Source organism: Methylopila capsulata (assembly GCF_016907975.1).
Taxonomy (GTDB): Bacteria; Pseudomonadota; Alphaproteobacteria; order Rhizobiales; family Methylopilaceae; genus Methylopila; species Methylopila capsulata.
The window spans coordinates 1,120,427-1,175,040 of sequence record NZ_JAFBCY010000001.1 but is presented as its reverse complement, the minus strand read 5'-3'; the positions used below and the strand labels follow the sequence as shown (position 1 = coordinate 1,175,040).

General features: G+C 67.8%; 57 protein-coding genes (1 of these 57 cut by a window edge). 26 read left to right on the top strand and 31 right to left on the bottom strand.

What is annotated here, in order from left to right; genetic code table 11:
- Positions 1 to 410, top strand: partial view of a LysR family transcriptional regulator gene (locus tag JOD31_RS05585; RefSeq protein ID WP_204949262.1) — the 3' portion only. It extends 550 nt beyond the left edge of the window; only the last 410 of its 960 coding nucleotides appear in the window; its start codon lies off the left edge, out of view; the stop codon is at positions 408 to 410.
- A 7-nt stretch (positions 411 to 417) separates the two neighbouring features.
- Here the strand turns inward: JOD31_RS05585 and JOD31_RS05580 are convergent, their stop codons facing one another.
- The 3 genes from JOD31_RS05580 to JOD31_RS05570 all read right to left on the bottom strand — a co-directional run bounded on the left by JOD31_RS05580 (position 418) and on the right by JOD31_RS05570 (position 3,515).
- The gene (locus JOD31_RS05580; protein ID WP_204949261.1) at positions 418 to 1,110 is read right to left on the bottom strand and encodes a calcium-binding protein; all 693 of its coding nucleotides are present in this window, start codon (positions 1,108 to 1,110) and stop codon (positions 418 to 420) included.
- 135 nt (positions 1,111 to 1,245) lie between these two features.
- Positions 1,246 to 1,932 (bottom strand): response regulator transcription factor, encoded by a 687-nt coding sequence (locus JOD31_RS05575; RefSeq protein WP_204949260.1) that lies wholly within the window; start codon positions 1,930 to 1,932, stop codon positions 1,246 to 1,248.
- A complete protein-coding gene (locus tag JOD31_RS05570; protein WP_204949259.1) occupies positions 1,929 to 3,515 on the bottom strand; it encodes a sensor histidine kinase in 1,587 nt (528 codons plus the stop codon). The genes JOD31_RS05575 and JOD31_RS05570 overlap by 4 nt, the downstream gene beginning before the upstream one ends.
- 155 nt (positions 3,516 to 3,670) lie before the next feature.
- Here JOD31_RS05570 and JOD31_RS05565 point away from each other — a divergent pair, with 155 nt between their 5' ends.
- A complete protein-coding gene (locus tag JOD31_RS05565) occupies positions 3,671 to 3,904 on the top strand; it encodes a hypothetical protein (protein WP_204949258.1) in 234 nt (77 codons plus the stop codon).
- Positions 3,905 to 4,317: 413 nt separating this feature from the next.
- Here JOD31_RS05565 and JOD31_RS05560 read toward each other — a convergent pair whose 3' ends face one another.
- The 3 genes from JOD31_RS05560 to JOD31_RS05550 form a co-directional block, all read right to left on the bottom strand.
- Entirely contained in the window at positions 4,318 to 5,793 is a 1,476-nt protein-coding gene (locus JOD31_RS05560) for a helicase HerA domain-containing protein (protein WP_204949257.1), read from the bottom strand.
- Between the two features lie 132 nt (positions 5,794 to 5,925).
- Positions 5,926 to 7,269 carry a sigma-54-dependent transcriptional regulator gene (locus tag JOD31_RS05555; RefSeq protein ID WP_204949256.1) on the bottom strand — a complete coding sequence of 448 codons (1,344 nt, stop codon included), beginning with the start codon at positions 7,267 to 7,269 and terminating at the stop codon, positions 5,926 to 5,928.
- Positions 7,269 to 9,044 (bottom strand): sensor histidine kinase, encoded by a 1,776-nt coding sequence (locus tag JOD31_RS05550; protein ID WP_204949255.1) that lies wholly within the window; start codon positions 9,042 to 9,044, stop codon positions 7,269 to 7,271. Before JOD31_RS05550 ends, JOD31_RS05555 begins: the two co-directional genes overlap by 1 nt.
- A 280-nt stretch (positions 9,045 to 9,324) precedes the next feature.
- On the opposite strand from JOD31_RS05550, the gene JOD31_RS05545 reads away from it, so the two are divergent.
- The 5 genes from JOD31_RS05545 (at position 9,325) to JOD31_RS05525 (ending at position 15,711) form a co-directional block, all read left to right on the top strand.
- Positions 9,325 to 10,665 carry a dicarboxylate/amino acid:cation symporter gene (locus JOD31_RS05545; protein WP_204949254.1) on the top strand — a complete coding sequence of 447 codons (1,341 nt, stop codon included), beginning with the start codon at positions 9,325 to 9,327 and terminating at the stop codon, positions 10,663 to 10,665.
- Positions 10,666 to 10,834: 169 nt separating this feature from the next.
- Complete coding sequence (locus tag JOD31_RS05540; RefSeq protein ID WP_204949253.1) at positions 10,835 to 11,773, top strand: glutaminase; 939 nt, start codon at positions 10,835 to 10,837, stop codon at positions 11,771 to 11,773.
- A gap of 138 nt (positions 11,774 to 11,911) precedes the next feature.
- Positions 11,912 to 12,397 (top strand): GAF domain-containing protein, encoded by a 486-nt coding sequence (locus JOD31_RS05535; protein ID WP_204949252.1) that lies wholly within the window; start codon positions 11,912 to 11,914, stop codon positions 12,395 to 12,397.
- Positions 12,398 to 12,479: 82 nt separating this feature from the next.
- Positions 12,480 to 13,337, top strand: coding sequence for a glucose 1-dehydrogenase (locus JOD31_RS05530; RefSeq protein WP_204949251.1), 858 nt, complete (start codon positions 12,480 to 12,482; stop codon positions 13,335 to 13,337).
- An 88-nt stretch (positions 13,338 to 13,425) separates the two neighbouring features.
- Entirely contained in the window at positions 13,426 to 15,711 is a 2,286-nt protein-coding gene (locus tag JOD31_RS05525; RefSeq protein WP_204949250.1) for an FdhF/YdeP family oxidoreductase, read from the top strand.
- Positions 15,712 to 15,743: 32 nt separating this feature from the next.
- Here JOD31_RS05525 and speB (JOD31_RS05520) read toward each other — a convergent pair whose 3' ends face one another.
- The 8 genes from speB (JOD31_RS05520) to JOD31_RS05485 all read right to left on the bottom strand — a co-directional run bounded on the left by speB (JOD31_RS05520) (position 15,744) and on the right by JOD31_RS05485 (position 22,745).
- A complete protein-coding gene (speB, locus tag JOD31_RS05520; protein ID WP_204949249.1) occupies positions 15,744 to 16,697 on the bottom strand; it encodes an agmatinase in 954 nt (317 codons plus the stop codon).
- A 189-nt stretch (positions 16,698 to 16,886) separates the two neighbouring features.
- Complete coding sequence (gene speB, locus JOD31_RS05515) at positions 16,887 to 17,855, bottom strand: agmatinase (protein WP_204949248.1); 969 nt, start codon at positions 17,853 to 17,855, stop codon at positions 16,887 to 16,889.
- A 16-nt stretch (positions 17,856 to 17,871) separates the two neighbouring features.
- Positions 17,872 to 18,645 (bottom strand): creatininase, encoded by a 774-nt coding sequence (locus tag JOD31_RS05510; protein WP_204949247.1) that lies wholly within the window; start codon positions 18,643 to 18,645, stop codon positions 17,872 to 17,874.
- 13 nt (positions 18,646 to 18,658) lie between these two features.
- Positions 18,659 to 19,366: an SDR family NAD(P)-dependent oxidoreductase gene (locus tag JOD31_RS05505; RefSeq protein ID WP_271206165.1), complete on the bottom strand. Its 708-nt coding sequence runs from the start codon at positions 19,364 to 19,366 to the stop codon at positions 18,659 to 18,661.
- On the bottom strand, positions 19,363 to 20,121 hold the full coding sequence (locus JOD31_RS05500; protein WP_204949245.1) for an SDR family NAD(P)-dependent oxidoreductase: 759 nt from the start codon (positions 20,119 to 20,121) through the stop codon (positions 19,363 to 19,365). Before JOD31_RS05500 ends, JOD31_RS05505 begins: the two co-directional genes overlap by 4 nt.
- The gene (locus JOD31_RS05495) at positions 20,118 to 20,888 is read right to left on the bottom strand and encodes an ABC transporter ATP-binding protein (protein ID WP_204949244.1); all 771 of its coding nucleotides are present in this window, start codon (positions 20,886 to 20,888) and stop codon (positions 20,118 to 20,120) included. Before JOD31_RS05495 ends, JOD31_RS05500 begins: the two co-directional genes overlap by 4 nt.
- A 10-nt stretch (positions 20,889 to 20,898) precedes the next feature.
- Positions 20,899 to 21,750 (bottom strand): ABC transporter permease, encoded by an 852-nt coding sequence (locus JOD31_RS19730; protein ID WP_204949243.1) that lies wholly within the window; start codon positions 21,748 to 21,750, stop codon positions 20,899 to 20,901.
- A gap of 5 nt (positions 21,751 to 21,755) precedes the next feature.
- Entirely contained in the window at positions 21,756 to 22,745 is a 990-nt protein-coding gene (locus tag JOD31_RS05485) for an ABC transporter substrate-binding protein (RefSeq protein ID WP_204949242.1), read from the bottom strand.
- Between the two features lie 138 nt (positions 22,746 to 22,883).
- On the opposite strand from JOD31_RS05485, the gene JOD31_RS05480 reads away from it, so the two are divergent.
- A complete protein-coding gene (locus JOD31_RS05480; RefSeq protein WP_204949241.1) occupies positions 22,884 to 23,828 on the top strand; it encodes a LysR family transcriptional regulator in 945 nt (314 codons plus the stop codon).
- 217 nt (positions 23,829 to 24,045) lie between these two features.
- On the opposite strand, the gene JOD31_RS05475 is transcribed toward JOD31_RS05480, so the two are convergent.
- The 11 genes from JOD31_RS05475 to JOD31_RS05425 form a co-directional block, all read right to left on the bottom strand.
- Complete coding sequence (locus JOD31_RS05475; RefSeq protein WP_204949240.1) at positions 24,046 to 25,668, bottom strand: gamma-glutamyltransferase family protein; 1,623 nt, start codon at positions 25,666 to 25,668, stop codon at positions 24,046 to 24,048.
- Between the two features lie 41 nt (positions 25,669 to 25,709).
- On the bottom strand, positions 25,710 to 26,810 hold the full coding sequence (locus tag JOD31_RS05470) for a PLP-dependent cysteine synthase family protein (protein ID WP_204949239.1): 1,101 nt from the start codon (positions 26,808 to 26,810) through the stop codon (positions 25,710 to 25,712).
- A gap of 106 nt (positions 26,811 to 26,916) precedes the next feature.
- Positions 26,917 to 28,401, bottom strand: a complete 1,485-nt coding sequence (locus tag JOD31_RS05465; protein WP_204949238.1) for a class I adenylate-forming enzyme family protein — start codon at positions 28,399 to 28,401, stop codon at positions 26,917 to 26,919.
- Positions 28,398 to 29,204 carry a VOC family protein gene (locus tag JOD31_RS05460; protein ID WP_204949237.1) on the bottom strand — a complete coding sequence of 269 codons (807 nt, stop codon included), beginning with the start codon at positions 29,202 to 29,204 and terminating at the stop codon, positions 28,398 to 28,400. Before JOD31_RS05460 ends, JOD31_RS05465 begins: the two co-directional genes overlap by 4 nt.
- 12 nt (positions 29,205 to 29,216) lie before the next feature.
- On the bottom strand, positions 29,217 to 29,657 hold the full coding sequence (locus JOD31_RS05455) for a PaaI family thioesterase (RefSeq protein ID WP_204949236.1): 441 nt from the start codon (positions 29,655 to 29,657) through the stop codon (positions 29,217 to 29,219).
- A complete protein-coding gene (locus JOD31_RS05450) occupies positions 29,654 to 30,670 on the bottom strand; it encodes a zinc-binding dehydrogenase (protein ID WP_246482332.1) in 1,017 nt (338 codons plus the stop codon). Before JOD31_RS05450 ends, JOD31_RS05455 begins: the two co-directional genes overlap by 4 nt.
- Before the next feature lie 67 nt (positions 30,671 to 30,737).
- Positions 30,738 to 31,763 carry an ABC transporter substrate-binding protein gene (locus tag JOD31_RS05445; protein ID WP_271206164.1) on the bottom strand — a complete coding sequence of 342 codons (1,026 nt, stop codon included), beginning with the start codon at positions 31,761 to 31,763 and terminating at the stop codon, positions 30,738 to 30,740.
- The gene (locus tag JOD31_RS05440; RefSeq protein ID WP_204949235.1) at positions 31,760 to 32,599 is read right to left on the bottom strand and encodes an ABC transporter permease; all 840 of its coding nucleotides are present in this window, start codon (positions 32,597 to 32,599) and stop codon (positions 31,760 to 31,762) included. The genes JOD31_RS05445 and JOD31_RS05440 overlap by 4 nt, the downstream gene beginning before the upstream one ends.
- Positions 32,600 to 32,601: 2 nt before the next feature.
- A complete protein-coding gene (locus JOD31_RS05435; RefSeq protein ID WP_204949234.1) occupies positions 32,602 to 33,348 on the bottom strand; it encodes an ABC transporter ATP-binding protein in 747 nt (248 codons plus the stop codon).
- A 7-nt stretch (positions 33,349 to 33,355) separates the two neighbouring features.
- Positions 33,356 to 34,108, bottom strand: a complete 753-nt coding sequence (locus JOD31_RS05430; RefSeq protein WP_246482331.1) for a GntR family transcriptional regulator — start codon at positions 34,106 to 34,108, stop codon at positions 33,356 to 33,358.
- A gap of 315 nt (positions 34,109 to 34,423) precedes the next feature.
- On the bottom strand, positions 34,424 to 34,987 hold the full coding sequence (locus JOD31_RS05425) for a TetR/AcrR family transcriptional regulator (protein WP_204949233.1): 564 nt from the start codon (positions 34,985 to 34,987) through the stop codon (positions 34,424 to 34,426).
- Between the two features lie 126 nt (positions 34,988 to 35,113).
- Here JOD31_RS05425 and JOD31_RS05420 point away from each other — a divergent pair, with 126 nt between their 5' ends.
- Genes JOD31_RS05420 through JOD31_RS19615 form a run of 3 tightly spaced genes read left to right on the top strand, consistent with a single transcriptional unit; the run spans position 35,114 to position 36,245 of the window.
- Positions 35,114 to 35,812 carry a glutathione S-transferase family protein gene (locus JOD31_RS05420; RefSeq protein ID WP_204949232.1) on the top strand — a complete coding sequence of 233 codons (699 nt, stop codon included), beginning with the start codon at positions 35,114 to 35,116 and terminating at the stop codon, positions 35,810 to 35,812.
- A gap of 57 nt (positions 35,813 to 35,869) precedes the next feature.
- A complete protein-coding gene (locus JOD31_RS05415) occupies positions 35,870 to 36,127 on the top strand; it encodes a tautomerase family protein (RefSeq protein ID WP_271206163.1) in 258 nt (85 codons plus the stop codon).
- 7 nt (positions 36,128 to 36,134) lie between these two features.
- Positions 36,135 to 36,245 (top strand): tautomerase family protein, encoded by a 111-nt coding sequence (locus JOD31_RS19615; protein ID WP_309299048.1) that lies wholly within the window; start codon positions 36,135 to 36,137, stop codon positions 36,243 to 36,245.
- Positions 36,246 to 36,436: 191 nt separating this feature from the next.
- Here JOD31_RS19615 and katG read toward each other — a convergent pair whose 3' ends face one another.
- A complete protein-coding gene (gene katG / locus JOD31_RS05410) occupies positions 36,437 to 38,608 on the bottom strand; it encodes a catalase/peroxidase HPI (RefSeq protein ID WP_204949231.1) in 2,172 nt (723 codons plus the stop codon).
- A gap of 157 nt (positions 38,609 to 38,765) precedes the next feature.
- Here katG and JOD31_RS05405 point away from each other — a divergent pair, with 157 nt between their 5' ends.
- Together JOD31_RS05405 and JOD31_RS05400 are read left to right on the top strand one after the other, a co-directional pair.
- Positions 38,766 to 39,677 (top strand): hydrogen peroxide-inducible genes activator, encoded by a 912-nt coding sequence (locus tag JOD31_RS05405; RefSeq protein WP_204949230.1) that lies wholly within the window; start codon positions 38,766 to 38,768, stop codon positions 39,675 to 39,677.
- 206 nt (positions 39,678 to 39,883) lie between these two features.
- The gene (locus JOD31_RS05400; RefSeq protein ID WP_204949229.1) at positions 39,884 to 40,267 is read left to right on the top strand and encodes a nuclear transport factor 2 family protein; all 384 of its coding nucleotides are present in this window, start codon (positions 39,884 to 39,886) and stop codon (positions 40,265 to 40,267) included.
- 12 nt (positions 40,268 to 40,279) lie between these two features.
- Here the strand turns inward: JOD31_RS05400 and JOD31_RS05395 are convergent, their stop codons facing one another.
- On the bottom strand, positions 40,280 to 41,011 hold the full coding sequence (locus JOD31_RS05395) for a pyridoxamine 5'-phosphate oxidase family protein (RefSeq protein WP_204949228.1): 732 nt from the start codon (positions 41,009 to 41,011) through the stop codon (positions 40,280 to 40,282).
- Between the two features lie 34 nt (positions 41,012 to 41,045).
- Positions 41,046 to 42,011: an MBL fold metallo-hydrolase gene (locus JOD31_RS05390; RefSeq protein WP_204949227.1), complete on the bottom strand. Its 966-nt coding sequence runs from the start codon at positions 42,009 to 42,011 to the stop codon at positions 41,046 to 41,048.
- A gap of 142 nt (positions 42,012 to 42,153) precedes the next feature.
- Between JOD31_RS05390 and JOD31_RS05385 the strand changes: the two genes are divergently transcribed.
- Together JOD31_RS05385 and JOD31_RS19725 are read left to right on the top strand one after the other, a co-directional pair.
- Entirely contained in the window at positions 42,154 to 43,044 is an 891-nt protein-coding gene (locus JOD31_RS05385; protein ID WP_204949226.1) for a LysR family transcriptional regulator, read from the top strand.
- A gap of 189 nt (positions 43,045 to 43,233) precedes the next feature.
- Positions 43,234 to 44,763: a site-specific integrase gene (locus tag JOD31_RS19725; RefSeq protein ID WP_204949225.1), complete on the top strand. Its 1,530-nt coding sequence runs from the start codon at positions 43,234 to 43,236 to the stop codon at positions 44,761 to 44,763.
- Here JOD31_RS19725 and JOD31_RS05375 read toward each other — a convergent pair.
- Positions 44,751 to 45,245, bottom strand: a complete 495-nt coding sequence (locus JOD31_RS05375) for a hypothetical protein (RefSeq protein WP_246482330.1) — start codon at positions 45,243 to 45,245, stop codon at positions 44,751 to 44,753. The two genes, JOD31_RS19725 and JOD31_RS05375, sit on opposite strands and share 13 nt — an antisense overlap.
- Between JOD31_RS05375 and JOD31_RS05370 the strand changes: the two genes are divergently transcribed.
- On the top strand, positions 45,244 to 45,591 hold the full coding sequence (locus JOD31_RS05370) for a hypothetical protein (protein ID WP_204949224.1): 348 nt from the start codon (positions 45,244 to 45,246) through the stop codon (positions 45,589 to 45,591). The genes JOD31_RS05375 and JOD31_RS05370 overlap by 2 nt on opposite strands.
- Positions 45,592 to 45,644: 53 nt before the next feature.
- Here the strand turns inward: JOD31_RS05370 and JOD31_RS05365 are convergent, their stop codons facing one another.
- Positions 45,645 to 46,055, bottom strand: a complete 411-nt coding sequence (locus tag JOD31_RS05365; protein WP_204949223.1) for a hypothetical protein — start codon at positions 46,053 to 46,055, stop codon at positions 45,645 to 45,647.
- Between the two features lie 489 nt (positions 46,056 to 46,544).
- Between JOD31_RS05365 and JOD31_RS19810 the strand changes: the two genes are divergently transcribed.
- From JOD31_RS19810 to JOD31_RS05335, 6 genes are all read left to right on the top strand, one after another.
- Positions 46,545 to 46,820: a thermonuclease family protein gene (locus tag JOD31_RS19810; protein WP_428980899.1), complete on the top strand. Its 276-nt coding sequence runs from the start codon at positions 46,545 to 46,547 to the stop codon at positions 46,818 to 46,820.
- A gap of 92 nt (positions 46,821 to 46,912) precedes the next feature.
- On the top strand, positions 46,913 to 48,307 hold the full coding sequence (locus tag JOD31_RS05355) for a hypothetical protein (RefSeq protein WP_204949221.1): 1,395 nt from the start codon (positions 46,913 to 46,915) through the stop codon (positions 48,305 to 48,307).
- A 105-nt stretch (positions 48,308 to 48,412) separates the two neighbouring features.
- Positions 48,413 to 49,075, top strand: coding sequence for a recombinase family protein (locus JOD31_RS05350; protein ID WP_204949356.1), 663 nt, complete (start codon positions 48,413 to 48,415; stop codon positions 49,073 to 49,075).
- A 70-nt stretch (positions 49,076 to 49,145) separates the two neighbouring features.
- Positions 49,146 to 49,670 (top strand): hypothetical protein, encoded by a 525-nt coding sequence (locus JOD31_RS05345; RefSeq protein ID WP_204949220.1) that lies wholly within the window; start codon positions 49,146 to 49,148, stop codon positions 49,668 to 49,670.
- Between the two features lie 19 nt (positions 49,671 to 49,689).
- Entirely contained in the window at positions 49,690 to 50,292 is a 603-nt protein-coding gene (locus tag JOD31_RS05340) for a hypothetical protein (RefSeq protein ID WP_204949219.1), read from the top strand.
- Positions 50,293 to 50,464: 172 nt separating this feature from the next.
- On the top strand, positions 50,465 to 50,755 hold the full coding sequence (locus JOD31_RS05335) for a hypothetical protein (protein WP_204949218.1): 291 nt from the start codon (positions 50,465 to 50,467) through the stop codon (positions 50,753 to 50,755).
- 34 nt (positions 50,756 to 50,789) lie between these two features.
- On the opposite strand, the gene JOD31_RS05330 is transcribed toward JOD31_RS05335, so the two are convergent.
- The gene (locus JOD31_RS05330; RefSeq protein ID WP_204949217.1) at positions 50,790 to 51,179 is read right to left on the bottom strand and encodes a Spy/CpxP family protein refolding chaperone; all 390 of its coding nucleotides are present in this window, start codon (positions 51,177 to 51,179) and stop codon (positions 50,790 to 50,792) included.
- A 546-nt stretch (positions 51,180 to 51,725) separates the two neighbouring features.
- Here JOD31_RS05330 and JOD31_RS05325 point away from each other — a divergent pair.
- The 4 genes from JOD31_RS05325 (at position 51,726) to JOD31_RS05310 (ending at position 54,536) form a co-directional block, all read left to right on the top strand.
- A complete protein-coding gene (locus JOD31_RS05325; RefSeq protein WP_204949216.1) occupies positions 51,726 to 52,298 on the top strand; it encodes a hypothetical protein in 573 nt (190 codons plus the stop codon).
- A gap of 197 nt (positions 52,299 to 52,495) precedes the next feature.
- A complete protein-coding gene (locus JOD31_RS05320; RefSeq protein WP_204949215.1) occupies positions 52,496 to 52,900 on the top strand; it encodes a helix-turn-helix domain-containing protein in 405 nt (134 codons plus the stop codon).
- A gap of 68 nt (positions 52,901 to 52,968) precedes the next feature.
- Positions 52,969 to 53,214, top strand: a complete 246-nt coding sequence (locus JOD31_RS05315; RefSeq protein ID WP_204949214.1) for a glutathione S-transferase family protein — start codon at positions 52,969 to 52,971, stop codon at positions 53,212 to 53,214.
- A 917-nt stretch (positions 53,215 to 54,131) separates the two neighbouring features.
- Positions 54,132 to 54,536: a hypothetical protein gene (locus JOD31_RS05310; protein ID WP_204949213.1), complete on the top strand. Its 405-nt coding sequence runs from the start codon at positions 54,132 to 54,134 to the stop codon at positions 54,534 to 54,536.
- The last annotated feature ends 78 nt before the right edge of the window (positions 54,537 to 54,614 follow it).

The following is a 54,614-nucleotide window of genomic DNA, read 5'->3' as shown; positions in this document are numbered from 1 at the left end:
TCGAGACCATGGAGGACCTGAGGGGCCTGGCCGAGCGCTTCGAGCTGGTGCGGTTCAGCGCGCGCTCGAGCACCGGCGTCGAGATCGAGCGTCACCTGCGCCGGATCGGCCTGGAGCCGCCGCGGCGGCTGTCGTTCGACACGCCTCAGGGGGTGGCGGCGATGGTGGCGGAGGGCGGCCGCTTCGCCGTCGTCACGCCGCTCTGCGTGGTCGAGGCCGCTCCGCCGCCGGGGGCGGTGGTCTGCGCCGCGCTGCCCGGTCCCGAGTTCGCCCGCAGCCTTACGCTCGTCGCCTATGCGCACGAACTCGGCCGGCTGCCGGCGGAGCTCGCGGAGGCGAGCCGCGCAGGTCTGCGCGCGCGGCTCGCCGAGGTCGCGCCCGAGATGGCGCGGTTCGTTCAGATCGCCTGAGGCGGCCTCAGTCGAAGATGAAGTCGTTCGCGCCGAGGTTCGCCACCGACACGTCGTCGAGCGTGATCGAGGAGCCGGTGTTGCCGGCCCAGGTGATCACGGCGTCGCCCGCCGCGTTCGAGCGGATGATCAGGTCGTTGAACCCGAGGCCGTCGACGTCGAGCTCGATCTTGTCGGTCCCGTCCTGGAAGTCGGTGATGCGGTCCTTGCCGTCGCCGGTCTCGAACACGAAGATGTCGGCGCCCGCGCCGCCGCTCAGCACGTCCACGCCCTTGCCGCCGTCGAGTTCGTCGTTGCCGACGCCGCCGAACAGCACGTCGCGGCCGTTTCCGCCGTCGAGCTCATCGTTGCCCGCGTCTCCGATCAGCCGGTCGTCGCCGTCGCCGCCGTCGATCTCGTCGTTGCCGGCGCCGCCGTAGAGCGTGTCGTTCCCCAGCCCGCCTTCGAGATCGTCATTGCCGGCGCCGCCCACGAGCCGGTCGTCGCCCGCGCCGCCCTCAAGGTCGTCGTCGCCGTTCTCGCCGTAGAGCCGATCGTCGCCGTCGCCGCCGAAGAGGTCGTCGTTCTGGTCGCCGCCGAACAGCGTGTCCGCGCCCGCCTGGCCGAATAGCTTGTCCTGGCCGGCGTAGCCGCGCAGCACGTCGGCCGCGCCGGTTCCCACGAGGCGGTCCGCGCCGGCCGTTCCGTTGATCGTCGCCATCTCATCAGCTCCACATGATGCGGGCGGGCGCGCCGCCCGGCCTTCTGGAGCTGAACTTAAGCGGGCTCAGTTAGACCACGTTGAGCGGTCGGTTAGAATTTGGAGAGAGAGCGACGGCGAAAACGAGGCGAAGCATCACGACACGACGTCTCGGCCCGAGATCTTGTAACCGACGCCGCGAACCGTCTGGATGATGAACGGAGGGCCGTCGTCCTCGAGTTTTTTCCTGAGATAGCGGATGTAGACGTCGACCACCTTGGTGCCGGGGTCGAAGGTGTAGTCCCAGACGTTGTTCAGCAGCCTCTGCCGGCTGACGACGCGCTCGGCGTTCGCCATCAGGAACCGCAGCAGCTCGAACTCGCGCACGGTCAGCGAGATCTCCCGGCCGCGGCAGGTCACGCGACGGGACTCGGGGTCGAGGGTGAGCGGCCCGACCGCGAGCGTCGCCTGGGTGTCCTCCGCCGGCCGGCGGCGTTTCAGCGCCTCGAGCCGCGCCAGCAGCTCGTCGAACGAGAACGGCTTGGTGAGGTAGTCGTCCGCCCCGCCCTTGAGGCCCTCGATCTTGTCCTGCAGCCCGTCCTTGGCGGTGAGCATCAGGATCAGCGCCGTCAGCCGCTCCTGCCGCACCAGCCGGCAGACCTCGAGCCCGTCGACGTAGGGCAGCATGCGGTCGAGGATCACCAGTTCGAACTCGCCCGAGCGGATGCGCTCCAGCCCGTCGCGGCCGTCCGGGGCGACGGTCACCTGATAGCCCTCCGAGGTCAGGCCGCGGCTCAGAAAATCGGCGATCCGGCGGTCGTCCTCCACCACCAGGATCTTCACGATCCCGCCTCCGCCGGCGGCAGCGACACGGTCAGCGCCGCGCCGCCCGAAGGCCTGTTGTCGAGCGTGATCGCGCCGTCGTGCCGCTCGACGATGAGCTTTGCGATCGCGAGACCGATGCCGAGGCCGCCGGTCGAGCCGCTGTCGGCCGCGCGGCCCCGATAGAAACGGCTGAACACGTGCGCGCGATCCTCTTCCGACAGGCCCGGCCCCTCGTCCGAGACCTCGACCACGAACCGTCCGTCGGCGACGAGCGTCGCGACGCGGACTCGTCCGCCGGCCGGCGAGTGCTTTATCGCGTTGTCGAGGCCGATCAGGAAGACCTGCTTCAGCCGTCGCGCGTCGGCCGCGATCAGCGCGCCGCCGTCGTTCCAGGCGGTCTCGATCAGGACGTCGCGCGGGGCGGCGAGCGCTTCGCCCTCGGCGGCCGCGGCGGCTGCGACGTCGCGGCCGCGCGTGACAGTGATCTCGAAGCTCTGGTCTTCCGCGTCGGACCGGGCGAAGGCCAGCAGGTCGTCGAGCAGTGAGCCGAGGCTTTCGGCCTGCTCCTGGATGCGGGACAGCGCCTCCGCCTGGTCGCCCGGGTCGCCGCGCCCGCGCAGCGCGACGTCCGCCTCGCCGCGCAGGATCGTCAGCGGCGTCCGAAGTTCGTGGCTGACGTCCGCCAGGAACTGCGCCCGCCGCGCGTCCACGTCCCTCAGGCGGTCGTTGGCGTGGCGCAGTTCGGCGGTGCGGGCCTCGACCTCGGAGTGCAGCCGCTGCTGCGCGGTGACGAGCTCCGCCCGTTGGCCCTCGATCGCATGCGCCATGTCGTTGAAGGTGCGGGCGAGCGCCGCGAACTCGTCGCGGCCGCGCACGGGGATGCGGGCGTCGAGCGCGCCGTCCGCGATCGCCCTGGCGCCTTCGGCGAGATCCTGCACCGGGCGCACGATCGAGCGCTTCAGCATCAGTCCGAAGCCGGCGCTGAACAGGACGGCGAGCAGCGTCAGCGCGATCGCGCCGAAGAGCAGCCACTGCTGGCGCCGGCGCACCTCGGCGAGCTCGCTCGCGACCTCGCCGCGCTCGTCCTTCAGCGCGTTCTCGAGCAGCGTCTCGAAGTCGTTCGACAGCCGGTACTCGACCTCGCGTCGGAAATGCCCGACCGCCTCGGCCTGCTTGCCGTCGCGCTGAAGGGCGAAGACATGCTCGGCCGCGCGGTCGATCGCGCGGTAGAGCTCGTTCATGCGGCTCGTCATCTCGACGTCCGAGATCTCGCGCCGCACCTCCTCGACCCCGTCGAGCGTCAGCACCTCGGCCCGCGTGACGCGGGCGAGGCGCTCGAACGCCTCCTCCATCTTGCGGCGCGCGGCCTCGAAGTCCGGCATCTGCTCCGGCCCGAGCAGCAGCACCTCGGCGATCTGCTCGGCGTAGTTGTTGGCGTGGCCGTCGAGCTCGGCGATCACCTCGAAGCGGTGGTGGACGCCGTCGATGCGGCGCACGAAATCGTCCGCCACCCTGAGCGACAGCGCGGTCACCCCGACCATCAGCGCCACGAAGGCGAGGGTCACGATCTCGAACACGAAGATACGCCAACGCACGGTCATCGGCCGGTCAGGCTCCAGGTAAGGGGAGTCGGGCGGCGGACCGCGCGCGCATCATGACGGGCGGCCGGGAGCGCGTCGACCGGGCGAACCGCGATTGACGCCAGCGTCCCGCTCCGCTTGCATCGCGCCAAGATCACAAGACGAGGAGCGCCGCCATGACCCAATCGCCCCAGCCCGCCGCCGGCTGGAAACTGACGATCCCCGTCGTCAACCTGAAGGGCGACCAGCGCGTCGCGGGCTCCTACGTGGCGGCGATCGCCGACCGCGAGGCCGCCCGGAAAGCGATTCCCTACGGCCGCGCCGTGCCCAGCGCGCCCCTGCTGCCGCTCTCCGCCGACGAGCTCGCGGGCTTCGGCGTCGACGCCGGAGCGGTCAGGAAGATCGCCTGAGGGTCTGGGCGGCCCGAGCCGTCCCCTCATGCTTTCGTCGGCTAAACGGAACGTGATCCGCGCAAAGGACGTTTTCCCAGCGAAGGCCGGCGGTATGGATCTCGCGTCAGGCGAGGCCGAGGCCGTCGGCGGCAACAGGAGTGCGTCCCATGCATCCTCTCGCTGGAACCCCGATCGCGTTCTGGATGACCGCAATGTCCTTCTGGATGGCGGCTCTGAACAAATAAGCGACGCGTTACGGGCGCGCCGTCTTCTTGTCCCAGCCTTGAGTCGGAACCCAGACGCCCGGCGATCTGGGAGAAAGCTCGACGAGCGCGCGTTCTTTCGTCCGGGCGCAGCGGCTCTGGGTCCCGGGTCGAGGCCGGGACAAGAAGGAGCGGTTCTCGCGCTTAGTTCGCCGGGCCAGCCGCCGCTCAGTGCCCCGACACGGTTTCGAGGGCGCCGGGCGCGGTCTGCCAGCCGAGGTCGGGCAGCATCACGATGCGGTTGCCGCGCAGGTCCGAAGCGCAGGCGATGAAGCCGCGCTCCTCCATGTAGGTGAGAAGCCGCCGCGCCCGCCCTGTCGAGCGCGTGCCGTAGGCCTTGGCGATCTCGGCGTCGGTGGGGCAGGGGCCCTTCATCAGCGCGGCCTTCGCGACCAGCAGGAACACCCCGCGCACATCCTCGGGCAGCGACGCCGCGATCAACGTCGCTTGATCCCAATCGGCGCTCGCGACCTCGCCGTTGTCGACGCCGGCCTTCGCGATCGCGAGTTCGCGGCGGAACCGCGGCAGGTCCGGCGCGTCGCCCGGCAGGCGCGCGATGCGGCAGCGGACGAGGAAGTCCTGGTAGAGCAGCGACACCGGCTGAAAGCTGGCGTCGGGTTCGGCCATCATCGCGGTCATGATTTCGGCGATCTTGCCCTCACGCTCGGCGTCGGCGAACAGGTCGGCGGGCAACGGCTGGGCGGCGGTCGCGTCGCTGCGCGACTGCGCGAGCTGGGCCAGCACCTCCGCCGTGTTCGCCGTCGCCGCCGCGGCACGCGGGCGGGCCTCGTCGGCGCCGCGGCGGAAGATGAGCCCCGCGGCGTCCTCGGCGAGCGTCTCCGGCATCGGCATCAGCTTGGGGCTGCCGCCGCGCCCCTGCGTCTCCACGGGCGCGATCTTCACGGTCTCGGGGCGGCGCCCGATCGCGGGGCCGAGCCCCACGAACTGGCCGCGGTCGAGATTGCGGAACGCTTCCGCCTGCCGCCGCTCCATCCCGAGCAGGTCGGCGGCGCGCGCCATGTCGATGTCGAGGAAGGTGCGGCCCATCAGGAAGTTCGAGGCCTCGGCCGCGACGTTCTTCGCGAGCTTCGCCAGCCGCTGGGTCGCGATGACGCCGGCCAACCCCCGCTTCCGCCCGCGGCACATGAGATTTGTCATCGCGGCGAGCGCCTGCCGGCGGGACTCCTCGTCCGCTTCGCTCGCCGCGGCGGGGGCGAACAGCTGCGCCTCGTCCACCACCACCAGCATCGGATACCAGCAGTCGCGCTCGACCTCGAACAGCGCGTTGAGGAACACGGCCGCCGCCCGCATCTGGCGGTCGACGTCGAGGCTCTCGAGGTTGAGGATCACCGAGACCCGGTGCCGCCGCACCCGCTCCGCGATCATCGCGAGGTCGCGCTCCACGCCGGCGGCTTCCACCACCACATGGCCGTGGGCGTCGGCGAGCGTGACGAAATCGCCCTCGGGGTCGATCACGCACTGCTGCACCCAGGTCGCGCTCTGCTCCAGCAGCCGGCGGAGCAGGTGCGACTTGCCCGAACCGGAATTGCCCTGGACGAGAAGACGGGTCGCGAGCAGCTCCTCGAGGTCGACCGTCGCGCGCTGTCCGTTCGACTTCGCGCCGATGTCGATGCTGACCGTCATGATGCCTTGTCGTCGCCGTCCCTTGCGCGTTTCGCGCGCCGAACCGTGGTCGATCGCGCGCCAAGAGTCCAAGCCGCCGCGGGCTTTTCCCCAGGAAGGCGCCGCACGCAGCGTCGCAGCCGCCAAGCGCCGTCAGCGCTTGGGAGGCCGGAACGCGCTCTGGTCGATCCCGTGCCGCTTCAGCTTGTCGTACAGCGTCTTGCGGGGAACGCCGAGGGCGTGGAGCGTCGCCTGGATGTCGCCCTGCGCCGCGGCGAGCGCCTGGCGGATCTGCTCCGCCTCGAAGGCCTCGACCCTGTCGGGCAGCGAGCCGCCCTGCGGCGCGGGCGGAGCGGCCGCGGGCGCCGGCCCGTCATCGAGGCCGAGCGCCACCCGCTCGGCGTAGTGCGCAAGTTCGCGCACGTTGCCGGGCCAGTCGTGCTGGTCGAGCTTCCGGCGCACGGCCGCGGTCATCGGCGGCGGCTCGCGCCGGAACCGCCGGCCGGCGCGGTCGAGGAAGTGGGCGAACAGCAGCGGCACGTCATCCCGACGCTCGCGCAGCGGGGGGATGCGGATCGTCGCCACGTGCAGCCGGTAGTAGAGGTCCTCGCGGAAGGCGTTGGTCCGCACCAGCTCCAGCAGGTCGACCTTGGACGCCGCGGCAACCCGGATGTCGACCTTCCGCGTCTCGTTCATGCCGAGCGGCGTCACCTCGCGGGCCTCAAGCACGCGCAGGAACTTGATCTGCAGCGCGGGCGGCATGGCCTCGATCTCGTCGAGGAACAGCGTTCCGCCGTGGGCGTGCTCGATCCGACCCACGCGCTTCTTCACCGCGCCGGTGAAGGCCCCGGCCTCGTGGCCGAAGAGCTCGCTCTCGATGACGCTTTCCGGCAGGGCGCCGCAGTTCACGGCGACGAAGGGCCTGGCGGCCCGGGGGCTCCAGCGGTGCAGCGCGGTCGCGACCACCTCCTTGCCGGCGCCGGTCTCGCCCTCGATCAGCACGTCGACGTCGGCGTCGGCGATCTGGCGCAGCGTGGCGCGCAGCCGCTCCATCGCTGGCGTCGCGCCCAGCAGCGGCATGTCGGAGGCGCTGGTCTCCTCCACGGCGCGCCGGAGGGCGCGGTTCTCCAGCACCAGGCGCCGCTTCTCCAGCGCGTGGCGGATCGGGCCCAGCAGCCGGTCGGCGGGGTAGGGCTTGGCCACGAAATCGTAGGCGCCCTCGCGCATCGCCTCGACCGCCATCGCGACGTCGCCATGCCCGGTGATCAGGATCACCGGGAGGTCGGGATCGATCGCCCTCAGGCGGCGGAACAGCTCAAGACCGTCGATCCCCGGCATGCGGACGTCGGTGACCACCACGCCGGGGAAGCTCGCGTCGAGCGCGCCGAGCGCCGCGGTCGCGGAAGGGAAGGGCGCGACGGTCAAGCCCGCCAGCGTCAGCGCCTGCGCGTTCGCGGCGCGCAGCGTCTCGTCGTCGTCGATGAAGGCGACGTCCATCAGGCGAGCCTCGGTAGGGTGACGGTGAAGACCGCGCCGCCGCGGTTCTCGGCGGCGAGGCGGCCGCCGAATTCGGCGACGATGTCGTGCGAGATGACGAGGCCGAGGCCGAGGCCCGCCGGCTTCGTCGTGGTGAAGGGCATGAACAGCGCACCCATCACCGCGTCCGGCAGGCCCGGGCCGTTGTCGGCGACGGTCACGACGACGCTTGTTTCGGCGACGGCCGCGGACAGCGCGATGCGGCCGTCCGGTCGGCCGGCCAGCGCGTCGAGCGCGTTCTGCAGCAGGTTGACGAAGACCTGCTCGAGCCGGACGCGCTCGCCCGCCACCGTCACGTCGTCGGCGAGGTCGAGATCGAGCGCCACGTTCTGTTCGCGCAGGCGGTGGCCGACCAGCAGCAGCGCGCCGTCGACGGCGGCGCGGAGCGAGACCGGCTCCACCACCCCCTTGGTCTTGCGGGCGAAGGCGCGCAGCTCGCCGGTGATCGCCCCGATCCGCTCCGTGAGGGCGGCGATGGTCGCGAGGTTGTCCGCCGCGGGTCCGGGCTGGGCGCGGTCGAGGAAGGTGCGCGCGTTGTCGGCGAAGGTGCGGATCGCCGCGACCGGCTGGTTGATCTCATGCGCGACGCTCGCCGCGATCTGGCCGAGCACCGCGAGCTTGCTCGCCTGCACCAGCTCGTCCTGCAGGTCCTGCAGCGCCGCTTCCGCGCGGCGGCGTTCGTCGATCTCGGCGCGGAGCTCGAGGGTGCGCGCCGCGACGCGCTCCTCCAGCTCGCGCCGGGCGGCGCCTTGCGCGGCGCGTTCGCGCGCGAGTCTCCGGCGGCGGGACACCGCTATGCCGACGGAGCCGAGCGCGAGCACGCCGGCGAGCAGCGCGGAGGCGCGCGCCGCCGTCCGCGCCAGCGCGACCGAGGGCGCGGTCGGCGCCAGCACGTGCAGCGTCCAGGAAGTGGTGGGCGCCGGGGCCGCGGCCTCGACGAAGCTGCGGGCGCCCGCGCCCGCGCTCGCCGCCGCGCGCACCAGCCCGTCGCCGACTGCGGTGATCGGCAGGAGGTCCAGCGGCGCGGCGCCGAACTGAAGGCTGGCCCTGAGTTCCGCGCGACGCTCCTCCGGGATCGGCGCGGTCGCCCGGAAGCGCCAGTCGGGTTCGCTCGCGATCAGCACGATCGAACGATCGTCGGTGACGAAGGTCGGCTCGGCGAAGCGTCGCCATTCCGTCTCCAGCGCCTCGAACTCGGCCTTCACCACCATCACGCCGAGCGGGCCGCCGGCGCCGTCGATGCGGCGGGTGAGATAGAGGCCGGCCTTGCCGCTGACGGTGCCGAGCGCGAAATGCTCCGCCGCGCCGTCCGCCATCGCGCGGCTGTAGTAGGGCCGGAACGAATAATCGGTTCCGACGAAGCTCGTCGGCGTGCCGGCGTTGCTGGCGGCGAGCGTCAGCCCCCTGGCGTCGAGCAGATAGATCGCGCCGGCGCGGGTCGCCTCCGCCAGCGTCCGGAGCTTGGCGTCGAGGGCGGCGAGCCGGCCGGCGTCGCGGCTTTCGAGCGCGGCGCGCACGTCCGGGTCCTGCGCCAGCACCACCGGCAGGACGCGCTGCTTCTCGATCTCGCTGCGCAGGGCCGAAATCCGCAAGTCCGCCGCCGCATGCGCCGCGGCCACGAGGTTGGACCGCGCCCACCGCTCGCCGGCGTAATCCGCGCCGCGGTCGAGCGCGATGAGCGTGGCGGCGGCGAGCAGCGCCAGCGTCCAGCCCGGCCATCGGCGTTCGGCGGTCACGGCGTCACGTCCCTCGCTCCCGCCTGTGCGGATTTTCGCACGACCGGCCCCGCTGAATTGTGCGGCGTTCCGCACATCGTGTCGAGGCGACTTTTTGGGCGCCGACAGGACGCGCGTGATTTCAATGGCTTGCGGGCGTCTCAGCGTTTTGGCGCAGCTGGCATGCGGTTTGCGCATGGACCGGCGCGACGTCGGCTCGACGCCGCCCTGCAACGCCACATCCGACCGCAACGGCGCCGGCCCCACAAGGCGACGACGGTCGAACCAAGGAGGACAGATCATGGCGATCGCCGTTCCAGCCGCGGCCCCGGCCGCCGCGCCCCGCAAGTTCTACCAGCACCTCTACGTCCAGGTGCTCGTCGCGATCGCGGCGGGCGTGGCGCTCGGCCATTTCTACCCGAGCGTCGGCGCCGACCTGAAGCCGCTCGGCGACGCCTTCATCAAGCTGGTGAAGATGGTCATCGCCCCCGTGATCTTCCTCACCGTGGTGACCGGCATCGCCGGCATGCGCGACATGGGCAAGGTCGGCCGCGTCGCCGGCAAGGCCATGCTCTACTTCCTCACCTTCTCCACCTTGGCGCTGATCATCGGCCTGATCGTCGGCAACGTCGTGCAGCCGGGCGCAGGGCTGAACATCAACCCGGCCTCGCTCGACCCGAAGGCCGTCGCCGACTACGCGGCCAAGGCCCACGACTCCACGATCGTCGGCTTCCTCACCAACATCATCCCCAACACGCCGGTCAGCGCGCTCGCCTCGGGCGACATCCTGCAGGTGCTGTTCTTCGCGGTTCTGTTCGGCGTCGCGCTCGGCGCGGTCGGCGACAAGGGCGAGCCGGTGATGACCGTGCTGGTCTCGCTGTCGCAGGCGATGTTCAAGCTCGTCGCGATCCTGATGAAGGCGGCCCCGATCGGCGCCTTCGGCGCGATGGCCTTCACCATCGGCAAGTACGGCATCGGCTCGGTCGCGAACCTCGCCATGCTCGTCGGCACCTTCTACCTGACGTCGTTGCTGTTCGTGTTCCTCGTGCTGGGCGCGGTCGCCCGCTACAACGGCTTCTCGATCCTCGCGCTGCTCCGTTACATCAAGGAGGAGCTGCTGCTGGTGCTCGGCACCTCGTCCTCGGAAGCCGCGCTGCCGTCGCTGATGGAGAAGATGGAGAAGGCCGGCGCCGCGAAGTCGGTGGTCGGCCTCGTCATCCCCACGGGTTATTCGTTCAACCTCGACGGCACCAACATCTACATGACGCTCGCGGCGCTGTTCATCGCGCAGGCGACCGGGATCGAGCTCAGCCTCGCCGATCAGGTGCTCCTCCTGCTCGTCGCCATGCTGAGCTCCAAGGGCGCCGCCGGCATCACCGGCGCGGGCTTCATCACCCTGGCCGCCACGCTGTCGGTGGTTCCCTCCGTGCCGGTCGCCGGCATGGCGCTGATCCTCGGCATCGACCGCTTCATGTCCGAGTGCCGCGCGCTGACGAACCTCGTCGGCAACGCGGTCGCGACCATCGTGGTCGCCCGCTGGGAGGGCGAACTGGACGCGGACAAGCTGCGCGCCGCGCTCGCCGGCGAGCCGACCGCGCTCGAAGCCGCGTCGCCCGCGCCGGCGCTCGTCCCGGCGGAGTGATCGGCTATGCGGACGCGGGGGGTGGACCCCCGCGCCGCCCCGTGACAGATCCTCGAACGCCCCGGCTTCCGAGCCGGGGCGTTCGTCGTTTCGGGCTGCGCGCCGATGTCGCTCGGACCGGACCCAAGAAACCCGCGCCGCCGCCTGTGAAATCGTCCAAGCTTTCGACATGAGCCTCCGCCCCGACCTCGACCTGATCGTGCAGGAGCTCGCCGACGAGATGCGCCGGCGGCCGGACCGCGGCGAGGTCGCGACCTACATTCCCGAGCTCGCGCGGGTCGATCCGTCGGCCTTCGGCATGGTCGTCATCGACGGCGACGGCCGCGTCAGCGCGGGCGGCGACAGCGACATGCCGTTCTCGATCCAGAGCGTCTCGAAGGTCTTCACCCTGACGCTGGCGCTCGGCAAGGCGGGCGACCGGCTGTGGCGGCGCGTCGGGCGGGAGCCCTCGGGCAGCCCGTTCAACTCGATCGTCCAGCTGGAGCGCGAGCACGGCGTGCCGCGCAATCCCTTCATCAACGCCGGCGCGATCGCCGTCACCGACGCGATCGTCTCGGGCCACCAGCCGCGCGAGGCGCTGGGCGAGATCCTACGCTTCATGCAGTTCCTCGCCGACGACGACACCATCACGATCGACGAGGCGGTGGCGGCGTCGGAGCAGCGCACCGGCTTCCGCAACGCGGCGCTCGCGAACTACATGAAGTCGTTCGGCGTGATCGAGAACCCGGTCGACTACACGCTCGGGGTCTACTTCCACCACTGCGCCATCGCCATGTCGTGCCGGCAGCTCGCGATGGCCGGGCGTTTCCTCGCCCACTCCGGGGTGCAGCCCTCGACCGGGCGCTCGGTGGTGACGGCCGAGCGCGCGCGGCGCATCAACGCGATCATGCTGACCTGCGGGCACTACGACGGCTCGGGCGATTTCGCCTACCGCGTCGGGCTGCCGGGCAAGAGCGGCGTCGGCGGCGGCATCCTCGCGGTCGCGCCGGGCAAGGCCTCGATCGCGGTCTGGTCGCCGGGCCTCGACGCCTCCGGAAATTCACACCTCGGACGCATCGCGCTTGAAGCGCTTGTGAAGCGCACGGGCTGGTCGATCTTCGGAGTCTAGCTACATTCCCTCGACTTGCCTGGTCTTTGATTGGCCGGTCCGGGCCACCGTCACAACCCGCCGGTCGCGCGCCGCGACCGGCGGGCGGAAACTTCGCGGCGCGGACGGAAGGGCTTGATGGCCGAGGACTGCGCTCGGTTGGCTACGTTGCGGTCCTACGGCATTCTGGACACCCCGCCGGAGCCGCGGTTCGACGACATCGCGCGGCTCGCGGCCGTCATCTGCGGCGCGCCCGTGGCGGTGGTCAGCTTCGCGGACGCCGAGCGCCACTGGTACAAGGCGCGCGTCGGGCTCGGGATCGAAGAGGTCGCGTGGAGCCACTCCAGCTGCTCCTACGTGGTCGAGAACGACCTCGACGAGCTGGTGGTGCGCGATCTCGCCGCCGACCCGCGGTTTGGCCACCACGGCGGGGCGCTGGGCGCCCCGGTCTGCCGCTTCTACGCGGGCGTGGCCATGCGGGCGCCTTCCGGCGTGATGATCGGCACGGTTTGCATCGCGGACGTCGCCGCGCGGGTCGGCGGCCTGACGCCGGCGCAGCTCGGGGCCCTGCACGCGCTGGCGCGGCACGCCATGGCGCTGGTCTGGGCACGCACGATGATCGTCGATCCCGCTGCGGCGCTCTGAGGCCTGCAGGCGACAAACCGCAGGCGAAGGCGAACGAACCGCGGCCGAGGTCGTTTGGCTCCCGACGACAGGAGCAGACGCCATGACCTACCCCACCCCGCCGTTCCCCCGGCAGTCGCAGTCCTTTCCGGGCAATACCTCCGGCATGGACCCCAAGCCGGACCACGGCGAGACCAGCTACCGCGGCTCGGGACGCCTCGCGGGCAAGAAGGCGATCATCACCGGCGGCGACAGCGGCATCGGCCTCGCCGTCGCGATCGCCTTCGCGCGCGAGGGCGCCGACCTGGTGATCGTCCACCTTCCCGCCGAGACCGAGGACGCCGCCGCCTGCCGCACGCTGATCGAGGAGGCGGGACGACGGGCGGTGATGATGCCCGGCGACGTCAGCGACGCGGGCTTCCGCAAGCAAATCGTGGAGCGCGCCGTCGCCGAGCTCGGCGGCCTCGACGTGCTCGTCAACAACGCCGCCTACCAGAAGCCCTACCCGTCGATCGAGGAGATCACGCTGGAGGAGTGGGAGAAGACCTTCGCGGTCAACGTCCACGCCTATTTCCACCTGACCCAGCTCGCGGTGGCGCACATGGGTCAGGGCGGCTCGATCATCAACACCGCGTCGATCAACTCCAAGGACCCGACGCCGATGCTGCTGCCCTACGCGGCGACCAAGGGCGCGATCGCCAACATGACGCTCGGTCTCGCCGGGCTGTTGGGCGAGCGCGGGATCCGCGTCAACGCGGTGCTGCCCGGGCCGATCTGGACGCCGTTCATCCCCGCCGGCATGCCGCCCGAGGCCGTCGAGACCTTCGGCGCGAAGACGCCGATGGGACGTCCCGGCCAGCCGGCGGAGCTCGCCTCAGCTTACGTCATGCTCGCCTCCGACGAGTCGAGCTACACCTCCGGCGCGCTGCTCACGGTCGCGGGCGGCCAGGCGGTGCTTTGACGCGTCGCCGGCCGGAACGGCCGCCGTCCCGGACCGTTCACACTGCGGGACGCGCGGCGCGTCCCGCAGTGACCGGAGAGGCGGCCCCATGGCGCGCGAGACCCATATCGAAGCCTATGACGGTCCCGCCGGCGGATGGGGTTCGGCGAAATCCGTCGGGCGCTACGTACTGGGCGAGGGCGCCCCGCTGCGGACCACCGCCGCGCTCGCCAAGCAGAACAAGGTCGGCGGCTTCGCCTGCGTCAGCTGCGCCTGGTCGAAGCCCCGCGATCCCAACACGTTCGAGTTCTGCGAGAACGGCGCCAAGGCGACCGCCTGGGAGCTGACCTCGAAGGCGATCGACGCCAGCTTCTTCGCGCGCCACACCCTGCGGGAGCTGGAGCATTGGTCCGACTTCGCGCTGGAGGACCAGGGGCGGCTGACCGAGCCGCTGAAGTACGACGCGGCGAGCGACCGCTACCTCCCCATCGCCTGGGAGCAGGCCTTCGCCGAGATCGGCGCCGAGCTGAACGCGATCGATCCGAAGGCCGCGGTGTTCTACGCCTCGGGCCGGGCGTCGCTGGAGACGTCCTACCTCTACCAGCTGTTCGCGCGGATCTACGGCACCAACAACCTGCCGGACTCCTCCAACATGTGCCACGAGAGCACATCCGTCGCGCTGCCGGAGAGCATCGGCGTGCCGGTCGGCACGGTGTTCCTCGAGGATTTCGAGACCACCGACTTCATCTTCTTCTTCGGCCAGAACGTCGGCTCCAACGCCCCGCGGATGCTGCATCCGCTGCAGGAGGCGCGGAAGCGCGGCGTGCCGATCATCACCTTCAACCCCTTGCGCGAGCGCGGGCTGGAGCGCTTCACCAACCCGCAGGCGCCGACCGAGATGCTGACCGGGGCCGAGACCACGATCTCGACCCAGTACTGCCAGGTGAAGGCCGGCGGCGACCTCGCCGCCCTGTTCGGCCTCGCCAAGGCCCTGATTGCGCTCGACGACGCGGCGGCGGAGTCGGGCGGCCCGGCGGTGCTCGACCACGGCTTCATCGCCGAACACACCCACGGCTTCGAGGCCTTCGCCGGCGCCTGCCGCGCGCGGGGCTGGGACGCAATCGAACGCGGCGCGGGGCTCTCCCGCGCGGCGCTGGAGCAGGCGGCGGAAACCTACGCGCGCTCCACCGCGGCGATCGCCGTCTACGGCATGGGCCTCACCCAGCACCGCACCGGCGTCGAGAACGTCCAGATGCTGGCGAACCTCTTGCTGCTGAAGGGCAACATCGGTCGCCCGGGCGCGGGCATCTGCCCCGTGCGCGGGCATTCCAACGTGCAGGGCCAGCGCACGGTCGGCATCACCGAGAAGACCAAGCTCGCCCCGCTCGACCGGCTGAAGGAGCTCTACGACTTCGAGCCGCCGCGCGAGGACGGCATGGCGACGGTCGACGCCTGCGAGGGCATGGTCGCGGGGACGGTCGAGGCCTTCGTCGCCCTCGGCGGCAATTTCCTGCGCGCGATTCCCGAGACCGGGGCGATGGAGACGGCGTGGCGGAAGCTCCGGCTTTCCGTCCAGATCGCCACCAAGCTGAACCGCAGCCACGTCGTCCACGGCCGCGCGGCCTATCTGCTGCCCTGCCTCGGCCGGATCGAGATCGACCGGCAGGCGAGCGGCCCGCAGGCGGTTTCGGTGGAGGATTCGAGCTCGCACTTCCATGGCTCGCGCGCGCTGGTCGATCCCGTCGCGGCGACGTTGAAATCGGAGCTCGCGATCGTCGCGGGGCTCGCGCGGGCGACGCTGCTGCCGAACCCGAAGGTCGACTGGGAGGGCTGGACCGCGGACTACGCCAAGGTCCGCGACGCAATCGAGGCGACCTATCCGAAGGTGTTTCCGGGGTTCAACGCCCGGCTCGACACGCCCGGCGGATTTCCCAAGCCGATCGCCGCGCGCGAACGGGAATGGACGACGCCGACGGGCAAGGCGAACTTCATCTTCCCCGAGAGCCTCGACGAAAACCCGGACATGCCGGCGCCGAACCCGGACGCGTTGCGCCTCATCACGCTGCGCTCGAACGACCAGTTCAACACCACGATCTACGGCTTCGACGACCGGTTCCGCGGCGTCGACGGCACTCGCATGGTGGTGTTCATGAACGCGGCCGACATCGCGCGGCTGGGCTTCGCCGACGCCGGGACGGTCACGATGACGACGGCCGCCGACGACGCGCTGCGCGAGGTCGCGGGCTTCCGCATCGTCGCCTACGACATCCCCGAGGGCTGCTGCGCGGCCTATTACCCCGAATGCAACCCGCTGATCCCGCTGTGGCATCACGCCAAGGGCTCGAAGGTGCCGGCCGCGAAGGCGATCCCGGTGACGCTGCGCGCGGCCGGCTGAGGGGGCGCAATCGTCCGTGAAGGACTGGGCCGTTATGCCCGGTTGTGCAGGACGCGGCCAATCAGGTTCAGCAGCACCTGCGCCGCGAGGATCGAGGTGACGCCCGCGGGGTCGTACTCGCGCGCGACCTCGACGAGGTCGACGCCGACCACCGTTCCGCGCCTGGTGATCCCGTCGAGCAGCTCCAGCACCTCGTAATAGGTGAAGCCGCCGTGGCTCGGCGTGCCGGTGCCGGGCGCGATGGAGGGGTCGAAGCCGTCGATGTCGATCGTCAGGTAGTAGCGCTTGCCTGCCGGGATGCGCTCCAGCACAGCGTCCACGCCGAGCTTGCGGATCTGGCGGACCGAGAGGATGTCGGAGCCCATCGCCCGCGCGTCCTCGTAGCCCTCGCGGGCGGTAGAGGAGACGTTGCGGATGCCGAGCTGCGTGAGGCCGGTGACGTAAGCCCGCTCCGCCGCGCGCCGCATCGGGTTGCCGTGGCCGTAGCGGACGCCGTGGCGCTCGTCGACGAAGTCGAGATGGGCGTCGAACTGGATGAGGTGGATCGGCTCCTCGTCCGAGAACGCCGCGATGCAGGGGATGTTGACGGAGTGGTCGCCGCCGAGCGTCACCGGCAGCGCGCCGCGTTTAAGGATTTTGCGCACCGCCGCCTCGATGTTGGCGTGGCTCTGCAGCGTGTCGGTGTGGATCATGTCGGCGTCGCCGACGTCGACGATGCGCGCCTGGCCCGCCGGCAGGTAGACGACGTCGTCCTCGTGGTCGTAGGCGCCGGCGTGGCCGAAGGCGAACAGGGTCGAGGCCTCGCGGATCGCCCGCGGGCCCGACCGCGCCCCCGAGCGCCACTGCGTGCCGAGGTCGAACGGCGCGCCGAGGATGGCGACGTCCGCGTCCAGCCGGTCCCAGTCGAGGCAGAGCGGGTATTTTCCGAAGGTCGCGACGCCCACGAAGGGCAGGTCGAGCCGTCCGGCGTCGTAGCCATGTGCCATGGCGGAGTGTCCTTGTCGTTCGAGTTCAGGCGTTACCCGCCCTTTTCAAGCTCGTCGTCGCCCGGCCGGAGCGCCGGGGCCCATCATCCCGCCGTTCGCGATGGTTCTGAGCCGGCGGGGTGATCCGTTCCGGGACATACCCGGAACGACGGCGGGATTCGCAGCGTCAACACTGCCCAACGCGTCCTCTCAGCCCCCGCGCGCCGCGAGGCTGTCCGCCACCACGCAGAGCAGCTCGAACATGACAGTCGCGCCGGTCATGGCGGTGAGGCCGGAGGGGTCGAACGGCGGCGCCACCTCGACGAGGTCCGCGCCGACCACGTCGAGCCCGGCGAGCCGCCGCACCAGGGCCTGCGCCTCGCGGGTCGAGAGCCCCCCGATCTCCGGCGTGCCGGTCCCGGGCGCCTGCGAGGGGTCGATGGCGTCGATGTCGAAGCTGACGTAGGTCGGCCCGTCGCCGAGGATGGCGCGGGCCTCGTCCATCACGTCGTCGACGCCGCGCGCGACAAACTCCTCGATGAATATCATTCGGACGCCCGCGGCCCTCGCGAAGTCGAAGCTCGCGGGATCGGCGACCGAGCCGCGCAGGCCGATCTGCACCATGCGCCGGGGGTCGACGAGGCCTTCCTCGATCGCCCGGCGGAACGGCGTGCCGTGGTTGTACTTCTGGCCGAAGAAGCTGTCGTAGGTGTCGGAGTGGGCGTCGAACTGGATCAGCCCCACCGCCGCGCCCTTCGACAGCCCGCGCAGGATCGGCAGCGTGACGAGGTGGTCGCCGCCGCCGGTGATCGGGATCGCCCCGGTCTTGGCCACGCCGGCGTAGTGCGCCTCGATCAGGCGCAGGCTCTCCATCAGGTCGAGAGGATGGGTCGGGCAGTCGCCGCAGTCCGCGACGCGGACGAGGTCGTAGGGCGAGCGGCCCGTGACGTGGTGGTGCCGCCGCACCAGGCTCGACTGGTTGCGCAGCTCGCGCGGGCCGTGGCGCGTGCCCGCCCGGTTGGTCACGCCGCCGTCGAACGGCACGCCGATCAGCGCGACGTCGACGTCGGCGGGGTCCATCACCGGCAGGCGCATGAAGGTCGGCAGGCCGGCGAAGCGCGGCGTCACGCTGGTGTCGAGCGGCTGCGGCCAGGGAGCCGCGGGCGTCGGGTCCGTCATCGGCCTCGCTCCCGGCTCAGAGGCCGAATTCCTTGCGGACGGCGGCGGAGATCAGGGCGACGTGGTCGTCCATCAGCCACTGGCCCTTCTCGGCCGTGGACCCCTGCGCGACCGCAAGCACGCCAGATGCCGGGACGAAGCCCTCCGGCACGGGAAAACGGTCGTAGGTCGGGAAGTTCGCCGGGCCGTCGGTCGGCGCCTTGTCGATCTCGACCAGCTCCGGGCGCAGCAGCATCATCAGCGAGGTCTCGAGCAGGCTGGCGTGCTCCAGCTCGGTGCCGGGGAAGCCGTCCGGGAACAGCCGGTCGAGCGTCTCGCGCCGCACGAAATCCCAGTACTCGAAGCGCATCGCCTGCATGTCGGCGATCCCGTCGCGGCGAAGCTCGCGCAGGCCGAGGTCGAGGCCCTCGACCGAGGGCCAGGCGTTCTCGAAGTGTCCGACCACCAGCACGATGCGGCGGACGCCGTGATGGCCGAGGCCGCGGATCACGTCGCGCACCACAAGGGAGAAGGTGTTGGCGTCGAGGCTGACCGTTCCGGGAAACAGCTCGCCGCCGCCCGAGCGCGGCATCGACTTGTAGCCGTAGGGGATCGTCGGGGCGACGAGCCCGCCGACCGCGCGCGCGACCCGCTCGCACACGCCGGTCGGCAGCGCCACGTCGACGCCGAGCGGCAGGTGCGGCCCGTGCTGCTCGGTCGCCCCCAGGGGCAGGAACACGGGCGCGCCGGCCGCGATCTTGGCCTCGAACTCCGGCCAGCTCAGCTCGGACATGAAAACGCTGTCGACCATGCGGGGCGGCCCTTCAGTGCATCGCGGCGCCGCCGTCGACGCTGACGCATTGGCCCGTCATGAACGTCGTGTGGCGGCTGGTGAGGAACAGGATCGCCTCGGTCAGCTCGTGCGGCTGGCCGATGCGGTTGAGCGGGTTGCGGGTCTCGACCGCGAGCTCCGCCGGTGACATCGCGCCGGCGTCGAGCAGCGGGGTGTCGACCGGGCCGGGCGCGACGGCGTTGACCAGCACGCGGGGTCCGAGCTCGCGCGCCCAGGAGCGCGTCAGCGCCAGCACCGCGCCCTTGGTCGCGCAGTAGCCGGAGGCGCCGGCGCGGCCGAGATAGCCGAGCTCGGAGGCCACATTGACGATCTTGCCGCCCTCGGGCCCGAAATGCTTCAGCGCCTCCCGCGCGGCGAGAATCATGCCCTTGAGGTTCACGGCGACCATCCGGTCGAAGGCCGCGAAGTCGAACGCGGCGAGGCTGGAGCCGCGGTAGACGCCGGCGCAGCTCACCACGGCGTCGATCCCGCCGAGCGACTCCGCCGCCTCGGCCATGGCGGCGATCATGTCGGCCTCGTCCGAGACGTCGGCGGTGATCGTGAGGAACGGCGCATCGGCGGGCGACAGGTCGATCCCGGCGACTTTGGCCCCGGCCTCCGCCAGCCGCAGGGCGCCGGCGCGGCCGATGCCGCTCGAGGCGCCGGTCACCACCACTTTGAGGCCTGCGTGCGCGCTCACCACGGCGCTTCTCCCCGGTCGACGCCGAGGCTCTGCCCGGTCACGCTCGCCGCGAGGTCGGAGGCGAGGAACAGGTAGGGGCCGGCGACGTCCTCCGGCTCCATGAAGCCGGGCAACGCCTGCGCGGCCACGACGCCGTCGAGCAGGGTCTCCTCCGCGGTTCCCGAGCGCTCGGACATCCGCTTGAGCGAGCGCAGCGAGGCCTCGGTCCGCACCCAGCCGGGGCACACCGCGTTGACGGTGATCCCGCGTGGTCCGAGCTCCTTCGCCCAAGTCTTGGTGAGGCCGATGACCGCGTGCTTCGAAGCGACGTAGCCGCCGAACGCCGCTTCCGCGGTGCGCGACCAGACCGAGGCGGTGTTGATGACGCGGCCTCCGGACGAGAGCTTCGGCAGCAGCGCCCGCGTCATCAGGAACATGCCCGTGACGTTGATCTCGAGGATCCGGCGGAAGGTCGCCTCGTTCTCGGCGCTGGCGTCGTCGAGCGGCGTCAGGCGCTCGTAGCCCGCGTTGTTCACCAGCACGTCGAGCTTCGGCAGCGCGGCGGCGAAGGCCTCGACCTCAGCCGATCGGGTGACGTCGACCTCATGGCCGCGGGCGCCGAGGCGCTCGGCCTCCGCATGGATCACCGGGTCGTCGGCGAGCATGATCAGTTCGGCGCCGGCTGCGGAGAAGGCGCGGGCGATCCCGAGCCCGATGCCGCGGCTCGACCCGGTGACGACGACGGTGCGCCCGGCGAGTCCTTCGAGGTTCACAGCTCGCCCCCTGCCGCCGCGCGCACCATGCCGATGGTCTCGCGCCGGAGCGCGAAGAAGTCCTCGCCGTCGCGGATCTCCAGCGATCGCTCCTCGCCGAGCCGGCTGCGGACGTCGATCTCGGCGACGATCCGGGTCGGGCGCTTCGAGAACACCACCACGCGGTCGGCGAGGAACAGCGCCTCCTCGACGTCGTGGGTGACGAACACGATGGTCTTGGCGTCGCGCCGCTGGATGCGCCGCAGCTCGGTCTGCAGCTGCTCGCGCCGGAGCGCGTCGAGCGCGCCGAAGGGTTCGTCCATCAGCAGCACGTCAGCGCCGGCCGCGAGCGTGCGGGCGATCGCGATGCGCTGGCGCATGCCGCCCGAGACCTGGCTCGGGAAGTGGTCGGAGAACTCGTAGAGGCCGACGAGGTCGAGGTAGCGCTCGGCCCGCACCGCCTTCTCGTCCTCGGACAGGTCGTTGCGGTACTTCAGCCCGAACGCGACGTTCTGGGTGACGGTGAGCCAGGGGAACGACGAGTAGGACTGGAACACCATGCCCCGCCGCCGGTCCGGCGCGCCGACCGGCTCTCCCTCCAGCCGGATCTCGCCGGAGGTCGGCTGGTCGAGCCCGCCGATCATCCGCATCAGCGTGGTCTTGCCGCAGCCCGAGGGGCCGAGGAACACCACGAACTCGTGCCGGTCGATCGCGAGGTTGAACGGCGTCTCGACCACCGGCACGGCGCCGAAGCTCTTGGTGACGTGGTCGAACTGGAGATGCGTCACGGCCGCGTCCTCACAGGTACCGGAAGGCGCGGCGGTGGATGAGCCGCAGCAGCTGGTCGGTCGCGAGGCCGATGACGCCGATGAGCACGACGCCGGCCATCACTTCGGGGGTCTTCATGTAGCGGCGCGCCGCCCAGATCACGAAGCCGAGCCCTGAGTCCGCGGCCACGATCTCGGCGATGATCAGGTAGGTCCAGCACCAGCCGAGGGTGATGCGCAGGTTGTCGACGAGCCCCGGCAGCATGGCGCGGAAGGCGACGTCCTTCAGCACCTGGCCCTGGTTCGCGCCGACGGTGTAGGCGATCTCGACGTACTCCTGCGGCACGCGGCGCATGTCGTCGGCCACCAGCAGCACCAGCTGGAAGAAGGTGCCGAGCCACAGCAGGAAGATCTTGGTCTCCTCGCCGACGCCGAACCAGATGATCGCGAGCGGCACCAGCGCCGGGACCGGCAGGTAGCGGATGAAGTCGATCGCGGGCTCCAGCGCCGCGCCGATCACCCGGTAGCCGCTCATCGCGACGCCGATCGGGATGGCGAGCATCGCCGCCAGCAGGAAGGCGCCCCAGACCCGGAGCGTGGAGACCCAGGCGTGCCAGAGCAGGTGCTGGTCCGAGAACATCCGGCCCATGGCCGAGAGGATCGCGGTTGGGGAGGGGAAGAACAGCGGCGTGGTGAGCCCGAGGCGGGCGACGAACTCCCAGACGAGCACAATCGCGACGCTGGCGCCGACCGCGATCGCCGGGCCCCACCCGCGCGGAAGCGGCGTCCTGAGCCGCAGAAGCCCGCGGGAGGCGCGCTTCCGGGGGCGCGCGACCGCCGCGGGGGACGCGGCGGCCTCGGGCCGGGAGATCGTCTCCGCCACCGCGCTCACTTCGCGCCGGAGATCGCGGCCATGACCGACGGGTCGATCTGCTGCTTGGCGTCGAGCTTCACGTCCGCCGACTTGTAGTCGAGGTTAAGCTGCATGACCGTGTCGAAGATCTCGTAGAGCTTGCCCGGCTTCTCGGGCGTCCCGAGCATCGCTGCGGTCGCCGCCTTGTCGGTGAACTCGAGGCTGGTGTCGAAGATCTCCTTCACCTCCTTGTCGCTGAGGTTGTAGTGCGGCGCCGCCAGCTTGATGAACTCCGCCGGGTCGCTCTTGTAGAGGTCGATCGCCTTGAAGATGCCCGTCAGGAAGTGCTGGTACTTGACCGGGTTCTTCTTCAGGTCGTCCTGCCGCACGTCGATGATGTCGACGACGATCTCGCTGTCTTTGGACGAGATCAGCAGCTTGCCGTTGCGCTGGGTCTGCGAGGAGATCGCCTGCGACATCACCGGCTCGTAGGTGCCGATCGCGTCGATGGAGCTGTCCGCGAACACAGCGACGGTGTCCTGCGTCATGATCTCCTTGATCTTCAGGTCGTCGAGGGTCATGCCCTCCTTCTTCAGCGCGAGCTGCAGCAGCAGGCGGGCCGGGATGTTGGGCTCGATCGCGACGGTCTTGCCCTTCAGCTCCTTGACCGAGCCGATCTTGCCGTCGGCGATCACGCCGTCGCCGCCGACGGACATGTCGATGGTGCCGATGATGACGCCCGGCGTGGAGGCGTCGCGCGGGCGGCCCTGGTGCTCGCCGACGGTGCGCATGTCGACCTCGACGTCGCCGCGCGTCATGGCGGCGAGCACGTTCGAGCGGTCGTCCTCGAACCGCATCTCGACCTCGATTCCGAGCTCCTTGAAGTAGCCCTTGTCGATGGCGACGAAGACCGGCGCGTAGCCGGTCCAGGTCGGGGCCAGCACGCGGATCTTGTTGTCCGCGGCGTGGGCCGTCCCCGCGAGGACGGCGAGCGACAAGGCGGCGGCGATCGTGATGCGCGTCATGCGGGCAAGCTCCGGGCGGGGACGATGGCCGGATGCTTGCGCGATTTCATATCGACGGAAATCATGAATGTTGAAATCTTACATCGAGGAATGTCGATGTAAGATCGGTCACTGGCGAACCTCAGGGAGCCGCATCGCATGCGCCGGCTGGACAACATCGATCTCAGGCTGCTGCGCGTGTTCGTGGCGCTGGCGGAGGCCGGCAGCTTCGCGGACGCGCAGGTCGTCCTGAACCTGTCGCAGTCCACGCTCTCGACGCACCTCGCCGCGCTCGAGCGCAACATGGGCGGGCAGCTCTGCGAGCGTGGCCGCAGCGGCTTCCGGCTGACGCCGTTCGGCCAGTCGACCTACGCCGCGGCGAAGCGCCTGTTCGAGGACATCGACGCCTTCCAGAGCCGCGTCGGCAGCGACCGCCAGCGGCTCGTCGGGCGCCTGCGGGTGGGCATCATCGACGGCGTGGTGACCAACCCGAAGCTCGGCCTGCAGACCGCCTTCAGCCGCTACATGGACTACGCCTCGGAGGTGTTCGTCGACCTGGAGCTCGGCACGCCGCTGGAGTTGGAGCAGGCGCTGATGGACGGGCGGCGCGACGTCATCATCGGCCCGTTCTCGCAGAAGGCGCCGGGCGTCGCCTACGCGCCGCTCTGCCGGGAGCCGCACGCGCTCTACTGCGGCGCGGGGCACCCGCTGTTCGGCGTGAGGGACGTCCGCCACGCCGACATCGAGGCGGCGCTGTTCTCGGTCCGGCGCTACCGGCACCTCGACGATCTCTACCGGGTCAATCACCCGCGGGCGAGCGGCTCGATCCTGCACATGGAGGCGCAGGCCATGCTGATCCTGTCCGGCCGCTTCATCGGCTACCTGCCGCGCCACATCGGCGACGACTGGGCCTCGCGCGGCCAGATGAAGGCGATCAAGGCCGAGAGCTACGGCTTCGAATCCCAGCACTTCGTGGCGACGCGCCGGCTGAAGGGCGACGCGCCCCATGTCGACGCCTTCGTGGAGGAGCTGAAGCGCCAGTCGGCCGAGACCAGCGCGCTCGAAAAGCGCGCCGGCCGGCAGGCCTCGGCCCCGGCGGCCTGAGGACGGGGCGTCTGCGTAACAGAGCCGCTGTTGCGGCTCGCCGCGGGCGAGGGGACAAGCGAGGCCGCGTGTCCCGGCGAAAGCCGGGACCCAGACGCCCGCCGGCGTCGCAGGATGCTCGACCGCGTCCCGGACTGTCTGGACGCGTTGGCGTTTCTGGGTCCCGGCTTTCGCCGGGACACGATGGCGAGCGTCCCTCGACGGCCCGCGTTTGTGCTCAGCTCACCGCGGCGTAGCCGTCGCGGCGGGGGTCGCTCGCCGCGGCGTAGCCCTCGACGCCCGGATCGCCCATGCGCCAGATGAACTGGCCGGCGCCGAAGTCCTGGTAGCTGTCCTCGATCACGCTCATCTCGTGGCCGCGCGCCGAAAGCCCCGCGATCGTCTCCGCCCGCATCGTCGCCTCGACGTTGATGTCGAGCCCGGCGTTGAAGCGCCAGCGCGGCGCGTCGCAGGCGGCCTGCGGGTTCTGGGCGTAGTCGATCATCCGCACCAGCGTCTGCATGTGCCCCTGCGGCTGCATGTTGCCGCCCATCACGCCGAAGCTCATGACGGGCTGGCCATCCTTGGTGAGGAAGCCGGGGATGATGGTCTGGAACGGGCGCTTGCCCGGCGCCACCACGTTCGGGCTCGCGGGATCGAGGTGGAAGCCGTGGCCGCGGTTCTGCAGCGACAGGCCCCATTCGGGCAGGCAGACGCCGGAGCCGAAGCCCATGAAGTTCGACTGGATGAAGCTCACCATCATGCCGCTCTCGTCGGCCGCGGTGAGGTAGATCGTGCCGCCCTTCACCGGGTTTCGCGGCGCGAAGACCTGCGCGCGGCGCGGGTCGATCAGCTTCGCGGCCTCCGCCAGATGGGCGTCGTCGAGCAGCTGCGCCGGCGTCACCCGCATGTGGGCGAGGTCGGCCACATGGGCGTAGGTGTCGGCGAAGGCGAGCTTCATCGCCTCGATCTGCAGGTGGTTGGCGTCCACCCCGTCCGCCTCCATCTCCGCCAGATCGAAGTGCGAGAGAATGCCGAGAGCGATCAGGGCGGCGATGCCCTGTCCGTTCGGCGGGATCTCGTGGACCGTGTAGCCGCGGTAGGTCTTGGCGATCGGCTCGACCCATTCCGGGCGGAAGGCCGCGAGGTCCGCGACCGTCATCGCGCCGCCGTTCGCGGCGGCGTGGGCCGCCATCGCCTCGGCGATCTCGCCCCGGTAGAACGCGTCGCCCCTGGTCGCGCCGATCGCGCGCAGCGTGCGCGCGGCCCCCGGCAGCGTCACCAGTTCGCCCACCTCCGGCGCGCGCCCGCGCGGCAGGAACAGCTCGGCGAAGCCGGGCGCGCCGGCGAGGTCCCGGACCTTCGCGGCGGCGTCCCATTTCTGCTGCACGACGGTCGGCGCGAGGTAGCCGCGCTCGGCGATCTCGATCGCGGGCTCCAGCACTTCCTCCAGCGGCAGCGAGCCGAAGCGCTCGCTGAGCGCGACCCAGGAGCCGACCGCGCCCGGCACGGTGACGCTGTCCCACCCGCGCATCGGCGGCCGCGCGCGGCCCTCTCCGTATTTCGCGGCGAAGTAGTCCGGCGTCCAGGCCGCCGGCGCCCCGCCCGACGCGTTGAGGCCGTGCAACTGCTTTCCGTCCCACAGGATGCAGTAGGCGTCGGAGCCAAGGCCGTTGCTGCAGGGCTCCACCAGCGTCATCACCGCGGCCGAGGCGATCGCGGCGTCCACGGCGTTTCCGCCCTGGTGCAGCATCTTGAGCCCCGCCTGCGCCCCGAGCGGGTGCGAGGTCGAGACCACGTTCCGCCCGAACACGGGCATGCGGCGCGACGGATAGCCCGCGGTCCAGTCGAAGTGGGTCATTGGATCCTCGTTCCGGTCTGCGTGGTCACGTCATCCCGTCCTCAGACGTCCCGCCCGAACACCGCGGCGAGGCGGGCCTGCGCGGGGGCGAGGTCGAGGCCGCGGCCGGCGATCCAGGCGTCGTCGAACAGGGTGGAGCGGTAACGCTCGCCGCTGTCGCAGAGCAGCGTCACGATCGCGCCGTCGCGGCCCGCCGCCTGCATTTCCTCGATCAGCGTCAGGCAGGCCCAGACGTTGGTGCCGGTGGAGCCGCCGCAGGGGCGGCCGAGAATGTCGCTGACGAGCCGGGCGGCGGCGACGCTCGCGGCGTCCGGCGCGACGATCATCCGGTCGACGAGCTCCGGCACGAAGGACGGCTCCACCGTCGTGCGGCCGATGCCCTCGATCACGCTGTCGCAGCGCTCGACCCGAGTCACCGAGCGCTCGGCGTAGTGGCGGTGGAACACCGAGCTTTCCGGGTCCGCCACGCAGAGGGAGGTCGAGAGCTTGCGGTAGCGCAGGTAGCGCCCGATCGTCGCCGAGGTGCCGCCGGTGCCGGCGCCGCAGACCACCCAGTCCGGGACCGGGCGGTCCTCCAGCGCGAGCTGCGCGAACATCGTCTCGGCGATGTTGTTGTTGCCGCGCCAGTCCGTCGCCCGCTCGGCGTAGGTGAACTGGTCCATGAAGTGGCCGCCGATCTCCGCCGCCAGCCGGCGCGCCTCGCCGGAGACGTCGCCATGGTCGACGAGATGCGGCCGGCCGCCGTGGAACGCGATCGCCGCGATCTTCTCGCGCGAGGTCGACCGCGGCATCACCGCGACGAAGCTGAGCCCCAGCAGCCGGGCGAAGTAGGCCTCCGAGATCGCGGTCGAGCCGGAGGAGGACTCGACGATCGGCGTGTCCGGTCCGATCCAGCCGTTGCAGAGCGCATAGAGGAACAGCGACCGCGCCAGCCGGTGCTTGAGGCTGCCGGTGGGGTGGCTGGACTCGTCCTTGAGGTAGAGCGCGATGCCGGGCGCCTTCGGCAGTTCGAGCCGCAGCAGATGGGTGTCGGCGGAGCGGGCGCTCTCGGCCTCCAGCCGCGCGATCGCCTGCGCCACCCAGGCGCGGCGGCAGGGCTCGGAGGTCGTGGCGGCGGAGGCGGGGGTCGCGGCGGTCAGCATGGGAGCACGCTCGACGTTGCCCCCGTCCCCCTTGCGGGGAGGGGCCGGGGGTGGAGGCGTCGCGCTCCGGTCTCGGACGCAGCGCGGCGGAGGCCGATGATCACCTTCACGACCCCCTCAGCTCCGCCTCGGCGCGGGCCTTGAGGGCCGCGCGGTCGATCTTGTTGGTGGAGGCGAGCGGCGTCTGGTCCAGGAACCACACCCGGCGCGGATGCTGGTAGGCCGGGGCGTTCGCGAGGGCGAAGGCCTTGAGCGTCGCCTCGTCGAGGCTGGAGCCCGGCCGGCGCACCACGAAGGCGACCGGCTTCTGGCCCTTGATGTCGTCCTCCACCGGCACGACGCTCGCCTGCAGCACGTCGGGATGGGTCTCGAGCATGGTCTCGACCTCGCCCGGGAAGATGTTCTCGCCGCCGGAGACGAACATGTCGTCGACCCGGCCGACGAAGAAATAGAACCCATCGGCGTCGCGCCGGAACACGTCGCCGGAGTCGTAGAACCCGTCCGCCAGGATCGGCGAGCGCACGTCCGGCCGCTCATGATAGCCCAGCATGATCGCCGGGCTCTTCATCTGCAGCACGCCGAGGTCGGGGGCGTCGGGGCCGACGAGGCGGACCTCCACGCCCGGATGCGGGCGGCCGACCGATCCGGTCGGGGCCGCGCCGTCGGGGTCCGAGAACACCACGGGGCCGCCCTCGGTGGTGCCGTAGGCGTTGATGATGCGGGCGTTCGGCAGCAGCGCGCGGGTCTGGGCCGCGAGCGCGTCGTTCACCGGCGCGGAGCCCATGCGCACCACCCGGACGCTGGAGAGATCGGCGCCGGCGAGCGCTTCCTTCTCGCGCAGCATCATGGCGATCATCGGGGGCACCGCGGTCGCCCAGGTCGCGCGATGGCGGTCGATCGCGGCGATGTAGGCCCTGGCCTGGAACTGCGGCAGCAGCAGCACCGTCGCCCCGCTCGCCAGCGCCAGCAGGGCGTTGGCCAGCGCGTTCATGTGGTAGAGGGGCGCCGCGATCAGCATGCGTTCGCCGGCGAGGTCGTCGTCGGCCATGCGCGTGCGCACCACCCAGAGATGGCTGGCGTGGCTGAGCCGGACGCCCTTCGGCCGGCCGGTGGAGCCGGAGGTGAACAGCATCATCGCCGCCTCGTCCGGCGCCGGATCGACGGGCGCGAACGGGCCGGGATCGAGCCAGCCGTCGAGTTCGGTTTCGAGCGACGCCACGGGGACCCCCGCCGGCGCATGGTCGAGGCGCTCCGCGTCGCAGAACACCACCTTCGCGCCGCTGTCGGCGACGATCTGGGCGATGGTCGCGTCCGGGAACTTGAAGTTCAGCGGGACGGGCACGACCCCCGCCCGCATCGCCCCGAGAAGAAGCGCGACGGTGTCGGGCCGGTTCGCCGCCAGGATCGCGACGCGGTCGCCGCGATGGATCCCGTGGGCGGCGAGGCCGCGGGAGAAGGCGTTCGCCATGGCGTCGAGGTCGCCGCGGGTGAGGAGGGTCTCGGAGCCGTCGAGCCCGATCCCGACGATCGCCGGGGCTGCGGCGTCGCCGGTCGCGGACAGGACGGCCCCGAGGTTGGTGACGGCGTTCATCGCAGGCTCCGGCAGGCGAGGGTGAGGTCGAGGGAGGGGATGGCGAGGGTCGCCGTCCCGTCGGACCCCGGTCCCGTCCAGTCGGCGCCGGGCGTGGCGGCGGCGCGCGCGGCGATCGCGTCGAGGCCGTCGAACGACAGCCCGAGCGTCGCGAAGCGCGGCCGGTCGCCCGGAACGACGTCGATCGCGAAATCATCGGCGAGGGCGACGGTGGCGGCGCCGTCCTCGGTTAACCCCGTGTTAACCCCGGCGGCCGCGGCGTAGGCCGCCGCGTCAGCCCGCGGTTCACCCGACGTCACCTCGATCCGGTCGAGCCGGACGAAGCCGTTGGGGTGGGTGAGCCACTCCGGCCGCCAGACCAGTTCGGGCGTCAGGTGCTCGCAGAAGTAGACCCGGCCGGCGGGAAACCGCGCCGCGGGAACCCGGACGGTGCGGAACCGCGCGTCGAGAACCTGGCCGTCGATCTCCACCGGCCGCGAGAACGCGACCGGCGGGGAGGGGGCGAGGCCGGCGGCTCCGAGCCGGGCGTAAGTCGCGTCGGCGTCGTCGCTTTTCAGCACGAGGCCGTTGAGGCCGAAGGGGCTGTCCAGCACCTCCTGGCGCTGCTTGCCCTCAGTGGGAACGCCGACCAGCTCGAGATAGCCGCCCGGCGTCATCATCAGGTGGTTGATGGAGCCCAGCGAATGGCGGCCGAGCGGCGTCAGCTGGAAGCCGAGCGCGGCGAAGATCGCCGCCGCCCCGTCCATGCCGCGCAGCACGTTGACGACCACATGGTCGAGCGCCGCCGCCGTCCCGTCCGCCATCGCCTCAGGCCCTCACTTCGGCGTCGCGGTCATGTAGACGCCGCGGCCGCTGGCGAGCAGTCGGCCTTCGGAATCAAGCACTTGCGCCTCGGCGACCGAAAGCGTGCCGCCGAACTTCACGACCTTGCCCTTCGCCGTCAGGTCGCCCTGCATGGCGGCGCGGTGGTAGTCCACGCGCAGGTCCACCGTCGGCACGCCGCGGCCGGTCTTCGAGACCAGCGCCCAGTCGGCCGTAAGGTCGATCAGGGTGGCGAGGATGCCGCCGTGGACGTAGCCGCGCTCGGCGTTGACGACCCATTCCGGCCGCCAGGTCGCGGTCAGCTCGATCTCGCCGTCGCCGACCGAGACGACCTTGAGGCCGAGCCACTGGTGGAAGGGCCCGCGCAGCAGCTTCTCCTCGACCTCGGCTGCGGTGATCATCGGCTTGGTCTCGCTCGTGTTTTCGGCGCTCATGGCGTCACCACGATCTTGCCCATGACCTCGCGGTCGCGGATCATCCGGAGGCCTTCCGCGGCCTCTTCCAGCGGCAGCTCCTTGTCGACCACCGGCTTCAGCGTCCCCTCCTGGATCATGTCCATGAGCGCCGCGAGGTCGTCGTCGTAGAAGCTGTTGGAGCCGATGATCTTGAGCTCGAAGCTCCAGATGTAGCGGAGGTCTTCCTTCGGGTCGTGGCCCGCGGTCGCGCCGCAGGTGAGGATCGTGCCGCCGCGCTTCACGCACTTCAGCGAGGGCGCCCAGGTGTCGCCGCCGGTGAAGTTGATGACGACGTCGACGCCGCCTTCGTAGCTCCGGCGCTGCGGCTTGCCGTACTGCTGGATGGCCCAGCGCGAGAAGTCGGTCTCGCGGTAGTTCACGACGTGGTCGGCGCCCAGCTCCTTCAGGCGCGCCATCTTGTCGTCGCTGCCGGCGCAGGCGATGACCTCGCAGCCGAGTTGCTTCGCCAGCATCACGCAGCCGGTGCCGACGCCGCCCGAGGCGCCGAGGATCAGCACCTTGTCGCCGGCCTTCACCGTCTTGTGGGTCACGAGCATGCGGTGCGCGGTGCCGTAGGCGACCGGCAGCGAGGCCGCGTCGACGAAGCTCACCTTGTCCGGCATGCGGATCAGCTGGCCGGCCGAGACCTTGCAGTACTGCGCCATGCCGCCGTCGAGCATTTCGCCCATCAGGCCCTTGTTGGGATAGAGCGGGTTGACCAGCACGCGGTCGCCCACGCTCCAGCCCTCGACGCCGTCGCCGACCTCGGTGATCTCGCCGGCCATGTCGAGGCCGATGATCACCGGCAGCGGCACCTTGATGCCCGGCATGCCCTTCACGGTGAAGACGTCGTGGTAGTTGAACGAGGAGGCGCCGACGCGGATCACCACATGGCCGGCGTCCGCGGTCGGGACGGGGTAGTCGTCCACGACCACGAGGTCGGAGACGTCGCCGTGCTGCTTGAGCAGAAGGGCCTTCATTGTCTTGGGCATTGGGTCGCTTTCTCTTGTGCGGCGCGTTTCGCGCTTGTCGTTTGGCGTTGAAGCCGCGGTCAGGCCGTCACTTGACGGCCTTGGACGCCTCGTAGGGCGCGGTGGCGAGGGCGGCGTCGGGCAGCTCGCCCTTGACCGCGCCGATGGTCTTGAACACGTCGAACTCAGCCTTGAGCGAGGCGACGTCGGCGGGCTCCATGCTGACGGTGTAGATCCCGTCCCAGAGCGCGGCGTAGGCCTTGGCGTCCTCGTCCTTCATGTTGGCGGCGGCGGCGAGGGCCATGGCGACCGCCGTCTTGTCCGATTTGCCGAACTCGTAGGCGTTGCGCATGCCGGCGATCACCTTCGCCGCAGCCTCCGGGTTCGCCTTCAGCCAGTCGTTGCGCATGACGCCGACGCCGAGCACCGGCGGCGCGGGCTGCTTGGTGATCTTGGTCCACTCCTCGCGGAAGGTGCCGATCTTGCGGAGCTTGACGTCCTTGAGCAGGGCGATCGTCACTGTGCGCAGCGCCGCGGCGTCGATGTCCTTCTGCACCAGGAACTGCGCCAGCCGCGGGTCGTTGCCGGGCACCGCCTCGTACTCGCCGGCCTTGATGCCGTAGTTGGTCGCGAGGATCGCCGAGGTGATGGCGGCGGTGGCGCTGCCGGCCGGCGAGCCGCCGACCTTCTTGCCCTTCAGGTCCGCCATGGTCTTCACGGGCGAGTCCTCGGGCACCACGAAGTCGAGCTCCGCGACCTGGGTCGCGAGCACGATCGACAGCGGCAGGCCGTCGACCGCGACGCTGAAGGCGCCCGCCGCCGGAGCGCCGATCGCGAAGTCGATGGCGCCGGCCGCCAGCGCCTTGGTCGGGGCGTTCACATCCGGGAACTTGAGGTATTCGACCTCGAGCCCCTGCTTTTCCATGAACTTGCCGGTCTCCAGCACCGCGCCGAAGCCGAGGCTGACGCCCGAGCTCCAGTAGCCGATGCGGACCTTTTCGGCCTGCGCGGGGGCGGCCGCGACGAGAGCCGCGGCGAAGGCGGCGGCGAGGACTGCGATGCGCTTCACGGTGAAAGCTCCACGGACGGGGTTGAGCGGGCGGCGGGCGGTCACGACGCCTCGGCCTGCTTCTTCCAGCGGAAGAGGCGGGCTTCGAGCGGCTTGAGGACGAGGGCTTCGAGGGCGAGCATCAGCGCGACCAGCGTCAGCGTCCAGGCGAACACCTGGTCGGTCTGCAGCAGGTCGGCGGCCTGCTTGAGGCGGACGCCGACCCCGCTCGAGGCGCCGAGCGTCTCCGCCACGAGACTGACGCGCGCGCCGAAACCGAAGGCGAGGCGGGCCGACGAGAAAAACAGCGGCAGGATCGTCGGCAGGTAGATCTTGGTCAGCACCTGCGCCTGCGACATGCGGAAGGTGCGCGCGAGCTCCACGAAATCGGCGTTCACCGTCCGGGTGCCCTGCCAGACCGTGGTCAGGATCAACGGCATCGCGGTCATGAACACCACGAAGATCGTCGTCCAGTTCGACAGGCCGAACCAGATCAGCGCGAAGATCGCCCAGATCGCCGACGAGACGGTGGTGATCAGCGTCAGCACCGGCTCGAAGAACTCGCCGAGCGTCTTGCTCGCGCCGAGCACGAGGCCGACCACGACGCCGAAGATGGCGGCCAGCGCGAAGCCCGTGACGATGCGCTCGAAGGTGACGCCGAGGTCCTTCCAGAAGGTCGGGGAGGCGACCAGCGTCGTCCAGGCCTCCCAGACGCGCATCGGGCTCGGCAGCACGAAGGGCGGCGCGCCGAGCGACGCGACCTGCCAGATGGCGAGCAGCGCCACGAGCAGCGCGAGACGGAGCGCGGCGAGCTTCAGCCGGCGGTCGCGCGCGGCGCCCGGGACGGGCTTCGGCCGTCCGTCGTCGACGGGGGCTGCGGGTGAGACGGGAACTGCGCTCATGGTCACAGGCTCCGGCGCAGCAGGCGCGCCTGCTCGGCCACGTCGGGCGAGAGCGGATCGCGGGGGTAGGGCAGGCGGATCTCCTGCGTCTCGCGCACGCGGCCGGGACGGGGGTTCAGCACCACGACCTTGTCCGCCAGCACCACCGCTTCCTCCACGTCGTGGGTGACGAACACGATCGTCATGCCCATCAGCTCCTTGATGCGCAGCACCTCGTCGTGCATCTGCGTCCGGATCGACGGGTCGAGCTTCGAGAACGGCTCGTCCATCAGCAAAATCTGCGGCCGCGTGACGAGGCTGCGGGCGAGCGCCACACGGCTCCGCATGCCGCCGGACAGTTCGTGCGGATAGGCGTCCGCGAAGCCGGACAGGCCGACCAGCGCCAGCGTCTCCGTCACCCGCTCGCGGCGCTCCGGCCGGGCTACGCCCGCGGCCTCCAGCCCGAAAGCCACGTTCTGCGTGGCGGTCCGCCAGGGCAGCAGCCGGTCCTCCTGGAACATGTAGGTGAGCGAGCGCCAGTCCTCGAAGGCGCTCGCCTTCACGCCGTTCAGGAACACGCAGCCGCGGTCGGGCGTCACCAGCCCGGCGATGATGTTGAGCAAGGTGCTCTTGCCGCAGCCCGAGGCGCCCACGATCGCGACGATGGCCTTTTCCGGCACGTCGAGGTCGATGTTCTGCAGCACGTGGAGGCTTTCGCCGTCCCGGCGCGGAAACCATTTGCTGACCGACTGAACCTTCACCACGGACATCGGCGGCTCAACCGTTCGAGACATGGGCTGAGGGAGCGAGCGGGGCGCCGGTCGCGCGCAGACTGGCGACGACTTTTTCCATGGTCATGTCCCGGAACGTCTCCACGTGCCGGCGCGCCACCTGCTCCGCGGCGTCGGCGTCGCCGGCGGTCAGGTGCTCGATCAGGAGCGTGTGGTCGCTCTCGATGTTGGGGCGCACGCGCTGCACCCCGAAGCCCAGCGCGACCACGCGCGTCATCTCGTCGAGCAGTCCGGACAGCGTGCGGCAGAGCCGTTCGTTCCCTGACGCGACCGCGATCGCCATGTGGAAGCTCCGGTTCGCCTCCATGAAGAAGTCGATCTGGTTGCCGACATCGGCCGGCATCTTGCCACGGCAGGCCTGCTCCAGCCGCTCGAGCTGCGCGCGGTTCACGCGCCCCGCCGCCGCCCGCGCCGCCAGCGGCTCCAGCGCGATGCGCAGAGCGAAGATCTCGTCGACGTCCCTGGCGGTGACGGGCGCCACCCGGTAGCCGTGCCGGGGGATCGAAGAGATCAGACCGCTCTGCGTCAGGCGCTGGAGCGCGATGCGCAGGCTCGCCTTGCCGACCCCGAAGCGGTCCATCAGCTCCGGTTCGGTCACCCGCGCGCCGGGAAGGATCCGGCACGAGACGATCTCGCGGCGGATCAGGTCGTAGGCCTGGGCGCCCCTGAGCGTCGCCTCGGGCATCGCAATCTCCGCCGCCTGGCGCGGCGGTCGCTGCTCGTCTCTTGCGTCCGCCATGTGGCCGCTCCACCGGATGTCTGTGAGCAGCCTACGAGATCAATTTGGGATGCTCAAGGCTTCTTTCACCGCAAAGGGCGGGCGCGACATCGCTACGCAGGGCGTGGTCGCGGCGGGGGCTGGGCGAGGGCGTCAGGCCTCAGGCTGTGCAAAAACCCGACCCGCAGGTGGCCGCTGAACCCGACTTCTGAAATTCGGTCCGGGGTCCTTGCCATAAGGCCGGCCCGCCTCGCGGCGCCTTTCGGCGGGAGGTGCTCGCAGCCGCTCTTGGCGCGAACGGTCGGGCAACACCGGATGCTCGGGCCGTAGCCTTGCTCATCCTGGCAAAAGACCCGCCACACGATAGCTCTCGATCAGCGAGTCAAAGAGCGAGATATTCGAGCGACTCCGCGCGACGATTTGAGCGCCGGCGACAGCCGCGTAAATCGCACGAGCTCTTGCCTCGCTCTCCTCGGGCGTGACCACCTTCGCAGCCGTCAGCTCCTTGCTCAGCCAAGAGACGTTGACGTCGGCAAAGGATTGAACCTCCCTCAGCACCGCTTCGGGAAGCTCGTCATATTCGGTCGCCATGAAACTGCTGAGGCAGATCCGATTATCGCGCTCAAGCGACGCTCGGAAAATGTCGGGGTAACTGCGTAAGGCGGCGATCGGGCTTTGAGCCGCAGCTGAAATCGCGTCCAGCTCGCGGGCGATATCTTCCCAATAGCGCTTCGCAACCGCCTCGCCGAGCGCGGCCTTGTTGGCGAAGTAATAGTTTATGCTGGCGGCCTTGATGCCCACGGTCTGCGCCAGATCGCGGAAGTTTATGCCGCCGTAGCCATAAGCCATCGCCGCTTCCCGCGCCGCCATGAGGATCGCTTCCTTCGCATTCTCTTTCATTATCCTGCCTCATCGTGAATTGCCTACCATATGACAGATAGGGGTTGACGGAGCAAGATTCGAGTCGTACTGAATTGTCTGTCATCTGACAGGCAGGTGGCTTGCCAGCACGAAACGAGACACGCCATGACCGACAAGCTCAGGCTCTTCACCTCTCCCTCGGCCTTTCCCAACCCGCAGCGTTTGCGTATTTTTATGCATGAGAAAGGCATCGCCGATCAGTTCAATGAAACGATCTACGATATGTCGCCGGTTGGCGAGCAGCGCGGCTGGAAACACCTCAAGATGAACCAATGGGGCGAGACCCCGACCTTAGCGCTTGCGGACGGTTCCTTCCTCAGCGAGACCTCCGCCATTGCGCGTTACCTCGACGACACCTTCGACGGTCGAAAGATCATGGGCGCGACGCCCCACGAGCGCGGCCTCGACCAAATGTGGGACAACCGGGTGTGGGTGCACATCCTCTATCCCATCGTCACCGCCTTCCATGTGCTGCATCAGGGGCTCGGGCCGAAGCTGGAACTGACCAGCAATCCGGCGTGGGGCGAGCATTCCCGCAAGGTGGCGCTGGCTCACGCCGCGCTTGTCGATCGCCATCTGGCGGATGGCCGCGAGTGGTTGCTGGGCGGCGACGCGCCGACTTTCTCGGATATCACGATGGCGACCGCGATCGCGTTCTCGAAGTTTCCGGTGAACGCCACCCCGCTCGATGAGCGCTTCGAGCACATCGATGCTTTCTGGCGGCGCTGGCAGCGCCGGCCGGCTTTTCTGGCCGCCTACGCCGACCGGAACAGTGGCGTGCCCGAGCTCGATAATCGGGCCTGAAACACTCAACTCCCTCGACCGACGCCTCATCCGAAACTCAACGTGACGGAGGCTACAATGCCGTTCGCACGCATCGACCTGATCCAAGGCAAAACCCCGGAATACCGCGCCGCCGTGGCCGACATCGTCTACAGAGGCGTCATCGATATCCTGAAGGCTCCCGACGGCGACCGCTTCGTGGTTGTCGGCGAACACACCGCCGAAAACCTAATCTATGATTTCAAGTTCTTCGGCTTCAGTCGGTCCCCTGACTGCATGCTGATCCAGGTAACCAGCACCGTCGGAAACGAGAGAGAGACTAAGTTCGCCTTCTAACCGGTTCATCGCCGACGAGCTGAAAACCAAGCTGGCCGTCCGTCCAGACGACATCATGATCAACATGGTCTTCGTGGACAAAGAGGACTGGTCGTTTGGCGACGGCCAGCCCTGGTGAATGGCTGAATCTGAACTGCAACGGTGAGGCGGAGACAAAGCCTCCGTCATTCCAACACGCGGCTCGCGTTCACACGCCTTGCTGCATGCGGGCCGCCGGTCGGTCCGGAGGGGCTTTGTCAGTTTTCAGCCGGGATGCTGCGACCCGCACGCTTCCCACGCTGGAAGCGGCGGGTCGCAGCGCGCCGCAGGTCAGGCGACGTCGAAGCGATCGAGGTTCATCACCTTGGTCCAGACCCCGACGAAGTCCTTCACGAACTTCTCGGTGGCGTCGGAGGCGGCGTAGACCTCGGCCAGGGCGCGCAGCACCGAGTTCGAGCCGAAGACGAGATCGGCGCGGCTCGCCGTCCCGGTCGTCTCGCCGGTCTTGCGGTTGGTCCCGACGAACGTGGTCTTCGCGTCGTCCGAGGCCGTCCACTTCGTGTCCATCGAGAGCAGGTTCACGAACACGTCGTTGGTGAGCTGACCCGGCTTGTCCGTGAGGACGCCCCGCGTGTCGCCGCCGACATTGATGTTGATCGCGCGCAGGCCGCCGAACAGCACCGTCAGCTCGGGCGCGGTCAGGGTCAGCAGCTGCGCCTTGTCGATCAGGGCCACCTCGGCGCGCTTGGTGTTGGACTTCTCGTAGTTGCGGAAGCCGTCGAGCTCGGGCTCCAGCCACTGGAAGCTGTCGACGTCGGTCTCGTCCTGCCGGGCGTCGGCGCGGCCCGGCGTGAACGGCACGGTCACCAGATGTCCGGCCGCCTTCGCGGCCTTCTCCACGCCCGCGTTGCCCGCGAGCACGATCAGATCCGCGATCGACACCTTCTTGCCGCCGCCGGCGTAGGCGTCGAACTCGGCCTTCACGCCCTCGAGCACGCCAAGCACGCGCGCCAGCTGCTCGGGCTGGTTGACCTCCCAGTCCTTCTGCGGCGCGAGGCGGATGCGGGCGCCGTTCGCGCCGCCGCGCTTGTCGCCGCCGCGGAAGGTCGAGGCCGAGGCCCAGGCGGTTCCCACCAGTTCGGAGACGGTGAGCCCGGACTCGAGGATCTTGGCCTTGAGGGTCCCAGCGTCCGCCTCGTCGATCAGCGGGTGGTCGACGGCCGGGATCGGATCCTGCCAGATCAGCACTTCCTTCGGGACTTCCGGCCCGATGTAGCGCGCGCGCGGGCCGAGGTCGCGGTGGGTCAGCTTGAACCAGGCGCGCGCGAAGGCGTCGGCGAAGGCTTGCGGGTCTTCGAGGAAGCGGCGGGAGATCTTCTCGTAAGCCGGATCGAAGCGCAGCGACAGGTCGGTCGTCAGCATCGTCGGCTTGATCTTCCGCGACGGGTCGTGCGCCATCGGGATGATCTCGGGGGCGTCCTTCGCCTCCCACTGGATCGCGCCCGCGGGGCTGCGCGTCTGGACCCATTCGAACTTGAACAGGTTCTCGAAGAAGAAGTTGCTCCACTGGACCGGCGTCTGGGTCCAGGTGACCTCGAGGCCGGAGCCGATCTGGTCGCCGCCGTGGCCCGCGCCGAAGCTGGAGCTCCAGCCGAGGCCCTGATCCTCGATGTCGGCCGCTTCCGGATCCGGGCCCTTGTAGGACTCGGCCGCCGCGCCGTGGGTCTTGCCGAAGGTGTGGCCGCCGGCGATCAGCGCGACGGTCTCCTCGTCGTTCATCGCCATGCGCCCGAAGGTCTCGCGGATGAACTCCGCGGCCGAGATCGGGTCGCCGTTACCGTCAGGCCCCTGCGGGTTGACGTAGATCAGGCCCATCTCGGTCGCGCCGAGGCCCTTCTCGAACTTGTCGAGCGTGCGGTGGGTGAGCCACTCGGTCTCGTTGCCCCAGTTGACGTCGCGATCCGGCTCCCAGGTGTCGGCGCGTCCGCCGGCGAAGCCGAAGGTGCGGAAGCCCATGCTTTCCAGCGCCACATTGCCGGTCAGGATCAGCAGGTCGGCCCAGGAGATCGCCTGGCCGTACTTCTGCTTGATCGGCCACAGCAGGCGGCGCGACTTGTCGATGTTAACGTTGTCCGGCCACGCGTTGAGCGGGGCGAAGCGCTGCTGGCCGCGACCGCCGCCGCCGCGGCCGTCCGCGAGACGGTAGGTGCCGGCGGCGTGCCACGACATGCGGACGAACTGCGGGCCGTAATGACCGAAGTCCGCCGGCCACCAGTCCTGGCTGTCGGTCATCAGCTTGCGCAGGTCGTTCTTCAGCGCATGGTAGTCGAGCTTCTTGAAGGCCTCGCGGTAATCGAACGCGGGATCAAGCGGATCGGACTTGGACGAATGCTGGTTCAGGAGGTCGACGGGCAGGGTGTTGGGCCACCAGTCGGGGTTCTGCCTCGGGCCGCCGTGAGCGACCGGGCATTTTCCGGCGTTGTCCTCGGTCTTCGCGTCCATGACTTCCTCCGATCGTGGTCAGCGCGGCTCCGGGCCGGGCCGGCGCCGAGCTCCGCTGACGCTCTGCGGTTCGCCGCAGGCTTTCGAGGCCGTGTCTTACCAAAACCCCTTCATTATTTTAATTCCGATTTCCTGATCGCGACGATAAGCTGAACTTATGAAAAACGTGACGTTCAAGCAGTTTCGCTATCTGGAGGCCCTGGCCGAGCATGGCCATTTCGGGCGCGCGGCGGAGGCCTGCTCGATCACCCAGCCGGCGCTGTCGATGCAGATCAAGGCGCTGGAGGAAGAGCTCGGGGCCGCGCTGTTCGAACGCGACCGGCGCCAGGTCCGCCTGACGAGCTTCGGCGAGGAGATCGCGCTGCGGGCGCGGCACATCCTGCGGTCGCTCGACGATCTCGAAGGCTATGCCCGCGGCGCGCGCGGCGGACTGGCGGGCAAGCTTCGCATCGGCGTGATCCCGACCATCGCGCCCTATCTGCTTCCGAGCCTTGTCGCGGAGCTGACGCGGCTGCACGAGGGGCTCGACCTTCACGTGCGCGAGACATTGACGCCGAAGCTGGTCCAGGAGCTGAACGAGGGTCGCCTCGACATGGCGATCGTCGCCCTGCCGGTGTCTGAGCCGTCCCTGACCGAAACGGCGCTGTTCACCGAGGATTTCGTGCTGGTCAGGCCGCGCGCGGACGAGGGAAAGCCCGTCCCCAACCGCGAGGCGCTGCGCGAGATGCGATTGCTCCTGCTGGAGGAGGGGCACTGTTTCCGCCACCAGGCCCTCGCGTTCTGCAACAGGAGCGAGCAGGCCGCGCAGCCGCGCGATCTGCTGGACGCGAGTTCGCTCTCCACGCTGGTCCAGATGGTCGAGGCGGGTCTCGGCGTCACCCTGGTTCCGGAGATGGCCGTCGCCGTCGAGACGCGCTCGGCGTCGGTGTCGGTGTCGCGTTTCCCAAAACCGCCGCCGTCGCGGACGATCGGCATGGTCTGGCGCCGGACGAGCCCGCTGGCCCGGCAACTGACGCACATCTCCGAAGCGGTCCGCACGTCGGCGGCGGCGCTGCGCCAGTCGCGGTAAGCGCCTTCGCCGCGTCGCGGCGCCCGCACGATGCGACCCGGATCGGACCGTTGAACGGACCGCGCCTTCGCGATCAAGCCTCGGAACGGAGCCCTTGCGGATTGGGAGCGCTTGCGTCCAGCTTGCCCCCGAGGCCCGCCGCGCCGAAGCGGGCGTCGCAGCCTAACCCTGATCTCAGGCGTTGCTCGACCTGACACGAGGATCTCATGGCCACCACCGCGCAGAACAAGGCGAACGTCGTCGCGTTCTACGACCTGATGTTCAACGAGCGCCGGCCGCGCGAGGCGATCGAACGCTACGCCGGCGACGAGTACATTCAGCACAACCCGCATGTGGCGACCGGCAAGGAGGGTTTCATCGCCTACTTCGAACGCATGGCGCGGGAGTGGCCGGGCAAGCGCGTGGAGGTGAAGCGGGCGGTCGCCGAGGGCGATCTGGTCGTGCTGCACTGTCTCCAGCACTGGCCGGGAGACCATGACTATGCGGCCATGGACATTTTCCGGCTCGATGACGCCGGCAAGATCGTCGAGCACTGGGACGTGCTGCAGATCCTGCCCGAGACCTCGGCGAACCCCAACGGAATGTTCTAGGCGGAGAGCGGCTTACTCTTCTGGCGGAACGGCCGAGGTCGAACGCGACGAAGCTCCCGAGCCGGCCCGATCCGAAGCCGTCGCGTCGACGCGCGCTGCGGTCGTCCGCTGCTCCGCCAGCAATCGACGCAGGCGTTGGTTTTCCTCCCGCAGGCCCGTCATCTCGTCGCGCACGGGGGCGAGGACATGCTCCAGCTCGTCGTGCGTGAAGCGCGGGGTGATGTGCTGCGGGCAGTTCCAGTCGAAGGCTTCCACCCGAATGATCGCCGCGCGCTCGATCACCGCCTCGTAATCCTGCATCGCGACGGCGTCGAGGACAGCCGGGTCGGCGTCCGCGTCGAGCATCTGCAGGCGGCCGAAGATCTTCAGCCGCCGCCGGCGCGCGTAGTCCATCAGGAAGAGCGAAACCCGGTCGTCGGCGGCGACGTTGCCGGTCGTGACGTACTGCCGGTTGCCCCGAAAATCCGCGAAGCCTAGCGTGCGCTCGTCGAGGATCCGCAAGAAGCCCTTCGGCCCGCCGCGGTATTGCACATAGGGCCAGCCGGTCTCGGAGACGGTCGCGAGATAGAAGCCGTCGCGGTCCGCGATGAAGGCCCGCTCCGGCTCGTCGAGCCGGTCGTTCCGAACCGGCCCGTCCGGATCGAGCGTCCCGTCCAGCCGAGCGTACTGCGCTGCGCCGCCATAGCGCTCGCGGGCCGCCTTGACCGAAGGCGTGGACGCGAGCTGCAGCCACCTGTGCACCATGTCGGCTTCCTGAAACGACGGGGGTTGTTCCGGATCAGTCCTGGTAGGCCCAATCCGCCGCCGCCCAGCGCAACCGGCCCTGGTCGGACACGAGCCTGCCGAGGCCGGGGAAGGGCATGTGCGTCGCCGCGATCAGCGCGCCTTCTTCCGCCGCGCGCGGGAAGAACCGGTCCCGCATGGCCTGCGCGGCCGGCCGGTCCTGCTCGAACAGGAAGGCCACGTCCGTGCCCATCCGGGGATGGACGACCGGGAAGATCATGTCCGAGACCATGATCAGGCTCTGGGAGGCGTCCTCGATCCGCACGCCGATATGGCCGGGGGTGTGGCCCGTCAGATCGACGAGCGAGACGCCGCGCATGATCTGGTGGTCGCCCTCGGTCGCCTGAAGCTTGGGGTAAAGCCGCACGAGGTCGGACGCGAACCGGAAGCTGGTCTGAAGGTAGTCGGGCGCGCCGACCTGCTTCGCCGGATCGGTCCAGTGGGCCACGTCGCGGCGGTCCACATAGACCTCCGCCTTCGGGAAGCGGCGCTCGCCGCCCGCGATGAGGCCGCCCATGTGGTCCTGATGCATGTGGGTCACGATCACGGCGTCGATCTGGTCGGGGCGCAGGCCGAGCGCCACGAGCGCCTCGGGGAGGCGGCCGGTCTGGCCGATCGAGCCGGCGGGCCCGGCGTCGATCAGGATGCGGCTCGTTCCGTCCTCGACCAGGTACTGGTTGAACAGGAACCGGACCCCGCTCGGCCGCGCGGTGAACTGCGCCTTGGCCTCGGCCTCGACTTGCGCCGGCGTCCGCCCCGGAAAATAGCTGAAGGGCATGTCGGCGTAGCCGTCCGACAGAGCCGTCACCGTGAAGCGGCCGATCTTGATCTGCGCGAGAGGCGTCACCGCGGACGCCGTCGGCGGGCTCGCCGCGAGGGAGGCCGGGGCCTGCGCGAAGGCGCCGAGGGCGGCGCCCGTGAGGCCGAGGGCCACGGCCCGACGGGACAGCGAAACGGTCATTGGACAAGCTCCGAGCGAGAGGGCCGGGCGCCCTCGTCCCGATCGACTCCGGCGGCGCGGCCCGACGGCACGCTAGACCCTCCTGTTCGCGCGCAGTATCGTCGACCTCCGAGATGCTTCCTCTCGATTTCCGGAAGGTGCGATGGACCGTCTCGAAAGCATGTCGGTGCTGCTGGCCGTCGTGGAGGAGGGCAGCCTGTCCGGCGCGTCGCGGCGCCTTCGCTCGCCGCTCGCCACCGTGAGCCGGAAGGTCGCCGAGCTCGAGAAGCACCTCGGGGCGCAACTGCTCATCCGCACGAGCCGCCACATCCAGTTGACCGACGCCGGGCGGGCCTACGTCGAGGCCGCGCGGCGGATCCTGGAGCAGGTCGAAGAGGCCGAGCGCGACGCCGGCGGCGAGTACAGCGCCCCGCGCGGCGAGCTCCACGTCACCGCGCCCATCATGTTCGGCCGAACGCACGTGCTGCCGATCGTGACCGCCTTTCTCAAGGAGCAGCCGGAGATCGACGTCCGGCTGCTGCTCAACGACCGCCAGGTGAGCCTGCTCGAGGAGCAGGTCGACGTCGCCGTCCGCATCGGCCACCTCGTCGACAGCGATCTGCGGGCGACGAAGGTCGGCGAGATGCGCAGGGTCGCCTGCGCGAGCCCGGCCTACCTCGCCGAACGGGGGACGCCCGCGGAGCCCAAAGAGCTCTCGGCCCACGACGGCGTCACCTTCAGGGGCTTCAAGAACGCGCCCGAGTGGCGCTACCGCGGCGACCCCCCGGTCTGGGCCGCGGAGCCGCGCCGACGCCTCGCCGTGAACTCGACCGAGGCTGCGGTCGCCGCCGCCGTAGCGGGGCTCGGCGTCGTGCGTCTCCTCGCCTATCAGATCGAGCCGGAGCTGCGGTCGGGCGCGCTCGTCCCCATCCTGGAGGCCTTCGCGCCCGCGCCGTTGCCGGTCAGCCTCGTCTACCCCGAGGCGAGCCTCAAGCTGCGGAAGGTCCGCGCCTTCCTCGACTGGAGCGCCCCCCGGCTGCGGGCGCGCTTGTGACGGCGTAAGCGCGCCGCGAACCGACCAGCCGAGAGTACTCGGCCAGAATAGGCTATTGGCTTCAAAGGCTTTTACAGAATTGGCTGGGGAGGGAGGAGAAGCCGCGTCCGTGCTAGGACTATGAAGTAGCTATGATTATTGGACTTTTAGGGCTACGTGCTCCACAAACGTGTACGACAGGGGCATGAAGTGGCCGATACCCGGCACCTGAAGCAGCGCCGCCAGACGTGGTATTTCGTCATGCGTGTGCCCTCTGATGTCGTGCATACGATCGGTCGCCGCGAGGTCGTGACTTCCCTTCAAACGCGCGACCTCTCCGTCGCCAAGCGCGTGCGCTGGCAGCACGCAGCGGACTGGACGGCCAAGTTCGAGGTGGCCCGCGGACAGCGCCAGTGGACCCCAGCAGAGATTGAGGCCAAGGCCGCTGCGGAGTTCAGGGAGCACCTGCGGCACCTGGAGGACGTCCAAGAGACGCGAGATAACCTCGGCCTGTTTATTGAACTGGAAACCGAGCGGCACCACGCCGGAGCCTTCAGCGACGAAGCCTATGCCCTGAGCCGCGCTCGGATGGCGGCGGCGCGTGCAAGGCTGGAAGCTCTCGACGGACGTCCTTCAGAGTCGCCATCGACGTTCGGCCGTAACGCCATCGATCGGGTGACCCTCAGGCCGATCTATGAGCCCGCGAAGACACGCGGCATGGGCTTCCGCGAGGCCGCCGACGCATTCCTTGCGGAGGCGCAGCGGGACAAGTCCGCGAAGCTCACCGCTCAGACGATCGGTCAGTACGAAGCGACCTTCCGGTTGTTTGACGATTGGGCCGAGCGCCCCGGCTTGGGCAGCGTCAGCCGTTCGAAGGCGGCTGACTTCCTAGCGGCGGCGTCGAAGCTGTCGCCGACTTGGGGTCGCAGCCCGGAGACGAAGGCGCGGACCTTCGCCCAGATAGCCGAGAAGTTCGGCGGGGTGGAGAAGGGACTGAGCAACCGCACGCTTAACCGGTACGCAACAGCGCTCTCGCAGGTCTGGAAATGGGCCGAGAAGTCCGGCCGTTTCGAGGGCAAGAACCCGTGGGAAGGGCAGTCCTTCCGGGAAGCGCAGCGCCGCGACACGGCCAAATTCCCCTTTAAGCCGGATGAGATGACGAAACTGTTGGGGTCCATTCCCATAAGGACCGCGCGCGCCCTGACGACCGATGAAACGCTCGTGTGGGTGTGCTGGATCGCGGCTTACAGCGGCATGCGACTGAACGAGATTTGCGACCGTAGGACGGCCGACCTCCGTGAGGAGCAAGGCGTCTGGGTCTTCGACATCACGGGCGCGAAGACTGAAGCCGGAGACCGCCGTGTGCCGGTGCATTCCAAGCTAATTGAGTTGGGTCTCTTAGAATACGCGAAGCACGGTGACGAGTGGCTGTTTTCGGCGCTGAAGCCGGGCGGGCCTGACGGCAAGAGGAGTTGGTACCTCTCGAAGCGCTTCACGGCGTACCGAAGGGGCCTGAAGGTCCAGCGCATCGACCCCAAGACGGGCGCTGATCGGATCGACTTCCATTCCTTCAGACGGAGCGTGGTCGCCTGTCTGGAGAATCAGCACGTCCCCCAAAGCGAGGTCGCGCAGCTTGTCGGCCACGAGCGCAAAGGCATCACGTTCAGCATCTACAGCGTGGAGGGGCTGAAGCTGCCTGAACTAGCGGCGCTCGTAGAGCGGATCAGCTACGCAATGTAGCTTCCCGGCGTCGCCTCCTGGGGCGGCGGAGAAGTGTGACGATTGGCGATTATCTCAAACGACGGCGCTGAGGCCGCGAGAACATCGAGGCACGCCCAGCCAGTGACAAATCGATAGTGGGAGTTTGCTTTAATTACAAATTTCCAAGTTTCGGACTGCGCCGCCTCGAATGGATCGCCGCGCATAACGTAAGCAAAATTCTCGGGCACCAATCCTTCAAAACTACCTTCTGGCCTTTCAGTGCTTAGTGCGAACTCGTCTACTATCCTCACGATGCAAGGAGTGTTGAATATCACGCGAAGTACGTGCGCTTCATCATCTGGAATCCAGAAGTCGGCGGTAATGCCGCCGAAGCTCCAATGAAAGTCTGCAAGCCCGCTAAGGCTCGCTTGGATGCGGACGGGCAGTGGAAGGGGCTCGTAAACGATCATTTCCGCAACTAAGCAATGCAACCGCTTCCCTGCAATAGAGACAGGCCCCATGGACCAAGCCTCCCGCCTCGAAGCTCACGCCCTCATCGATCAGCTCGTGCAAGACGGCGACACGTTCAGCCGGGAGACGGCTGCTCGTCTGATCGCGCTCGTTCCGGTGCAGAGCAAGAAGGCGCTGCCCATCTCAATTGGCGTGTCTGGGACCACGGTCGGCGGGGAAACCAAAGGGCACGCTGCGGGCGTCGGGGACGTGTCCCTGAAAGGCGACGAGAAGACCTTCTCGGCCGAGACCTCGGGGGACGTTCCGTGGCGTCTTGGCGGCTACAAGGTCGTTCACAGGCCGGGAAAGCTGACGATCGAGCGCATGATGTCAGTCGTTCCGGGGCAGCCTGGGTGAACTTGTGACGTGCTTTACGACAAGAGGAAAGCAGCACGCCGCACACCGACAGATCAGCGGTGCCGTACGATCCGCACGATCTTCGGGGCTTGAGCGTCGATGAACATATAGGCGCGGCCCAAAAGCGCCTGCTTACCGAGACGATCAAACTTGTTGGGACCCTCCGGCGTGATTATTACCTCCGAAGGTGTGAGACCCTGAAGGTGCTTCGCCTCGATCTCGGCCCAATGCGCCTCCGCAACATCGTCCAGCACGACATTGGCCGCCGGATGATTGTAGCGAACCAGGATATTGCCGTCATCCATGGGGCTGGGGGACATGTCGGGATGGAAGTGAATGATGTCCGACAGCGCCTTCAGCGCGAAGGCCGTCGCATCGTCGTCGGACAGCCCGTCCTCTAAGAGGACACAGGTTCCGTGCCGGAAGACCGCAAAATCTCGCTTGCCGTTCAGATAGTAGCTCATTCGATCAGTGACGCGCTCCAGAGGCTGATGGAAGGATGGCCTCCAGGTCGGCACAGGCGGAAAGGTCGTTCTCTTCGAAGGAGTGGCTTCGGCCCCTCCCACGCCTAGAAGCGCCAACAATCCGGCCAGGAACGATCGCCTCATCATGACACCCTAACCCCCAGCCGCCCGGAAGCCTCGTACGACTCGAGTCCGCAATTCTCCCGAACAGTTTCGCATACTTCGCTATCGAGTTTTGTGGACGGCCGCGTGGGCATCTGGAGATGAATCGGAATATTTTGCGTAGCCATGTGAAAGCCCAATCAGATATGGAGCAGCGCGCGCATCCCCCCGTGGGGGTGGCCTTGAGCGCTTTCAGGTGGCCTATGGCGGCCTTTGCGGTGGCCCTTTGCGCCTGCCTAACGGTGCCCTTCTCGCCAGCCCAGGCGGCCCCCTACGTGATCGACGGGGACACGCTCGACCTCGACGGGGAGCGCGTTCGCCTTCGCTCTGAAGCCGGGCCTTATCGACGCGCCGGAGCTGCGAAGGGCGCAGTGTCCGTTGGAGCTGTACCGCGCAGAGGCCGCGAGGGACCGCCTACGGGCGTTGGTCCAAACCGGTGAGGTGCGCTTAGAGAGAACCGGAAAGGACCGCTACGGGCGAACCGTGGGCGTGGTCTATATCGGGGAGCAGGACGTAGGGGCCGCGCTGGTTCGCGAGGGGCACGCGAAGCCGTGGCCGAAGCTGACGAGGGCGGAACGACCGACGTGGTGCGGGCCTAGCTAATAGTGGGAATATGGCTCATAGCGCCGAATATCGTGTAAACTCGTCGAAACGTCTCCATCAGTTGTTAAATAATTGCTCCAGCCGAGGCAGTAATGGTTCTCAATTCTCTGTTGCTTGGAAAGCCATTGCCTGAAGTTTCCGCGCTTTCGTTAAAGGGGCATGTTGAGAAATTTACCGAAGGTTGGTTTGAAGCCGCCAAGCGCGCACGTGATAACAATGCGGCTGATCCCCTCCCGCTTTATCGCGAACTTGAGTACATTCATGTGGAAATGTCACTTTCACGGTGGATTACGAAGGAAGGAATTGTACACCTCCACGAGGCGGCAAAAATATTACTTAAGGAGACCGGACTTAAAGGGCGGGTGTCAGTCGATACTTCGCTCAGAAGCATTGTTCGTGGACTAGAAGAGCATTGGAAAAATGCAGTTAAAAGGCAGAAGTTCTCTCTAGATGCGATAATTTTAATCGCGAAGAGGAACATTCAGGCGAGTAAGAGAGATGATGGAACCTATTTTGTTCCGGTTCATTTTTCTAATTCTGTCAAAACCACTGATTTAACTATTGGTCCTTGCCGAATGATATCAAGGAAAATATTCGAGAAATTAATATCGGCTCCATACGACGAATACTGTGCGAAGCTAGACAAAGAAAATATGTACTTCTCTTCAGATTGGGAATCTTTCTCTGAAAATTTTGATCATGTTATTTGCGTTAACGTTGTCGGTTTCGAGGAAAATTTAGCATGGTCAGCAGCTAGAGATGTTGCGGACATGTTTCTCAACGTCATACGAATGTACCTTAAATTCGGGGCAGCGCGCGATGTTCGTTTGGCGGGCGAATATATCCGCGTGAAGAGCGGGGCGTCTATGAGGCTCTCCGAGGATGGTCGGATTTCTCTATCACTAACTCGCGCTTGGCCGGGAGCGATGGTGGAAGAAGGGTGGGATGCTGACTTCCTCCACCAATCAAAGTGGTGGACGGGGCTGTTCAAGAGTGAGTTTCAGATTGCGATCGAGCCCCTTTGGAAGAAAAGCCCTATTCGGGAGCGGATATCGTACTTTAACCATTTAATATCAGAGGCCTACAGTGAACCTCATGCTCGTATACGGCTAGTTCGAACAATAGCTGCATTAGAAGCGTTTGCTGTAATAGACCGAACTGACAAGGCGCACCAACTCGCAAATCACTGTGCTTTAGCAGGCGGATTTGGTGAGCCCGAGCGGTACATTGATATTTATGATGACGTCAAAAACGCGTACAGATGGCGAAATGCTGTGGTCCATGGAGATGCACCAGAAATCTCTGAGGCGTCCCAAGCATTCTTAAAACTGGAACGTCATCTGCTACGGATAGCGCTTGGGTTTCTCTGGTTATTTGCCACTATATCGAACGATATGGAGGTCCGTCATATAAAGCATCTCCGGAGAGCGGTGCGAGATCGCATAAACCTTTTCTTTTGGGACCCCCATCTTTTGACCCGCTTCTAAGTCGTCTGTTCGTTGAAGTATGCCCTAGCGGACATGGTGAAGATGGCTCCTCGGTGTGTGTCCGCAAGGGTTGACATCATATCTGCGGACATATCTTATGTGGACATGATCTCAACGGACGGCAGGGAGCCGACCCTGCAAACTGTCCTCTACGCCCGCGTTTCGACCGCCGATCAGACGCTTGCCCACCAGCAGACGCAGGCCGAGAAGGCCGGCTTCGCCTTTGATGCAGTGGTGGCCGATCACGGCGTCTCAGGCGTCTCCACGAACCTCAGAGACCGCCCCGAGGGCCGCCGGCTCTTCGATATGCTCCGCCGCGGCGACGTGCTGGTGGTCAGATGGGTGGACCGCCTGGGGAGGAACTACGCCGACGTCACCGAGACGCTGCGCGAGTTCATGCGCCGGGGCGTGGTCGTGCGGACGATCATAAACGGGATGGAATTTGACGGGGCCACCACAGACCCCATGAAGTGCGCCGTACGGGACGCGCTCATAGCCTTCATGGCGGCCACAGCACAGGCTCAGGCGGAGGCCACGAAGGTTGCGCAGAAGGCCGGCATAGAACACGCCAAGGGCCGCGAGACGGCATACAGGGGCCGCAAGCCAAGCTTCACGCGATCGGAGTACACAGCCGTGAGGGACATGCTGGCGGGCGGCAAGGGGGCGTCGGAGATCGCTAAGGAAACGGGTGTTGGCCGGCAGACGGTCTACCGGATTAAGGAGGACCCTGCGGGGGCTGAGAAGGCGCTTGCGGTGTGGGGGCTGTAAAGCGCGGAGGCGGGCTAGCATTCCACCACTGCGGGGACTTAATTGACGTCCGTGATTTGCGGACTGCGTGATGAAATCAGCGAAGCTATCCTATCATTCCTCGTTTCCGTGGACGCCTATCAGTGGTTGGGCCGGCGCTCGCGGCTACGGTTGGGCTTATCTCTCCGGTCCCGGCGGGCAGTTCAGACGCCCGAAGTTCATTAAGCACCCCTTCCCGACACAGCGTAGGCTCTGGTGCCTCCTCAAAGTGGAGTTCAACGGCATAAAGCTGGACTTCGCGACTCCCCAGGAGGTCGACCACTTCCGCAACGTGATGCGAAGAAAAGTGTTGCCGTCCGGCCATGCCCTTGTTTCCGGCAGGGCCGTAGGACGCCCGAACAACCACTGGCTATCCCGTTTGCCAAAGAAGGCTAAGCCTTGGAAGTTCAGGGAGGCGATTTGCCGGTATTTGGAGGAAGTTCCCGAGGTTCGGGAGTTTCGAAGTTTCTATGCGGAAAATCCTATCCGCATGCAGTTCGAAGGCATGTTTGACACCTCCTCGGACGCGAGGGCGGCGGCGAAAGAGGCAGAAGCGGTCCAACTGGAATGTGGCTAGACAAGATAGCTTCCGACCTTTGAACATCAGCAAGGTTGCCGTGGCGAACGAAGAGAACACAAAGGACTGTGCGGCGCGGCGGCTTCTCGCTGACGTCTCGCTGCGTCTCTCCAAGGAGGGCGGTCGACAAACCCCGTTGCTATCCGGCTATCGCTGTCCTTGCTTGGTGTCGCAGACGGCCCCGATCCAAGGCTTTGACGCGCGCTTAGAGTTCGAGGGCGCACCGCTGGAGCCTGGGCAGAAGCGCCGCATCCGCTTCGACTTCCTAACGCAAGAGGGCGCGGAGGCGATGCGCATGTCGCGGCGCTTCTTTCTTTGGGAAGGCCGCATCATCGGGGAGGCGGCAGTCGTCTACCAGGAGGTGCGCCTTCTGCGGCTCACCGGCGGCGGGAGCTCGCTTGAGTTCGATGTCGTTGACATCCCAGACGTAAGAGCTGCCTTGCAGAAGCGCGCCGGAGCGCCACAACGGCAAGAAGAGCATGCCCTTTTCACCGTCTACCATTTCGAAGGATGCACCCTTACGTTCCAGAACGAGTGGGATGATCCCTGCTTCATCTCCGACACCGCGGAAGGCGGTCGGATGCTCGCAGACCTTTACGGGGACCTGAGCAGTAGCCGGTAACCGCACCGTGTCGACGCCCACCACCAAGTCACCTTCCACGCCCGCTCCATGCTCCATGAAGCCCGGCGCGCGGGTGAGGCGCTGATCGCTGCGAAGAAGCTCGTCGCGCATGGCGGGTGCGGACTGGCTGAAGGCGCAAACGAGTGTCAGTCAGACGACGGCCTGCGAGTACATGCGCGTGGCGCGCCTCGCCGAACTTACGGACCTCCGTAAATTTGACGGCGGCGTTCGGGCCTTCCTCGAAGCCCACGCCTCCCGGCGCATGCCGACGCCTCCCGAGACCCCTAAGTCCGCCTTCGACCGCGCCGATGCTGAGCACGCAAAGAAGCTCCAGGCGATGGCCGAGCGCGGCGGCTCCGAGAACGAGCGGAGCGTCGCCAAGCGGAAGCTGGAGGCGTTCGCCGAGCGCTTCGGGATGACCGGGGAACAAGGGTTCGCGACTTGCCCGCTGACGACCCTCTGAGAGCCACCAGCGGGCATCGTAACGCTGCGAGGTCTTAGCGCTCGCTGCCGTGACGCCGTGGGCCATCCGGCCCATGTCTGCGGCCCCCATGCGGCCCATGGCGCGGCCCTAAGGCGAACTGATCCAGTTTCGCGAGCTGTTCAGGTGTGAGCTTCTGGCGCAGGGCGTCGGTCGCGGCCTTCAGCGCCTTGCCCTTCTCGGCCCGTTCAATGGCTCGATCGGCCATCCTATCGGCCATGCCGAGTACGCCTCGCGAGGGCGTGGCTGTCTGTTCGCCAGCCTGGGCGTCCGGCTTCGGGCCACGGCGTTCGGGAGGCGTCACGAAGTCCACCGCCGCCGCTGTGAAGGCGCGCCACGTGTCGAGCTGATCGCTCTTTACGCCGATCGCCACCTCGGCCGCTGCGAGCCGCTCCGCGAGCTTCATAGCGAAGCGCTGGCGGTGCTCGCCACGCTGCCAGTGCCGCGGTCCACGCTCGTGACGGGGGCCGTGGGCGTGCGCCCGGTCCATTTTCCCGCGCTGTTCGCCGGGCTCATTCGGGCGCTCTGGGGCGGCTGGCTGGGCCTGCGCGATCTGGAATGCAGTCGGCTGGGGTGGTGAGCCCGCATTGAGAGCGAAGGCGCTTGTGGCGAGCGTCGAAGCTGCCACTATGGCGATGACAAGAGACTTGGTACGCAACGGCGTATCTCCGCATTGTTTCTGTGTATCTCCGATGCAGATACGAATGATGTAGAGCCAAATCTGAATATGAATGCCTGTTCATATCGTGGCGTTTGCATCCGTCTACGTCAGAACTGAAACGCGGCGCGGCCCCATCGCCTGCGGATATTGATAATCACGTGTCCGTGAATGTGTCGAACTGCATGAGTGGCCGGGCGAAGCTCCGTCCCAGATCGGCCGTTCACATCATCAAATGGAATCCACAAGTGGTGATGGATTCCCTTAAGTCATTGGACCGCTGATCCAAATCAGATGCTTATCCCGATTGTCCGGCAGGCGGCCGGTGTTCATCGGGGAAAATCGAGAATGTCTTGCGACACGCATAATGCCGGCGCGTTAAATCTCTGGAGTATCGACAATGTTCGCCTAGTGCCGTTGTCGTGGCTCCGGCATCTCGGCTCAAATTGCTTCTTGGATATTCCGGTCGTTGGGGAGATTTATATTTCATTCAGTGAGGACCCTGTCCGACCGGGACCCTTTTTCGACCTGTGGTCGGATCGTGCTCCTGATAATGACCCGGCGAAGTGGCAACAGGCAGGGGTCTTTGAGTTCGTCTTCGGACCAATCAGGGCCAGCGTGAACGCTCCCGTAACGCCCCGTGGTCGTGGCCGTGATACGCGCCCGATCTGGAAGCCGGTTTTCTGGAGCTACTGTCTTGCTCCGTTTCTGATCCTCGCGGCCGTGCTCGGAGCGGTTTGGTGGCGCGTGTATCACCTACTCATCGTGCCGCCAGTGCGAAGGCTGCTTTGGAGGCCGCTCAAGGCGGTGCTCAAGGTGGCGTTGCGGCCGGTGCTTAACCCGCAGCATCGCGTCGCCGTTCTTTAGGTCTGCGACATTCGCGCGCAGTTACGCCACACGTGTCACGCTGTGGCATGACACAGCAGGACTCAAGTTGCGAGCAGCGCGCGCATTTTTACTAGACGCACGAGATATATAGTCTTGTGCGGTTCGCGCCCTTGGCGAATTCGGGCTTCCTAGTCTGTCTGTGACATGTTCTCTCGTTCGCGAACGACGGAGGGAACATGTTCGCGGACGAAGGAGCAACGCTAAGACGACTGGACGCCGCCGCTCGGGTGCTGCTTACGACCCACGTGGTGTTGCCCGAGCTTCGCCTTAAGGCTGTCTTGGCGCTGATCATGATCTACAGGAAACCGGGCGTAACGATTATGGAGATCGCCGTATTGCTGCGGTCTCCGCATTCTACGACCTTCACGATGCTCTCGCAGCTCAGGGAACAGTACCGTGACGTTCACAACGGGCGAGTGCGGAGCGGTCCCGGCCTGATCGAGGATGGGCCGCTACGTGATGACGCCCGTTACCGCGGCCTTGTGCTGACGCCGAAAGGCGTAGCAGCGCTGAAGATGCTGCACGCCCGGCTGGGCCGGAGAAGGCCGCGGAAGGCGCGCGGTGAGGCCAAGAGCCTCTGAGCCGCAAAGTTTACCCCACACCATTGATAGAGCCGAGCGCATCCCGCGCCGGACAGGAGAAGTTGGCAATGACCGGCAATAAGGGCGTATCGCGCTCCGATCTGCTCGCTATGGGTTTGGAGTCCCACGAAATCCGCGAAGTTGGCGGGCAGGTGCTGATCTCCGCGAGCGGCGTACGCAAGCTGGCGGCCCGGCGCTTCGGCGGCGCAGCTAACCCGGCGGAGATAGACAATGTCATAGCGCGGACGGATGGAGAGTTCCGAGAGGCGCTTGAGCGCTACAAGTCGGAGAGTGGGCCGCGTTGGGCGCACTGACGGGGAGGAGCCGCGGATAGCGGCTCTGGGGTCCCGTAGGCGGCCGTCAGCTCTCGTCGGCTAGGCTGGGTGCGGTGGCACCCAAAGCCCGCCAGTGGACTCCTGAGAGTCAGGGCGGGGCATGGGGTTTACCGCCCACCCTTAGAAAGAGGAGGCCTCGCCGGGCCGCATCCGGACCGTCGACCATCGCCAAGGCGCGCGCTGCGGACGTCTTAGGGGCCTTTCGGTTCTCTGAAGGCGGCCTTAAGGCTTCGTTTGACGGGGCTCTGATGAGGCGGCATGCGGCACCAGACAAGACAAAAAATTCCTATTGTATTTGAATGCCTTAGATTTATCCCGCACCCTTGGATACAGGAGGGCTCGTTCCTCGCTGTCGACCACAGACAGACAGAATGAGCCCTCTCCAAGATGAGACACAGTAATGAGTAAAGTAAGACACCCCTATTAAGTGGAGATTATAAGTTTACTTAAAGGGCAATAACTTAGATAGTGTTATTTAAGGAGTTATATAAGTGATTCGTATGTTGTATTAATTATATAAAGCCTATTGGTTATCTCCTTGTCTCTTTAACTGAGACCTGAAGGTGACCTAAAGGGGAGGGGCCATCCCGGCCTTTGTCGTGATCTGCGCGCCCAGCTCCTTCAGGTCCGCGATCGTGCCCGCGAAAGAGCACGTGAGCGGTAGCTCGGAACCGGCTTACCGCTGCCCTTCAGGGAACTCGCCTGTCTTGCGGATCGCTGAGAGCGCCTCGCGGGTGAGTTCAGTCGCGGAAGGGCTTCGCCTTGGCCGAGTCGGCGCGTGTCGCGAGAACCCAGAGACCGGGCTCGGTGACCATGAGCATCGGCTTTCCAGCTCGGGTCTCCCCTAAGCTGATCCGATCAGCTTAGGGGAGGTGCTCCGGGTCGAGCTTCTTCACGTGGGCGCTGACGGTGTCGTGAAGGTCGAGCGCAGCGCAAAGGTTCTTTACGCAGACGTAGTCGCGCCGTCCTTCTCGATTGCGCGCAGCTCGCAGGTAATGCCGAGCCCTTGCAAGGCCGCGCAGCCAGTGCCATCGAATGGCATGGCCGGTAGCTCAGAAAAGCTTCGACGTATTGGGGCGCTCGAAATCGCCGAGGCGATCAGCGCGAAGATCGGGTCTTACGTGGACATGAACTTCGTGCAGTTCCTCGCAGTCGAGGAACGCCGTGTCCGGTGCTGGTATATGAACAGCGGAGGGGGCGGGCCGACCTTCGAGATCACGCTGACGTTCGATGGGGACGGCTGGTCAATGGACTTGGCCGAACACCCGCCGGGCGTAGAGCAGGAGATCGAGGTTCCCTAGGCGGCGCTGCTTGTAGAGCTGCATCGCACTGCGCCCGTGTCGGTTGGGGCGCATCGGTTTCTTTAATGTAGTCGAGCC

What these genes read in the sequence shown, in the direction of transcription:
- JOD31_RS05525 (WP_204949250.1), top strand. Translation starts at nt 13,426, where the DNA reads ATGGCGCGCGAGACCCATATCGAAGCCTATGACGGTCCCGCCGGCGGA.
- JOD31_RS05570 (WP_204949259.1), bottom strand. Translation starts at nt 3,515, where the DNA reads ATGACCGTGCGTTGGCGTATCTTCGTGTTCGAGATCGTGACCCTCGCC.
- JOD31_RS05465 (WP_204949238.1), bottom strand. Translation starts at nt 28,401, where the DNA reads ATGAACGCCGTCACCAACCTCGGGGCCGTCCTGTCCGCGACCGGCGAC.
- JOD31_RS05440 (WP_204949235.1), bottom strand. Translation starts at nt 32,599, where the DNA reads ATGAGCGCAGTTCCCGTCTCACCCGCAGCCCCCGTCGACGACGGACGG.
- JOD31_RS05480 (WP_204949241.1), top strand. Translation starts at nt 22,884, where the DNA reads ATGCGCCGGCTGGACAACATCGATCTCAGGCTGCTGCGCGTGTTCGTG.
- JOD31_RS05320 (WP_204949215.1), top strand. Translation starts at nt 52,496, where the DNA reads ATGTTCGCGGACGAAGGAGCAACGCTAAGACGACTGGACGCCGCCGCT.
- JOD31_RS05370 (WP_204949224.1), top strand. Translation starts at nt 45,244, where the DNA reads ATGGACCAAGCCTCCCGCCTCGAAGCTCACGCCCTCATCGATCAGCTC.
- JOD31_RS05355 (WP_204949221.1), top strand. Translation starts at nt 46,913, where the DNA reads ATGGTTCTCAATTCTCTGTTGCTTGGAAAGCCATTGCCTGAAGTTTCC.
- JOD31_RS05460 (WP_204949237.1), bottom strand. Translation starts at nt 29,204, where the DNA reads ATGGCGGACGGGACGGCGGCGGCGCTCGACCATGTGGTCGTCAACGTG.
- speB (WP_204949248.1), bottom strand. Translation starts at nt 17,855, where the DNA reads ATGACGGACCCGACGCCCGCGGCTCCCTGGCCGCAGCCGCTCGACACC.
- JOD31_RS05540 (WP_204949253.1), top strand. Translation starts at nt 10,835, where the DNA reads ATGAGCCTCCGCCCCGACCTCGACCTGATCGTGCAGGAGCTCGCCGAC.
- JOD31_RS05385 (WP_204949226.1), top strand. Translation starts at nt 42,154, where the DNA reads ATGGACCGTCTCGAAAGCATGTCGGTGCTGCTGGCCGTCGTGGAGGAG.
- JOD31_RS05345 (WP_204949220.1), top strand. Translation starts at nt 49,146, where the DNA reads ATGAAATCAGCGAAGCTATCCTATCATTCCTCGTTTCCGTGGACGCCT.
- JOD31_RS05580 (WP_204949261.1), bottom strand. Translation starts at nt 1,110, where the DNA reads ATGGCGACGATCAACGGAACGGCCGGCGCGGACCGCCTCGTGGGAACC.
- JOD31_RS05375 (WP_246482330.1), bottom strand. Translation starts at nt 45,245, where the DNA reads ATGGGGCCTGTCTCTATTGCAGGGAAGCGGTTGCATTGCTTAGTTGCG.
- JOD31_RS05545 (WP_204949254.1), top strand. Translation starts at nt 9,325, where the DNA reads ATGGCGATCGCCGTTCCAGCCGCGGCCCCGGCCGCCGCGCCCCGCAAG.
- JOD31_RS05335 (WP_204949218.1), top strand. Translation starts at nt 50,465, where the DNA reads ATGCGCGTGGCGCGCCTCGCCGAACTTACGGACCTCCGTAAATTTGAC.
- JOD31_RS05485 (WP_204949242.1), bottom strand. Translation starts at nt 22,745, where the DNA reads ATGACGCGCATCACGATCGCCGCCGCCTTGTCGCTCGCCGTCCTCGCG.
- JOD31_RS05330 (WP_204949217.1), bottom strand. Translation starts at nt 51,179, where the DNA reads ATGAAGCTCGCGGAGCGGCTCGCAGCGGCCGAGGTGGCGATCGGCGTA.
- JOD31_RS05395 (WP_204949228.1), bottom strand. Translation starts at nt 41,011, where the DNA reads ATGGTGCACAGGTGGCTGCAGCTCGCGTCCACGCCTTCGGTCAAGGCG.
- JOD31_RS05400 (WP_204949229.1), top strand. Translation starts at nt 39,884, where the DNA reads ATGGCCACCACCGCGCAGAACAAGGCGAACGTCGTCGCGTTCTACGAC.
- JOD31_RS05565 (WP_204949258.1), top strand. Translation starts at nt 3,671, where the DNA reads ATGACCCAATCGCCCCAGCCCGCCGCCGGCTGGAAACTGACGATCCCC.
- katG (WP_204949231.1), bottom strand. Translation starts at nt 38,608, where the DNA reads ATGGACGCGAAGACCGAGGACAACGCCGGAAAATGCCCGGTCGCTCAC.
- JOD31_RS05425 (WP_204949233.1), bottom strand. Translation starts at nt 34,987, where the DNA reads ATGAAAGAGAATGCGAAGGAAGCGATCCTCATGGCGGCGCGGGAAGCG.
- JOD31_RS05470 (WP_204949239.1), bottom strand. Translation starts at nt 26,810, where the DNA reads ATGCTGACCGCCGCGACCCCCGCCTCCGCCGCCACGACCTCCGAGCCC.
- JOD31_RS05510 (WP_204949247.1), bottom strand. Translation starts at nt 18,645, where the DNA reads ATGGTCGACAGCGTTTTCATGTCCGAGCTGAGCTGGCCGGAGTTCGAG.
- JOD31_RS05325 (WP_204949216.1), top strand. Translation starts at nt 51,726, where the DNA reads ATGCTTATCCCGATTGTCCGGCAGGCGGCCGGTGTTCATCGGGGAAAA.
- JOD31_RS05555 (WP_204949256.1), bottom strand. Translation starts at nt 7,269, where the DNA reads ATGGACGTCGCCTTCATCGACGACGACGAGACGCTGCGCGCCGCGAAC.
- JOD31_RS05365 (WP_204949223.1), bottom strand. Translation starts at nt 46,055, where the DNA reads ATGAGCTACTATCTGAACGGCAAGCGAGATTTTGCGGTCTTCCGGCAC.
- JOD31_RS05405 (WP_204949230.1), top strand. Translation starts at nt 38,766, where the DNA reads ATGAAAAACGTGACGTTCAAGCAGTTTCGCTATCTGGAGGCCCTGGCC.
- JOD31_RS05560 (WP_204949257.1), bottom strand. Translation starts at nt 5,793, where the DNA reads ATGACGGTCAGCATCGACATCGGCGCGAAGTCGAACGGACAGCGCGCG.
- JOD31_RS05530 (WP_204949251.1), top strand. Translation starts at nt 12,480, where the DNA reads ATGACCTACCCCACCCCGCCGTTCCCCCGGCAGTCGCAGTCCTTTCCG.
- JOD31_RS05420 (WP_204949232.1), top strand. Translation starts at nt 35,114, where the DNA reads ATGACCGACAAGCTCAGGCTCTTCACCTCTCCCTCGGCCTTTCCCAAC.
- JOD31_RS05430 (WP_246482331.1), bottom strand. Translation starts at nt 34,108, where the DNA reads ATGGCGGACGCAAGAGACGAGCAGCGACCGCCGCGCCAGGCGGCGGAG.
- speB (WP_204949249.1), bottom strand. Translation starts at nt 16,697, where the DNA reads ATGGCACATGGCTACGACGCCGGACGGCTCGACCTGCCCTTCGTGGGC.
- JOD31_RS05390 (WP_204949227.1), bottom strand. Translation starts at nt 42,011, where the DNA reads ATGACCGTTTCGCTGTCCCGTCGGGCCGTGGCCCTCGGCCTCACGGGC.
- JOD31_RS05450 (WP_246482332.1), bottom strand. Translation starts at nt 30,670, where the DNA reads ATGCCCAAGACAATGAAGGCCCTTCTGCTCAAGCAGCACGGCGACGTC.
- JOD31_RS05455 (WP_204949236.1), bottom strand. Translation starts at nt 29,657, where the DNA reads ATGAGCGCCGAAAACACGAGCGAGACCAAGCCGATGATCACCGCAGCC.
- JOD31_RS05435 (WP_204949234.1), bottom strand. Translation starts at nt 33,348, where the DNA reads ATGTCCGTGGTGAAGGTTCAGTCGGTCAGCAAATGGTTTCCGCGCCGG.
- JOD31_RS05350 (WP_204949356.1), top strand. Translation starts at nt 48,413, where the DNA reads ATGATCTCAACGGACGGCAGGGAGCCGACCCTGCAAACTGTCCTCTAC.
- JOD31_RS05475 (WP_204949240.1), bottom strand. Translation starts at nt 25,668, where the DNA reads ATGACCCACTTCGACTGGACCGCGGGCTATCCGTCGCGCCGCATGCCC.
- JOD31_RS05415 (WP_271206163.1), top strand. Translation starts at nt 35,870, where the DNA reads ATGCCGTTCGCACGCATCGACCTGATCCAAGGCAAAACCCCGGAATAC.
- JOD31_RS05315 (WP_204949214.1), top strand. Translation starts at nt 52,969, where the DNA reads ATGACCGGCAATAAGGGCGTATCGCGCTCCGATCTGCTCGCTATGGGT.